Annotated in this window: 35 protein-coding genes; 14 read left to right on the top strand and 21 right to left on the bottom strand. The window is 68.4% G+C overall.

All coding sequences use genetic code 11. The annotated features are described in order from the left end of the window. Positions 1-312 precede the first annotated feature (312 nt). The 5 genes from ACFC1R_RS31675 to ACFC1R_RS31655 all read right to left on the bottom strand — a co-directional run bounded on the left by ACFC1R_RS31675 (position 313) and on the right by ACFC1R_RS31655 (position 6,127). On the bottom strand, positions 313-2,466 hold the full coding sequence (locus tag ACFC1R_RS31675; protein ID WP_375944508.1) for a hypothetical protein: 2,154 nt from the start codon (positions 2,464-2,466) through the stop codon (positions 313-315). 80 nt (positions 2,467-2,546) lie between these two features. Next, positions 2,547-3,302 carry a DUF6928 family protein gene (locus tag ACFC1R_RS31670; RefSeq protein ID WP_375944506.1) on the bottom strand — a complete coding sequence of 252 codons (756 nt, stop codon included), beginning with the start codon at positions 3,300-3,302 and terminating at the stop codon, positions 2,547-2,549. 136 nt (positions 3,303-3,438) lie between these two features. Further along, positions 3,439-4,647, bottom strand: a complete 1,209-nt coding sequence (locus tag ACFC1R_RS31665; protein WP_375944504.1) for a tyrosine-type recombinase/integrase — start codon at positions 4,645-4,647, stop codon at positions 3,439-3,441. Beyond that, entirely contained in the window at positions 4,647-4,835 is a 189-nt protein-coding gene (locus ACFC1R_RS31660) for a helix-turn-helix domain-containing protein (protein WP_030459204.1), read from the bottom strand. Before ACFC1R_RS31660 ends, ACFC1R_RS31665 begins: the two co-directional genes overlap by 1 nt. 659 nt (positions 4,836-5,494) lie before the next feature. Continuing rightward, a complete protein-coding gene (locus ACFC1R_RS31655) occupies positions 5,495-6,127 on the bottom strand; it encodes a helix-turn-helix domain-containing protein (RefSeq protein ID WP_375944502.1) in 633 nt (210 codons plus the stop codon). Between the two features lie 620 nt (positions 6,128-6,747). Here ACFC1R_RS31655 and ACFC1R_RS31650 point away from each other — a divergent pair. The 6 genes from ACFC1R_RS31650 (at position 6,748) to ACFC1R_RS31625 (ending at position 12,964) form a co-directional block, all read left to right on the top strand. Continuing rightward, positions 6,748-7,794, top strand: a complete 1,047-nt coding sequence (locus tag ACFC1R_RS31650; RefSeq protein ID WP_375944500.1) for a hypothetical protein — start codon at positions 6,748-6,750, stop codon at positions 7,792-7,794. 80 nt (positions 7,795-7,874) lie between these two features. Then, on the top strand, positions 7,875-8,504 hold the full coding sequence (locus ACFC1R_RS31645; RefSeq protein ID WP_375944515.1) for an ATP-binding protein: 630 nt from the start codon (positions 7,875-7,877) through the stop codon (positions 8,502-8,504). Between the two features lie 118 nt (positions 8,505-8,622). Then, positions 8,623-9,564 (top strand): DUF2637 domain-containing protein, encoded by a 942-nt coding sequence (locus tag ACFC1R_RS31640; RefSeq protein ID WP_375944498.1) that lies wholly within the window; start codon positions 8,623-8,625, stop codon positions 9,562-9,564. A gap of 448 nt (positions 9,565-10,012) precedes the next feature. After that, positions 10,013-10,588 carry a hypothetical protein gene (locus ACFC1R_RS31635; RefSeq protein ID WP_375944496.1) on the top strand — a complete coding sequence of 192 codons (576 nt, stop codon included), beginning with the start codon at positions 10,013-10,015 and terminating at the stop codon, positions 10,586-10,588. Next, entirely contained in the window at positions 10,585-12,345 is a 1,761-nt protein-coding gene (locus ACFC1R_RS31630) for a relaxase/mobilization nuclease domain-containing protein (protein ID WP_375944494.1), read from the top strand. Before ACFC1R_RS31635 ends, ACFC1R_RS31630 begins: the two co-directional genes overlap by 4 nt. A gap of 286 nt (positions 12,346-12,631) precedes the next feature. Next, entirely contained in the window at positions 12,632-12,964 is a 333-nt protein-coding gene (locus ACFC1R_RS31625) for a hypothetical protein (protein ID WP_375944492.1), read from the top strand. Positions 12,965-13,031: 67 nt separating this feature from the next. On the opposite strand, the gene ACFC1R_RS31620 is transcribed toward ACFC1R_RS31625, so the two are convergent. The 11 genes from ACFC1R_RS31620 to ACFC1R_RS31570 form a co-directional block, all read right to left on the bottom strand. Continuing rightward, positions 13,032-13,442, bottom strand: coding sequence for an NUDIX hydrolase (locus ACFC1R_RS31620; RefSeq protein ID WP_375944490.1), 411 nt, complete (start codon positions 13,440-13,442; stop codon positions 13,032-13,034). A gap of 53 nt (positions 13,443-13,495) precedes the next feature. After that, positions 13,496-14,143: an L-threonylcarbamoyladenylate synthase gene (locus ACFC1R_RS31615; RefSeq protein ID WP_375944513.1), complete on the bottom strand. Its 648-nt coding sequence runs from the start codon at positions 14,141-14,143 to the stop codon at positions 13,496-13,498. 96 nt (positions 14,144-14,239) lie between these two features. Further along, on the bottom strand, positions 14,240-15,820 hold the full coding sequence (locus tag ACFC1R_RS31610) for a creatininase family protein (protein ID WP_375944489.1): 1,581 nt from the start codon (positions 15,818-15,820) through the stop codon (positions 14,240-14,242). Beyond that, entirely contained in the window at positions 15,817-16,608 is a 792-nt protein-coding gene (locus ACFC1R_RS31605) for a class I SAM-dependent methyltransferase (RefSeq protein WP_375944487.1), read from the bottom strand. Before ACFC1R_RS31605 ends, ACFC1R_RS31610 begins: the two co-directional genes overlap by 4 nt. Then, positions 16,605-17,267 (bottom strand): HAD family hydrolase, encoded by a 663-nt coding sequence (locus ACFC1R_RS31600; protein ID WP_375944485.1) that lies wholly within the window; start codon positions 17,265-17,267, stop codon positions 16,605-16,607. Before ACFC1R_RS31600 ends, ACFC1R_RS31605 begins: the two co-directional genes overlap by 4 nt. Continuing rightward, positions 17,267-17,707, bottom strand: coding sequence for a hypothetical protein (locus tag ACFC1R_RS31595; RefSeq protein WP_375944483.1), 441 nt, complete (start codon positions 17,705-17,707; stop codon positions 17,267-17,269). Before ACFC1R_RS31595 ends, ACFC1R_RS31600 begins: the two co-directional genes overlap by 1 nt. Further along, positions 17,704-18,753, bottom strand: coding sequence for an enolase C-terminal domain-like protein (locus ACFC1R_RS31590; RefSeq protein WP_375944481.1), 1,050 nt, complete (start codon positions 18,751-18,753; stop codon positions 17,704-17,706). The genes ACFC1R_RS31595 and ACFC1R_RS31590 overlap by 4 nt, the downstream gene beginning before the upstream one ends. Then, positions 18,753-20,747 (bottom strand): hypothetical protein, encoded by a 1,995-nt coding sequence (locus ACFC1R_RS31585; protein ID WP_375944511.1) that lies wholly within the window; start codon positions 20,745-20,747, stop codon positions 18,753-18,755. Before ACFC1R_RS31585 ends, ACFC1R_RS31590 begins: the two co-directional genes overlap by 1 nt. A 44-nt stretch (positions 20,748-20,791) precedes the next feature. Next, positions 20,792-21,889: a hypothetical protein gene (locus ACFC1R_RS31580; RefSeq protein WP_375944479.1), complete on the bottom strand. Its 1,098-nt coding sequence runs from the start codon at positions 21,887-21,889 to the stop codon at positions 20,792-20,794. Between the two features lie 316 nt (positions 21,890-22,205). Beyond that, positions 22,206-22,433, bottom strand: a complete 228-nt coding sequence (locus ACFC1R_RS31575) for a hypothetical protein (RefSeq protein WP_375944478.1) — start codon at positions 22,431-22,433, stop codon at positions 22,206-22,208. Then, the gene (locus tag ACFC1R_RS31570) at positions 22,430-22,987 is read right to left on the bottom strand and encodes an ATP-binding protein (RefSeq protein WP_375944476.1); all 558 of its coding nucleotides are present in this window, start codon (positions 22,985-22,987) and stop codon (positions 22,430-22,432) included. Before ACFC1R_RS31570 ends, ACFC1R_RS31575 begins: the two co-directional genes overlap by 4 nt. A 135-nt stretch (positions 22,988-23,122) precedes the next feature. Here ACFC1R_RS31570 and ACFC1R_RS31565 point away from each other — a divergent pair, with 135 nt between their 5' ends. The 6 genes from ACFC1R_RS31565 (at position 23,123) to ACFC1R_RS31540 (ending at position 32,180) form a co-directional block, all read left to right on the top strand. Next, positions 23,123-24,349, top strand: coding sequence for a helix-turn-helix domain-containing protein (locus ACFC1R_RS31565; RefSeq protein WP_375944474.1), 1,227 nt, complete (start codon positions 23,123-23,125; stop codon positions 24,347-24,349). 28 nt (positions 24,350-24,377) lie between these two features. Further along, positions 24,378-24,851, top strand: a complete 474-nt coding sequence (locus tag ACFC1R_RS31560; protein WP_375944472.1) for an NUDIX domain-containing protein — start codon at positions 24,378-24,380, stop codon at positions 24,849-24,851. A gap of 122 nt (positions 24,852-24,973) precedes the next feature. Then, on the top strand, positions 24,974-25,897 hold the full coding sequence (locus tag ACFC1R_RS31555; RefSeq protein WP_375944470.1) for a phosphorothioated DNA-binding restriction endonuclease: 924 nt from the start codon (positions 24,974-24,976) through the stop codon (positions 25,895-25,897). A gap of 461 nt (positions 25,898-26,358) precedes the next feature. Further along, positions 26,359-27,933 (top strand): N-6 DNA methylase, encoded by a 1,575-nt coding sequence (locus ACFC1R_RS31550; protein WP_375944468.1) that lies wholly within the window; start codon positions 26,359-26,361, stop codon positions 27,931-27,933. Next, positions 27,926-29,071, top strand: a complete 1,146-nt coding sequence (locus tag ACFC1R_RS31545; RefSeq protein ID WP_375944466.1) for a restriction endonuclease subunit S — start codon at positions 27,926-27,928, stop codon at positions 29,069-29,071. The genes ACFC1R_RS31550 and ACFC1R_RS31545 overlap by 8 nt, the downstream gene beginning before the upstream one ends. A 70-nt stretch (positions 29,072-29,141) precedes the next feature. Beyond that, complete coding sequence (locus tag ACFC1R_RS31540; RefSeq protein WP_375944510.1) at positions 29,142-32,180, top strand: type I restriction endonuclease subunit R; 3,039 nt, start codon at positions 29,142-29,144, stop codon at positions 32,178-32,180. A gap of 68 nt (positions 32,181-32,248) precedes the next feature. Here the strand turns inward: ACFC1R_RS31540 and ACFC1R_RS31535 are convergent, their stop codons facing one another. The 4 genes from ACFC1R_RS31535 to ACFC1R_RS31520 are packed head-to-tail and all read right to left on the bottom strand — an operon-like array spanning position 32,249 to position 41,023. Next, a complete protein-coding gene (locus ACFC1R_RS31535) occupies positions 32,249-35,098 on the bottom strand; it encodes an RNaseH domain-containing protein (protein ID WP_375944464.1) in 2,850 nt (949 codons plus the stop codon). Between the two features lie 52 nt (positions 35,099-35,150). Then, positions 35,151-38,459: a hypothetical protein gene (locus ACFC1R_RS31530; protein ID WP_375944462.1), complete on the bottom strand. Its 3,309-nt coding sequence runs from the start codon at positions 38,457-38,459 to the stop codon at positions 35,151-35,153. Then, on the bottom strand, positions 38,456-39,703 hold the full coding sequence (locus tag ACFC1R_RS31525; protein ID WP_375944460.1) for a hypothetical protein: 1,248 nt from the start codon (positions 39,701-39,703) through the stop codon (positions 38,456-38,458). Before ACFC1R_RS31525 ends, ACFC1R_RS31530 begins: the two co-directional genes overlap by 4 nt. Before the next feature lie 60 nt (positions 39,704-39,763). Beyond that, positions 39,764-41,023, bottom strand: coding sequence for a helix-turn-helix domain-containing protein (locus ACFC1R_RS31520; protein WP_375944458.1), 1,260 nt, complete (start codon positions 41,021-41,023; stop codon positions 39,764-39,766). 142 nt (positions 41,024-41,165) lie between these two features. On the opposite strand from ACFC1R_RS31520, the gene ACFC1R_RS31515 reads away from it, so the two are divergent. Further along, entirely contained in the window at positions 41,166-42,824 is a 1,659-nt protein-coding gene (locus tag ACFC1R_RS31515) for a PE-PGRS family protein (RefSeq protein WP_375944456.1), read from the top strand. On the opposite strand, the gene ACFC1R_RS31510 is transcribed toward ACFC1R_RS31515, so the two are convergent. Next, positions 42,754-43,599, bottom strand: a complete 846-nt coding sequence (locus ACFC1R_RS31510; RefSeq protein ID WP_375944454.1) for a PE-PGRS family protein — start codon at positions 43,597-43,599, stop codon at positions 42,754-42,756. The genes ACFC1R_RS31515 and ACFC1R_RS31510 overlap by 71 nt on opposite strands. A gap of 177 nt (positions 43,600-43,776) precedes the next feature. Between ACFC1R_RS31510 and ACFC1R_RS31505 the strand changes: the two genes are divergently transcribed. After that, the gene (locus ACFC1R_RS31505; protein WP_375944452.1) at positions 43,777-44,544 is read left to right on the top strand and encodes a hypothetical protein; all 768 of its coding nucleotides are present in this window, start codon (positions 43,777-43,779) and stop codon (positions 44,542-44,544) included. The last annotated feature ends 301 nt before the right edge of the window (positions 44,545-44,845 follow it).

The following is a 44,845-nucleotide window of genomic DNA, read 5'->3' as shown; positions in this document are numbered from 1 at the left end:
CAAGGACCGACAACCTTGCGAGTCACACCAGGATCAGGTTCATCACGCGGCCTGAAAAGCGGAAGGTCGCCGGTTCGACCCCGGCCCTGGCCACAACGTTTGACCAGGCACGATGCCCTCGAAGCAGCTCGCTTCGGGGGCATTTTCGTGCCGTTTGACGCCAACGCTGACGCCAACGGCTCCAAATCGCGGCGGATCCGAGCAGCCCAGACGATCTTCAGACCTATGCGCCACACCGAATCCGGCCAGCGTGTGACGCACTCCACAGGCCGCTCACACATCCTGCGCTCGCCCCAGGGCGTTGGACGATCGCTATGAGCCGTCGCGTATCGCTCGGGCCTGCTCGCCGATGCTGTGCGCCTCCTGGACGGAGGCGGCCGCACGCTGTGCCCGGAGGCGGGCATCCTCGGAACCGATCGATGTCGCACCGCCAGCGAGCCCGTCGAGGAAGTCGATCAAGATGTCGACCTGATGGACCGCCGCTCGCGTCAGTAGTGACCGCCGGTCGTCAGCAATCACTTCGTCAACACGGGATCGCACCTTTTGCAGCGACCGAAGCGCGGTCTCGGGGTTGGTGGGGGCCAGTGTGGCGCAGCGCACGTGAAGATCAACAAGCGGCGCAGTGACGAAGGTCGCCTCGTCTCGGGTGCTGAGCGTTCCGGTGCTTTCCATGAGCCATCGCGCCATGACCAATCCGAGTGTCGCTCCGGCGTGTGGGGGATCATTGGCGTCCATCTCCCCGAGCTCTCCGCGTGTAAACGTCACGGGGCGACGGCCAGTCAGGCCCAACGTGACGAGGGTCGGGGCGGGCACGGTGCCGAACGCGGCGGGAACCACGCTAAGCACGCTGGTTTCGAAACGGTCGGCGGTTGCGGTGGGCGCACTCGCTGTAATCGTCACGTGGTCTCCGTCGGCCGCCACGGTGATGTCGCTGAGGCCGGCGAGCCCGGCGACGAGGGCGAGGGACTGATCGCGCTGGCGGGCGGACGGAGTCGCGGCCGCGACCGCGGCGGCCATACAGGCGTCGCTGTGACCCGTCATCCATGGCAGCAACGCAAGCTGCAGGGCCAGGAGCAGTTCGTGCAGGGCGATCAGTTCCTCGGCGAATTCTTCGTCTGTGAGAGAGATCGTCTTCCTTGAGACCACGCGGCCGTCGCGGATCTCCCGCTGGGTCGCCGTGATCCCCGTGTCGGTGACGACCACCGAAGCGTGTGCGCTGGCGTTGCGGTAGAGCATGTCGATGCCGTTGCCGCACGGTGGCCCAAGCCGCACGAACTCGTTCACGACGTCCCCGGCCTTGACCCCCTCGACCACGGTCTCTTCATAGACTCCGTCCGCGCCCCGACGGCTTACCCGTGCAGCAATCAAGAGCACGCCGCCGAGGTCACACAGCGCACCCTCGACGAGCTCCCGGTAGATCTCGGTCAACGTCCTCGCCACGTGGCGACGGGGCAGCCCATGACGCCATTCACGGCTCATTCGCTCGGCTTCGTCCATGATCCGGTCCAGCCCTGACCCCACGCGTTCGACGAGGAGCGCATGATCGGTTATCCATGAAGCAGAAGCGTCAGCCGCATCGAGCACTGACCGCAGCTGTCGAGCCCGTGCCACGAGCAGCTCGTAGTCAACCGCCCGCGCGCTCATAGCCAAGATCGGCAGCAGCCCGACGGCATGCTCGTCGGACGCGTCGCTCACGCCGGGGACGTCAGCAAAGGCACTGCGCACGATATCCGCTGCGTCCGGGATCGAGGTGACGGCGCGGCCCACGCTCGTCCACGCCGCAGCCGCGATATCGATAGATCCGTCGCGCTGGATCGGTCCGTCGGCAGGCGAATTCTTGATGAGGTTGATCTGTGTGGCGATTCTTCCGGCATGCCGAGCCGCCTGGCCGAACCAGTTCTCGCCCCCCGCCATCAGCTGTATCGCATCATCCGAGTCGACTGCCACGATCGTCGCGGCCATGGTCGCCTGACCACGAACCACAGCCATGGCCGCCCGCACCAATTCACGGTGCACTGCCCGCCACTCCGCCGGTGGCATGGTGTCACGCAACGACGCCACCCACGCCAAGCCGGCGTCGATCTCCCTGATCAGCTCGCCGAAAGCGGCGACCGTGCCCGCCTCCTGCGGGTCCCAGACGCAGCTCTCAAGCAGCTGTTTCGCTTTGGGAGCCGGGTCACCCAACCTGTCCAGCGCTGGCCGGATCACCTGGTCCAGATGATCCTGCTCGCTCAAGGGAACGCCGCGCGTGGCGAAGCCGGACAGCTCGCCGGCCAGCTTGGTCACGCGCTGGCTGAGCCGTTGGAGACCGACCTTGAAGGCATCACGACGAGCGCGGACGGCGTCGCGGACCTGCCGGATCTCGTCGGCCGGGAGCGGCTGACTGCATGTGGGGCATCGGCCTGATCCCTTCACCGCGCGAGGCTCACCGCAGACAGCGCAGTTCGCGACCAGAGCGAGCTTCACCCTGTATGTGTCCGGCGTAGTCATGCCACCAGGATCTCAGGCGTGCGACTGCAGTCAGAGCCGCCAATGCCTCATACCGATCACAGGTGGTCGACTTCGATCATGGTGCCGTCAGGGCCGTACGTGAAGAACCGGGGTGACCCCATCCGGCTGAGGACGGCCCGCATCGCGGCCTCCTTCTCCTCCGGAGTCGGCCCGTCCGGATCAGAGAGTCGGAAGCCTTGGAGAGCCACCTCGTAGGGGTCCATGTCCTCCGGCTCCGGCCTACCCTCCAGCACGAAGCCGAAGAAGAACCGCAGTGCCTCCTCTCCCAGGTCGAGGGGATGGAACGGCAGCGGGTAAGGCCCCTTGGCCGGCCAGCCCGGCACCGGCTCCACCGGATGCTCCCCGGCCCAGAAGGGCGCCTCGAACGACAGCGGCTCGCCGATGTTCTCCATCACCCCGCTGTCCGGCGAGACGCTGAGCGAACGGACCAGCTGCCCGTCCTCCCAGACCGCGAAGGCCAGGAAGTCCACCACGCTGTGCATCCAGTGCACGACCAGGCGGCGGCCCGCGCTCGCATCGATCAGGTGCTGCGGCAGCCGCGAGGGGTAGTCGCCCATCCAGTGCTGATCGCAGACGATGTCGACCCCGGGGAAGCTGCCAAGGTACGCGGTCCCCTCCGGCGGGTACGTCGCGTCGCCGAGTTCACACCCGGACGACTCCGTGACCTCCCACCCGGGGTAGAGACGACCGAGCAGCTCCGCCGTCCGCTCCGGATCCGCTTCCGCCGGCAGCCGCAGCGGGCCGGACGAAGCAGCATCCATGTAGATGAGTAGTCCGGTCTTGGCTCCCACGTGTCGGCCTCTCTCCAGAACGATGACCCCCCGGTTCGGGGGCAGGCCGCAAGCTACCAACCGCGTAAGACACCGGTGCCCGGCAAGACCCAGGTCTTGCCGGGCACCGGACGAACTGGTGAGCCAGAGCGCGAGGCTAGGAGAGCGCCTCCCCGAGACGGCTCAGGGCCTTGAGGCGCTCGGCGAGGGAGGCGTGCGCGTAGACCTTCATGGTCACGCCGACGTCGCTGTGGCCGGCGATCTCCCGGACGATGTGCGGGGGAACGCCGAGGTCGAGCAGCAGGGTGATGCAGGTGTGGCGGAGGTCGTGGAAGCGGAGGTCGTCCAGGCCGAGGCGCCCGCGGACCGCGTGCCAGCTGCGGCGCAGGTTGTCCGGCTCGTACGGGGTACCGATCCGGGACGGGAAGACGAGGTCGTTCTCCTGCCAGTCCATGCCGGCGGCGGCGCGCTCGACGGCCTGACGCTCCCGGTGGTCGACCAGGGCGGCGAGGACCGGCGCGGGCAGCGGCAGGGTGCGCTCGGAGGACAACGTCTTGGGCAGGACGAGTCGCAGCTCGCCGTCGACCCGTTGGAGGTTGGTGCTCACCGTGAGGGTGCCGCGCTCCAGGTCGACGGAACTCCAGCGCAGGCCGAGCAGCTCGCCCCGGCGCATGCCGAGCATCAGCGCGAGGACGTACAGGGTGTGCAGGCGGTGGCCGCTCAGCTCCTTGAGCACGAGCTTGGCCTGAGCGGTGGTCAGGCCCTTGCCGATCCGGTAGTCGGGCGCGGGGACCTTCACGAGCTTGGCCACGTTCTTGTGGATCAGCTCCTCCCGGACGGCGTGCTCCAGGGCGTTGCGGAGCACGGCGTGCACGGACTGGATCATCCGCGCGGACAGCAGTCGCTTGCAGCACTCGCCTGCGGCACAGCAGATCGGCTTGGGCCGCTGCGCGTCCCAGCCGCCCTTGCAGCACTGGCACTCGGCGCGCACTCGATTCAGCCAGACGCGGACCTCCTGTGCGCGCAGGTCGCGCAGCCGCTTGGTGCCGAGGCCGGGTATGAGGTGGACGCGGACCACGCTCTCGTAGCCCTGGTAGGTCTTGGGCCGGCGGTTGGGCAGGACCTCCTCGGCGAGCCAGTAGTTGAGGTACTGGCCGACGTTGGAGTCGGTGTCGGGCAGCGGGATGCCGTTGATGGCGTCGGCCTGCAGCTCGACGAGGGCGTTGTGGACCTCGTCCCAGGTCTTGCCGTAGATGGAGACCCGCTTGCGGAGGCCGGAGGTGGTGATCACGTAGGCGCGGCCGTGGTAGCGGCCGTCCTTGCGCAGGGTGATGCTGCCCGCGCCGTTGGGGTTGCGCTTGGCCATCAGGCCGCCACCTCCGCGAGCTCGGCAACGAACGTACGCACGGCGGCGGCCGGGACGCGGCGGGAGCGGCCGATGGTGACCGAGGGCAGACGGCGGGTGCGGATGAGGTCGTAGACGGTGGAGCGGCCGAGCTGGAGCTGGGCCATGACGTCCGGGATGGTCAGCAGGAGCTGCTCGTGCGGAGCCATGGCGTCGGCCGCGCCCGCCGGAGCGGCAACGGGTACCGAGACGAGGACCGGACCGCCGAGCGAGCCGGCGGCTTCGGCGGAGGTGAGCGACGGCGGCGCCGGGACCTTCGGCGAAGCAACGATCGAGAGTGCCATGCTAGGGACAGGACCCTTCAGTTGACGGGCGCGCGAGCACCCAGGTGCGGAGGGATCTGGCCCGGCAGGGGCGAAGGTTTGGCGACTGGACGCCTGTGCCGGGGACAGGAGAGAAGTCCCGACCGGCCCCGGTGCGGGGCGGCGGGTGACTGGGAAGAAGCTGTCGGCCCGAAGGCGGGACCGGGACGTGGTCACCGGCGACAGCGTGGATGGACCGTCAGATCGGTCTGTGGGCCGCGATGGCGGCAAGCATGGCAGGTGCGGCGAGACGGCCGAGGATGAGCTCGGCCTGCGCGGGGCCAGTGGCAGTCTGGCCGACGGCCTGGCGACGCGTGGACAGCACGCGGTTCCTTCCCCGGTGGTTGGTGGGCGGCAACCCGGCACCGTGGTTGATCGTCGTGGATGGGCGTTTCACGCGGTTGGTAGCCGCAGCGGGGTGTGACAGTAGCTCTGGATTCCGGCCGCACCAAATGGCAGTGGCTACGGCCGGGGAGTGCTCGGGCGGTCGGCCCGGAACAGGCTCGTTACTGGGCGCTCTCCGAGGACTCCAGGTAGGCGAATTCATCAGGCAGCGCGGGGGGCACGACCTCCAGTTCGCGCATGCGAGCACGCCAGTTGCGGAGCGACTGGATGTCTCGTGCGTGAATCCTGTCGAGCTCGGCGACCATGTCGAGGAACTTCGCCCGGTGCTCGGGTTCTCTGGCCAGGGCCGCCTCGCGGCGCTTCTCCTCGCCCAGCTCGCGGCTGAGCATCGCGACCGAGACGAGGATGCCGTGCTCGCGGAACATGTTGAGCACGGTCTGCGTGGGCGTCTTCATCGCCTCCTCCCGCGACTCACCAGTCACCCAGGCCACCGCGTCCCACATCGACACTTCCCGCCCCGGCAGCACCTCGATGGTGGGGGCGGTACCGAGAGGGAAGAGCATGGTGATCGGGGGCACGCCGAGGACCTCCGCAAGGACGAGGAGCTCGGCAACATCGACACTCGCCCGCCGGCCGCTCTCGAGGTTGGCGATCACGGTGCGCGGGATCGGGTACCCGAGCGCGGCGCAAGCGTCGGTGACGTCCTGGGCGCTCAGGCCGAGCTCCTTGCGCCGAGCCCGAAGAGCGTCGGCGACGCGGGCTGTCACCTTGGACGGCCAGTCGGTCTGTGTCATGGATGTAAAATTAGCTCCGATTGTGTGTCGCCGCAAGTCCATGGTAGGGATTGGGGCACCGATTTCCCGACCTGCCGGACGAGGTGAGCCCATGACTACACAGGAAGACCGGCTTGCTGTGTTGCAAGCCGAAGCCGAGTTCCCCAGACCTTCGCGCGGTGGCGCCTTCCGTCGCGCCGGCGCGTAGCCGAGCGGGCTCGCGCCCAAGCGCTGCCGGGAGACCGTGTCGAGCAGCCTCGCGACACCGGGCGGACCGCCCTGTCTGCCGTGAGCGGATGGGGCCACTTCGCGTTGGATCTTCGAGGGGGCTCGACATAGTGTCGAGCTCGCGCTGCCAAGCGGACGGTCGCTTCAACATCCTCTGCACGGCTGGCAGTTGACCAGACCTACCGGCTCCATCGAAGGGGCCGCCCACCTACACCGAGGCCCTCGGTGCTACCAACACCGAGGGCCTCCACGGATCCCCTAACCGCCCATCCACGACGATCGACCGCGGTGACCGGATTGCCGTCCGAAATGTCACCGGGGAAGGAATCTCCGTGCCCAAGCGTACGACGCCGCGTGCCGCCAGCGCACGCCTTGTCTCGCACGCCTCCTGCCCGAAGGCGGGGTGGTAGGCCATGGCGCGCATCCGCACCATCAAGCCCGAGTACCCCGTCTCGGAAGACCTCGCCTCGGTCTCCCTGACTGCCGAGCGCACGTTCGTCTGCCTGCTCACCCAGGCCGACGACGAGGGGCGCCAGCGCGACAACGCGGCCGTCCTCAACGGCGCCCTGTGGTCGCTGCGGCCCGAGCACACGGCGCTCGACACCGAGGACGAGCTTCGCCAGCTCGCCGAGACCGGTCTGATCTGCCGGTACACCGGCTGCGACGGCCGCCAGTACCTCCACGTCACCAAGTGGCACGAGCACCAGAAGATCTCCCACCCCACTCCCTCGCGCCTCCCCGCCTGCCCCGTCCACGAGCCCGCCGGCTGGTGCGGCAAGTGCAAGGCCAAGGGCAAGGGCTGCGCGCACCCGGCTCCGGAGAACTTCCGGAGCCGTCCGGAACCGCTCGCGACCCTCGCGGAGACCGTCCCCGCCCAACGGCCCCGCTCGGCCGACGCCGAGTCCGCCCCCGCAGTAGCCCTTCCGGCGCCCGAGGCGGCAGCTCCGAGCGAAAGTGCAGGTCAGACGGCTTCTCCGGAGTCCCTCCGGAGGGCTCCGGAGAACGTCGTGCCTGGACCATGGACCTTGGACCATGGATCTACCCCTAAAGGGGGCAGCGGCGCCGCGCCCACCCCGGCACCCTCGTCGGCAGCACCCGACCGGGACGGCCCGGTCCTGGTCGGCACGCCCGCCGGCAAGCCGTCGGTGAACGCGGGCGCCCTGCTGGCCGAGTACGTCGCCACCTGCCCCAAGCCGGTACCGGCCAACGTGCGTGGACACCTCGGCAAGGTCATCAAGGACCTGCTCGACGGCGGCACAAGCGACGACGACATCCGCGCCGGACTGCAGCTCTACGCGGCAAAGCCGATGAGCCCGAGCGTGCTGCCCAGCATGGTCCACGAGGCGATCAACGCCCAGCCCGCCGGGGCATCCCGCACCGGGCAGAGCGCTGCCCGATCCCCGTACCGCCCCTTCGCCAACCCGGCCGACGCCCGCGACTACTACGAGGGGGACCTGTGACCAGCCTGCCCAACCCCCGCCGCACGGACGAGCGTCGCGACCCGCAGCCGGCCTCCGGCGCCGCCCTGCGCCTGGAACGGATGCTGGCCGCCAAGGGCATCGACCCCGACCGGCCGCTCCCCGACACCGACCAGCCCTCCACGGCACTGGAGCTCGCCGACCGCCGCATCCCGCCGCGCTACCGCCTCGCCGAAGCCGACCACCCGGAGGTCACCACCTGGGTCCAGCAGGTCACCCTGGCCTGCCGACCCGGCCCCGGCGGCACCCTGGGCATCGCCCAGGGCCCCTCGCTCCTGATCGCCGGACCCACCGGCTCGGGCAAGACCCACCAGGCGTACGGGGCGATCCGCAGCCTGCTGAAGGCCGGGGTTCGTCTGCGCTGGACCAAGCTCACCGCCACCGAGCTGTACGCCTCCCAGCGGCCCCGCCAGGGCGCGGACACCGAGCGGGAGATGCGCGACCTGATGACCAGCCCGCTGCTGGTCCTCGACGACCTCGGCGCCGCCAAGGCGTCCGAGTGGACCGAGGAGCTCACTCTGCGGCTGGTCGACCACCGCTACGAGCACCTGCTCCCGACGATCTTCACCACCAACCTGGCGCCCGGCGATATCAAGAACGCCCTCGGCGACCGCACCGCCTCCCGCCTCGCCGAGATGTGCGAACGCGCCATCCTCACCGGCACCGACCGCCGCAGGCGAACCGCCGCCTGACCGGCGCCGGTGCCCGGCACACCCCGGCCGGTGCGCGGACCCCCCGAACTTCACCCCGCCATCTCCTCGCCGCTTCGCCACGCCCGCCTGCGGCGAGGCCACCCCTGGAGCACCACCCTTGACCACCATCGCGATACCCCCTACCCGAACGCCGTCTGCCCAGGCGACCGTCTGGGACCGCCTCGCGGTAGCCCTGCTCGGCGTCCTCGGCTTCGTCCTGTCCTACGACGCGCTGCGGCAGATGGCCGGCGCGACCCACGTGCGCGGACCGCTCACCTACCTCTTCCCGATCATCGTCGACGGCTTCATCGCCTACGGCGTCCGTGCCCTGCTCGTCCTGCGCGAGGCCCGCTGGCCTGCCCGCGCCTACGCGTGGACGCTGTTCGCCGGAGCGACCGCCACCAGCGTCTGGGCCAACGCCCTGCACGCCGTCCGCCTCAACCAACTGCCCACCATCGGCAGCGGGCTGAGGCTCACCGACACCGTCGTCGGTATCCTGTCCACCCTCGCCCCGCTCGCCCTCGGCGGCGCCGTCCACCTCTACATCCTCATCGCCCGCCACGGCCACGACACCGCAACGGCCGAGCAGAACGCCCTTCCGCGCACCGAGACTTCTGCCGACCCGGTGACCGCCGACCCCGAACCGGAGCTCCGGCTGGAACGGGCGGAGGACCTCAGCGACGAGAACGCGCTCCTGACGCTCCTGTCCGCCGCCGGACTTCTGCCCGCCGAGTGGCGCGACGCGCTGCCCGACCCCGAACCGGCAGAAGCCGACGGCCGACCGGCCGATGACCCGGACCCCCAGGCCGAAGCCGCCGGAGGTGCCGCCGGGGCGGAGAACAAGCCGATCGGGCGTCCGCCGGGCGCGCCGATGGAGCGGCTGCTGGAGGTGGGTCGCGCGGCGGTCGCCGCCGAGGGCCGTCTCACCCGCGCGATCGTCGAACAGGCCGTGCGCGACGCCGGCCTTCCGCTCGGCAGTACCCGCCTCACCGAGCTGATGCGAAAGCTCCGCGAGGAGCAAGCCGACGAACAGAACCCTCCGCGCCCCGAGGCCGACTGACCGGCCCCGGTGTCCGGCTGACCGGCCCGGTCGGTCAGCCGGACACCGACTTCTGCCGACCCACAGCCGCACTCGGCAGAAGGCCCCGCCGCCCGGTCACTGCACCCGGCCGGACTCGACTCGCACCGCGGACACCAGTCCCATGTGGCGGTCCGTCCCGGGAAGGCCGCGCCTGACGCATCGCCCATACCTGCGAATTCCGGCATGGCCAAACCGGCAACCACCCGGACACTGCCCACCCACACACCCACCAGCCCGTATCGCCCGCCGCCACCGAGGAACCACACGCGTGAACGCCGTCCGACGAACCCTGCACAGCCTGCTCGGGAAGCCTGTAAGCTCCCAGGACCGCAGCGGAGTTGACCACCTCCCTACCCCTGGCGGAGCAAGCGAGTGCGTACGGGGCCCCTACGGGGCCACGCACGCGGATGCCCCCGCCCAGGAGGGCGTGGACGAGCCGGTGCTGCCGAGGGCGGCAGCACCGGAGCTTCACCGCGAGGGCGCGGCGAAGCAGGAGAAGCCCACCAACACAGCGTCCGAGCCCATCGCCGACGCGTTGCCGCTCACCGTCGTCGTCAGTCCTTCCGCGAGCGCCGCCAGCCGCAAGCAGCGCACCGCGAAGCGTCGCCGCCGCGACCCCGAGAACCCCCTGACGACGGAGGTAGGCTTCCGCTGCACTGAAGAGACGAAGACGCGCATCGAGCAGCTGGCCGCCGCAGCCGAACTGAACGTTGCCGCTTACCTGGAGCGCAAAGCGCTGGCCGAGGACTTCGTCGGCATCACCACCCGTGACGAGCGTCTGGAGCGGGCCATCACGGCACTCGACGCGGCACGCGGCCAGCTGGCGCCGGTCGGCAACAACGCCAACCAGATCGCCTACCGGCTCAACGCCGGCATCGGCGTCGAACCGGGACCTGCGGCAGCCGTCCTCGACAGGGCCCTGGCCCTGGTCGCCGAGGTCCGCATGGCCGTCGCGGAGGTCGACGCGTCGGCCATGCGCCTGGCGAAAGCGAAGCGCCGATGATCAGCAAGCCCCTGCGCGGGTCCAAGACGCTCGGCGCACTCAAGTACCTCTTCGGTCCCGGCAAGGCCAACGAGCACACCGATGCGCACATCGTCGCGTCCTGGGCCGGCTTCGCCCCCGACCCCGGCCGCGACCCGGGCGACCCCGGTGCCATCCTCGTCCAACTTCGCGACGCGCTCGACCTACACGTCGTCCGCTACGGCAGGCCGGTCACCAAGCACGTCTACCACCGCCCGGTGCGCGCCGACCCGACCGACCGCATCCTCAGCGACGAGGAGTGGGGCACCATCGCCCGCCGGATCGTGGCCGCCGCCGGCATCGCACCAGACGGCGACCCGAACGGCTGCCGCTGGATCGCCGTGCGCCACGCCGACGACCACATCCACATCCTCGCCACCACCGTGCGCGCCGACCTCACACAGGCCCGCCTGCGCGGCGACCAGTACCGCGTCGAGGACGAGCTCACCGAGATCGAACGCGAGTACAAGCTCAAGGACCTCTCCGACACCCGCACCCACGAGTACCGGGATGCGATCCCCAAGCGCGCCAAGGGCAAGGAACTGCACAAGGCCCAGCGCCTCGGCCGGGAAGGCACCGACCGCGACCGCCTGCGCACCGCCGTACGCCAGGCCCTGGCCGGGGCCGCGGACGAGGAGGAGTTCACCGCCCGGCTCGCCGCGAAGGGCGTGCTCCTCGCCGTGCGCCGCGCGCCCTCCGGTGACGTGACCGGCTACAAGTTCGCCCTCCCCACCGGCGACGAGAGCGGACCGATCTGGTTCTCCGGCAGCAAGCTCGCCTCCGACCTCACCCAGCCGAAGATCCAGGCACGCTTCGCCCTCGGCGTCGACGAACCCGCCTACCCCACACCCGACCCCCGCACCTGGCCCGCTGACGGCCGCCACCGGGCCAGCAGCACCATCGAGCGCACCTACCCGGCCTTCGAGGAGGTCCAGGACGCCGCCCGCGCAGAGGCGGTGATCCGAGGCGGCCTCGAAGTCCTCGACACGCTCGCCGCCACCAGCCCGACCCTCAGCAGGAAGGAACTCCACCAGGCCGCACGGGCCCTGGAGTACACCCGCATCGCCCACACCCGCGCCGCCGGCGCCGACCTGCGCGCGATGCGCTCCGCCGCCCGCGAACTCCTCCACGCCGGGCCCGCCACCGGCCGGGGCGAGGACGGCACGTCCGCCGCCACGGTCCTGACCAGCCTCGTCCTGCTCACCGTCGTGATCGCCAAGTGGCACGCCGCCCAAGGCCACCGTCACCAGGCCGATGCCGCCCGCATGGCGGCCGACCACCTTCGCGCCGCCTACACCCGGCACGCGGCCAGGCCGATCGCCCACCTCACCCTCGAAGGCCGACTCCTCCCGAAGCCGGACCACGACCGGCAGGCCGATGCCGTCCGCCGCACCCTGCCCGCCGACCAGGTCACCCGGCTCCTCTCCGAGGAGAACTGGGCAGCCCTTGCTGCCACCCTCGCCCAGGCCGAAGCCGCCGGCCACAACCCGACCACCCTGCTCACCAACGCCGCCGGGCGCCGCGAACTGGACACCGCCGACTCACCCGCCGCCGTCCTCACCTGGCGGATCCGCCGCGACGCCAACCTCCCCGCCCCCGCACCGGCCGCCACCCCCGACGAACTGCGCACCAGGGCAGCCCGCGCCCGCACGACCAGCCGCACCATCGGCACACCGGCTGCCCCGGTCATCACACCGCCGGCGCCGGTCGCCCCCGACCAGGTGCGCCGAACGCGCTGACCAACCCAGGCGGGCGGGTGCGGAGCCCCCGCACCCGCCCACCAGCCCCCACCCACCAATCCCGCCCAGCACGGACATCACCCGTCACCCGCCGCCGAAGGCAGGACCCAGCCAACGAACCAGACCGCCGGGACTTCCCGAGGAAACCCCGGCGGCCGGAGCGCCACAACTACCCTGCAGCAAGGCGACGGTGTCGATTCGATGTCCTTCTCTCTGGGAGAGATCCATTCCGGCAGCGCACGTCGTATGGTCCCTTGCTGCCCCGCTGCCGACCCGAAGGGACCGCATGACCGACTACGACCACGACTTCTACAACCCCGCCCCCGAACCCGCGCGTGCCGTCATCCGCGCCGTCCCACACCCCGCCGAGCTTAACCCGCGTGGCATCACCATCACCTGCACCGGCTGCGGCGCCCGCCGCGACTGGCTCCTCCTCGCCGTCCACGACCAGATCTTCGTCCGCTGCCGCTGCACCCACGAATGGCGCGAGCCCGACCTCGCCCGCGCCGACTTCTACGAGCACTACACCGAACCCGAACAACAGTGGGACGACTTCGACACCGCCATGAGAGCCCTCGCCTTCGACGGGATGATGGCCGGAGCGATCTGGAACGAGTAGGCCGAACTGGTGCGGGGGCGCCACCGAACCGGTGGCGCCCCCGCGGCGAGCATGTCCGGCGGCGAGATCAACCGAGGGACGCGCCGTCCAGGTATGCCTGCACGGGCTCGAAGATCCCGTAGGGCACGTACGCGGGGATCTCAGCAGGAGAGACCCAGGCAAGCTCGGCTACTTCGTCGGGAGCCGCTACCTGCGCCTCCCCGGTCTGGGCCGCGCAGGCTACGTAGAACAGCCGCCGCCCGGTCTTCGGGTGGACACGGTCGCCCAGGAGCCTGACGGCTGCCACGTTCAGGCCCGTTTCCTCCCGGGTCTCACGGACGGCGGCCTGCAACGGCGTCTCCCCGGCCTCGATCTTGCCGGCCGGGAACTGCCAGGACAGCTCCCCCTCGCTGACCTGGCGCCGCACCATCAGCACGCGGCCCTTGTGAACCACGATCGCAGCGGCGATGCCGGGCACCCCGTCAGACGTCTGCGTCACGCCTACTCCTTCCGCGAGAGGTGGCGCCGAGATCGGAGCATCGGTGGCTCCGTTCAGGAAAGGATCTCGCGTCCGAGTACCGCTTCGATCGCGTGTTCGTGAACGAGTCCGGCCCGGACGAGGCGTGCGTCAGCCGTTGAGCAGTCGATGATCGTCAGGTGGTTGGCGGCCGGGCATACGCCACCGTCCAGGATCACGGTCGCCTTGACGCCCGTGAGGCTCAGGAAGTCGGCGACCTCCTCGGGCGAGATCGCAGGCCCGCGCGCGTCGATGCCCGCATCCCCGGAGATGTTGACAGTGGTCGCGGCGATGGGCGTGCGGGTCAGCGAGGCCAGCATCCCGAGTGGGCCCGGGGAGTTGGTGACGAGGGCCGGAGTACCGACGGCAGAGTGCCGAGCGCCCTCGTCGGCGTCACGCCACGGCAGGAGGAGGGCCAGATCGCCCGGCCAGAATGCCTCCGCCAGCCTGCGGGCCTCGTCGGAGATCACGAAGCGTTGTTCGCAGTCCGCCAGGGACGGGGTGACGAGGACGAGGGACTTGGCGGTGGGCCGCCGCTTGCCTTCGAAGATGCTCCGGCAGGCGGGCTCGTTGGTGGCGTCGGCACAGATCATGTACCAGCGCGAGGTGGGGACGATGACCAGCGCGCCGGCTTCGAGGGCGCTGGCGGCTCGGTCGAGCTGGTCGGTTGAGATCTGCTGCATGAACACTCCGCTTTCAAGATCGGCGAGTTGGATCAGGTCTGACTCGGCAGTAGTGCTTCCAGCGGCTGTCCGGCGCGGGGGCGCTGCGGGAGGTTCCTACGCGGACGCCTCGGCCTGGTGCAGCCCGGCGAGACCCGGGTAGTCCAGCCATGGGTCCCGCAGTGACTGGAGTCGGTGTTCGGCATGTGTGACGTGCGACACGCGGAAGTACGCCATGATCCGGGGTTCGCGGCTGAGGTTGCGGCCTACGGCGTGCGGCACGAGGTGGTGCATGAGCAGGACGTCTCCGGGTGCCCCGAGGAACGGCGTGCCGGTCCGGGCGTCGACGTCCGGGGGGACCTGGTCGGTGATGCCGAGGGACCACTGGTCGCGGAACCACTCGGACATGGTCAGGTGTCCGCCGGACTGGTAGCGCAGCGCTCCGCCAGTCGGGTCCGTGATGTCGGAGAGCACCACGCCGACGAGGAGCGAGAAGGTCCGCAGTTCGTCGGGATCGAGGTGGGGGCAGGCAACGCCGTCGACGTGCATCGCCTTCTCGGGTTGCGACTCGGGGAGCTGCGACTCGGGGATGCGGACCTGGATCTGCGTGGTTGAGACAGGCTGGAAGTCTCCGAGCAGCGCACCAGCGAGAGCGGCTGCCCCGGAGCTGAAGAAGAGGCCCAGCAGATCGGGGTGACCGCCGAGTTCAGGGGCGAAGGTGCGCCGGGTGTAGGAGTTGATGAGGGCAGGGTCCATCGACTCTCGGAGCCAGTCGTCGACGAGCGCGCGAGCGCGAGCGACGAGATCGGAGTCAACGGCGCCGCGCTTGATGAGCAGGCCGTCACGTATGAAGGCGCTCTTCTCAGCAGGGGTGAGGGCCATGGAACTCCTGACGAAGGCGGGCTGCTGCGGGCGGTGATGGAGAAGCTGGGTGAGGACTCCGGCAGCCAAGTCCAGGGCGCTCTCGATGATCGTGTGGCCGACGTCGGGGGATGCTGCTCGCGGGTCGCCGCCGATCACCCCGCAGGCCGCAATGGCGCTGTCGCCGGAGTTCCACGGCCACGTCGCCCCGCGGTCGAGCACCCGACGGTCGATCTCCCTGCGCCGCTCTCCATCGGCACTGAAGTCCACGGGGAGACGATCGAGACGGACGTCCTCGGGAGCGAGGGCGAGCATGAGCGAGGTCTCGCGCTGGCCGGCGTGGATCTCCGGCAGCTCGCCCTCGTTTCGGAAGGCCGACAGCGAACTCGGGTGGATCACACAGGCGGCGAGCGCGTACCGGTCCTGCAACTCGTAGAGTGCGGCCTCCAGGACGCCACGGTTACCACCGTGGCCGTTGACGATCAGAAGGGTCCGGGCAGCGGTGGATCGGACGTAGCCGCCGACCACCGCATCGAGCAGCGACATGAAGCTCGCCACCTGCAGCGAGACCGTCCCGGGCGACCAGATGTGTTCCAGCGACAGGCCGTACGGGATCGCCGGCAGCACCCACAAGTCGTGATGGTCGCCGTAGCGCTCGACCAGCCGTGTGGTGAACTGCTCCGCAATGACCGTGTCCGTGTTCAACGGCAGGTGGGGGCCGTGCTGTTCGACGGAGCCGATCGGCAGGCACAGCACCGATCCGGCACCGAGCTCGGCAGCGACGTCCGGGGCGGCGAGCCGACCGTACTGCCGAGCCGTTGCTGCGGCTGGCGTCACGTCTTGCTCCGGCGGCCGATCCGGATGAGGAACTCGTTGTCCTCGAGGAACGTGTCGTCGCTGCTGTGCTCGGCAAGGGCGGCCCGGACAGCAGCCTCGAAGTCGGCGAGTCGATCGCCGAAGAGATGAGGTGCGGCGAAGCTGGTCGAGTAGAGGTAGCCGAGGATGCCCTCGGTGGTCCAGGTGCGCTGGACCGGCACCCGGACCTCTTCGACCTGGTTGAACGGGGACTCCTCCATGATTTCGCTGTAGGGCCGGTTGTGGTGCTTGAAGGTGCTGCTGCCGGCCCGGCGCTCCTCTCCGAGGAACTCCTGGACGACCGCGCGCACGGACTGCTTCCAGGGGCTGTCCGCAGCCCAGAAGCTGTTGTCCCCGAAGATCGCGACCGCGCCGTCTGGCGCGACCTGGTCGTCGAGGAGTGCGAGGACGGTGGCCTGGTCGAGCCAGTGGAAGGCCCGGCAGATCGTGACGAGGTCGGCGAGCCAGCCCGCCGGAGGCGTGAAGTCCTCGGCCGTGGACTCGACGAGTGCCAGGGCAGTCCCGTCCGGCAGAGCGGGGCGGAGAGCCGACTCCGCCGCCGCGAGCATCTCGCTGTCGTTGTCGATCGCGATGATGTCGTCGAACCGGTCCAGCAGGGCCTCGGCGACCAGGCCGGTACCGGTGCCTACGTCCAGGAGCCGGCGAGGGCTGCTCTTCGGTGCGGCCTGGTCGAGGACGGTGGCGACCTCCTCCGGGATACCCGGGCGGTACTGGCGGTAGTAGCCGACGGTGCCGGTGAACAAGCTCATGGAAGCCTCCGTGCGAGTAGATGACGTACGTGCTGCACAGCATCAGCGAGATCGTTGGCCACCAGCACGCCATGTCCAACGAGTGACGTTTCGTCAGGAACCGTACGCCCGTGGGACACCCACACGGAGCGCAGTCCTGCGTCCGTGGCTCCTCGGATGTCGCACTCCCAGTCGTCGCCGACGTGGATGATCTGCGAGGGCGACACCTGGTGCGAGTCGGCGACCGCCCAGAAGGCCCGGCGGTCCGGCTTGGCGTAGCCGGTACGGCACGAGGGGAAGTGGCCGCTGACCCAAGGGGACAGGAGCTTGAGGAGTCGCTCGGGGTCGGCCTCCGTGCATGTGACGTTCGACAGGGTCACGACGGTCGCCTCCCGGCTGAGTTCCTGCAGCGCATCGACCGTCCCCGGGAACAGCACGAGCGGGGCCACCGGAAGGTCTCGGGGGAAGGCCGACGGCTCGATGCTCAGGGCACGGCACACCCGGTCGACCACCGCATCGGTGATCTCGGGCGCGGTGTGCAGGACGTCGCGCACGATGCGTCGTGCTTGCTTCGGGCCGAGCGGCGAGGCGGCGGCCAGGTGGGCGGCGAGACCCGGTCCCTGCGCATTCCCCAGCGTGCCGCCGATGTCGAGGCTGATCAGCGATCGGACGGGCTCCATCAGGCGGTCTCCATTCCGGTGACGGGCAAGGCGGACACGATCGCCTCGATGCGCGCCGTACGGATCGACTCCGTCGTGGCCTCTCCGAGGAAGGTGAGCGCATACCGCGTCTCCGCCTGGTCGAGCGCGTCCAGGTCGCGTCCGTGCCTCTGGGCCGCCTCCGCGAGGTCCGTCGGGATGGTGCGCGGACGCAGTCCGTGCGGCAGGTGAAGCGTGCCCGACCAGACAGGCGCTGGCACCGCCACCCGATGCATCGGCCGCAGGACGGTGACGTCGTCGAGGCTGATGATGCGCACTGGCGCACGCCCATCGCCGAGGTCGAGTTCGCCGGACAGGAAGGTGTCGTGGCCGTCGAGGCGGTGGTCGAGCACGAGGAGGGGGCCCTGTTCGTCGTGCCTGGTCGTGCCGCGGACGGGAAGGCTCTCGCTGCTCCGGGTCATTGGGGTCTCCGTGGTTGGGTGCCGAGGCCGGGGGTTCGGGGCGAGGGGAGATGGCCGTGCTCGGGTGTCCAGGGTTCGGCGTAGAGGGTCTGGCGGCGGGGCTCCCACTGACGGCGGTACTCGACGGCAGGGACGGCGTCGGGGAAGGCCGCCGCCAGGTGGATCCCCGGCACCATCGAACGGCCGTGGGGGTAGACGGGGACGCCGACCTTGCGAGCCGCTGCGGTGATCTCGACGGCTCGGGTGAGCCCACCGCAGCCGACGACGTCGATGGTGAGCACCTTCGGCCTCGCCTGGTCGAACAGCATGGGAAGGTCTTCGTCCGGCCGCAGCCGCTCCCCTATCGCTACGGGCAGGCCGGCGTTGGCAAGGCGGTGGTAGATCCGCAGGTAGTGCTCCGGCAAGGGGTCTTCCAGCCAGGTGAGTGCCGGGTTGTCGAATCGCTTTGCGAATGCAGTGGCGAGCTCGGGGCTCCACGTTCCGACCGCGTCGACGGCGAAGCCCTTGTCGAGGATCTCGGCTGCCCGGTCCACGGACTGGAGAAGGTGACTCGCTTCGGTGGCGGTGGTGGAATCCGGTCGGCGCCGGAGACCCCACTTGGTGAAGGCCCAGCCTTCGTCGGCGACTTGGGTCAGGGCACCCGGCGCGGGAGGGCCGCTGAGATCAAGGCGGAGCCACGAGGCGTACGCCGGTACGGACGAGCGGCTCGCTGCCGGGGCCAACAGGTCGGCTACTGGCTGATCGGCCAGACGTCCGTGGAGATCCCACAGAGCACAGTCCACTGCTCCGACGGCCCACTCGGCCACGCTGCCGACCAGTCCGCCGGCCGCGACCTGCAGTCGTGCTCGGTGGCCGTCGTGGTCGGTCACGAGCTGGCCGATCGTAGCGTGGGACAGCACGTCGACAGCGCGGCCGACGGGCTCGCTGACCGGGCCGTACCAGCCTGTCCGGCCACCACCGTGCACGGTGACGAAGACGGTGTCGTCCCCGGCAGCGGCGCCTGCTCCGACCAGCATCGTCTCGACCTTGTCGATGGTGACGTCCATCAGCACGCCACCTTCCGCGAGGCGGTCAGCTTGCGGGCGGCCTGGAGCAGACCAGCCGGGTCGAGGCCGAGTTCACCAGCGAGTGCTGCCTGGGGCATCGGCCCGGGGGGCTCGCGCCAGCCGATGACTTCGACGGGACGGCCGAGCCGTCCGGCGAGCAGTCCCCAGACGGCAGCCGGGTGGCCCAGCGTGGCCACGAGGATCGCACCGTTCTCGCCGAGGTACGTCGCTGTCTCGGCCGCCGACAGGCCCCTTGGCCAGATCTGCGGATCTCCGAGGACCGTCAGGTCCAGCACGCCTACGACGCGAATCCGGCAGCCCAACTGGGCTCGGATCACCGGAACCGCCGCTGTGGTGACCTCGGCAGGAAGATCGCCTGCAACCAGGATGGTGAGCTCGGGCTCGCCCTCATCGCTCAGGTGGGGCCAGACCGCCAAGCCCCGTGCCAGTTCCTGCTCGATGGTCTCGTCCGGCTGCCGTGCCGTCGCATGCTTGCCGGCGACCACCACGTTGACGCGGCAGGTCGACCCCAGCGCCTCGTCCAGGACGAGGGCCGCCCGCGCAGGGTCCGCCGGGGTCAGCACCCGCACGGCCGGATCGCATGTGGCCAGCAGGGCAGTCGCCAGGGAAGGATCGCCGTGCGTGTAGACGTTGTGCCACCCGTACGAGGTCAGCAGCAGGTTGAGACTCGGTGCGGGGGCTCCGGCGGTGAGCCGGCGGTGCTTGAGGTGGCCGACGACTCCGGAGGTCAGGAGCGGCGCGAAAGCCTCGTAGGACACCAGGACACCGCGGCGGCCACCGGCGAGCCAGCCGCACAGCCATCCCAGCAGGACCTCCTCCGCCAGGACCTCGGACACCCACGGCTCGTCCTGAAGCGCACCGAGGCGGTTCGACGCGAGCTCGTCAGGGCTGAAGAGGCGGAAATCCCCTGCGACGGCGTGGTTCCGAAGAACTTGGCCCACGGCGTGCCCGAAGTCGCCGCCGCCCCGGGTCCGATGGGATACGGGCTGGATCGCGGTCGGCTGAGAGAGCGGGGCTGCCGGGTGCCGCCCTGCCGTTTCGAGCGCGCTGGCCAGCTCTCCGGTCGGGCGCCCGTCGGTGTCGAACAACTCCGCCGGCCGGTACGAGGCGAGCCACTGCCCCAGGAGCTCTCGCTGGCCGCCGTCTTCGCGTGCCAGACCGAGCGGTGTCTTGTGGGTGCCAGGTGTGCCGAGTAAGGGCCGTTCACCGATCCGCTCCGGCCCGCTCCAGCCTTTCACGCACCGCAGGAAGACGGCGGTCCGCACACCCTCCGCGACCTGCCCCACGGACTGCAGGAGAGCCTGCCGGAAGGACTCGTGCTCCTCGCGGGAGGCAACGGACACGTGCACCACGCGGCTCTGCCAGCCCAGCCCGGCCGCGTATCCGGCGAGTTCCCCGTCCGTCATCGCTCCCAGCAGGGACCGGTCGCCCATGCGGAAGCCGTTGACGTGGACGATCGGGACCACCGCACTCGCGGGCAACGCCCGTGCCGCGAACCAGGAGGCCGCCGTGGTGGGCGTTTCGCACTCGCCGTCTCCGACGATCGGGAGAACGACGCGGTCAGGCGCGTCCAGTGCGAGCCCGTGGCCGAACGCCAAGGCGCCACCGAGACAGCCCCCAGGAGCCGTCCCCGCTGCGAGCAGGGGGTGAACCTCTGCCCCGAGGCCGTCCACCTCTGGAAAGTCGTGGGCCAGACGCGCCAGGCCCACGGCATCCCGGGAGTACTGCGGACGTACAGAGGCGAGCTCTCCCGACAACCACGAGAAGGCCAGCTGCACCACACCCGCATGGCCAGCACCAAGCACGGGGACGAGCGTCCGGTCAGGAGCCGCATCCCCTGCTGCGAGCGCCGTGTGGGCAAGGGCCCACGCGGTTCCCGGCACCGTTCCCCAGTGGCCCGTCGGTCGGCGCTTGATGTGGCGGGCTCGCAAGGGCTCTGCCAGAAGCACGTTCTCGTCGAGGTGCAGGAGCACCACCGACACGTAGACGGCGGCCCTCCAGAGCGCATCGGCCCGGCTCAGCACGGGGGCACCAGGCTCTCGCCGTCGAAGGTGAAGTACCACAGCGGCCGGTAGCACTCCCAGGCTGCCGGACGGAGCCCAGTCGGGCTCACGATCCGCTCGATCTCGCGGCGCGCTCGGAGGTAGAACTCCAGTGAGTCCGACCCGCCAGCCCTCAGGCCAGCCATGATCGAGTTGTGCGCCTGATAGACCTGGAAGTTCGGGAACTCGGTGACGAACGGCATCAACTTGGACACCCCGTCGCTGAGTTCCGCGAGGCTGTCCAGACCGACTATGTAGGTGAACGACGTGGCATGACCGGCCGCCATCGCCCGCCGGAGGACCTCGGGCATCTCCTCGGCCGTCAGCACCGCTTTGCTGGCCTTGAGCAGCAGGTCTCGCCGGCTGAAGCACTCGGCGGTCAGCCGGAGCACGAACGGCGTCACGCGCTGGGCCAGTTCCTCGAAAGCGCCGGCGCTCCGGATCACCGAGGTGAGGAAGCCGATCCGGGCGCCGATTCCGTGGGCGCTGAGCACCTGGCGCAGTCCGATCAGGTGGTCAACGGCAGCCCGCTCGCGCTCGAAACAGCCGGTCGACACGGTGACCTCGCGCAGCTCGGTCAGGTCCCGGTGGGGGTGCTGTTCGACCATGGCGGCGAGCAACTCGGTCAGCTCCCGTTCCTCGGCGAGCCGGGGGTCTGCTGCCGCCTCCAGCGTGTTCGGGCAGAACGCGCACCCCACGCAGCGGCTGCGGGCGTTGGGGTTGAGCGTGGCGGCGCGACCGTCATCCCGGAAGTACCCGCCGACCGCCTCGTCGGCGGCGACCCGCTCGACGGTGGCGATCGGGCTGCCGGCCAGCATGAGGTCGTCGCCCTCCAGCCTGAACGGCGATGCCTCGGCGTTGAGCGGGACGATCACCATCCACGAGACCTCGGGCCGGGTGACCATGCGCACTGCGACTCGGGCCCGGTGGCGGGCGTGGACGGAGGAAATGCCCAACAGGTTGATCGCCATGAGTAGTGCGTCCTCGACCGGCACGCCGAAGCGGTCCGCCAGGCGTTCGACGTGCGGGAGGGTGAGCGCTGCTGTTGATGAGTCTCCAAGGACTGCCGTCATGATCCGTTCTCCGTCGGTGTCTGGACCCGGCCTGCGATGAGTCGTCCGCCTGTGCGCCGTGCTGGACATGCCGTCCTCCCCACCGCTGTCTGGGAGGACGAGCCCGTGCGGGCCTGCCGGGTTCCGTCCGGCAGGCCCGCACGGTCTCTCTTCCGCCTACCGCCCCGGGTAGGGCGGCTGCGGGGTCGGCGGTGCCGGCGGCGGCGGGGGAGGTGGCGGCGGAGGCTGCGGCGCCTCCAGGCGAACGCTGGTGAACGTCATGGCTGTGCTCCCTTCTGATCAGCGGTGCGCGATGGTGCCGGGCCTGGCATCGTTGTCAGGCCCCGGTTTCGACCGCGGGCTCACGCAGTGGCTCGCTGTCGGGCTCGTGGTCGGCCGCCAGGGCGGGGCCGGAGTGATCAGCGCTGAGCTGGTGGTGTGCCGTGACTCCGAGGAGCGTCAGAACGATCAGGTGGCCGAGTGCCCACAGCCAGGTGAGCACGGCACCCAACGGGTCGTGGTGCGCGCCCCGGTGTTGGGTCGGCGGCGCGTGGTAGGCGTTCACGCCGCATCAGCTCCGACTTCGGCCCAGACGACCTTGCCGCCGCCGCCCTCCTCGACGCCCCAGCGCAGGCACACCGCCTCGACCAGGAAGAGCCCACGGCCGTGCTCCGAGGTCGACTTGGAGTGTTCGACGCTGGGCAACTGCGGGCTTCCGTCCGAGACCTCGATCCTCAGCCCGCAGGGGCAAGGAACGAGGCGGACATCGAAGCAAGTGCAGCCCGCCGCGTCACCGTGCAACACGACGTTGGCCGAGAGTTCGGAAGCAATCAGCTCGGCATCGTCGATCAGCAAGGCGTCGAATCCCCAGGCGTCCGCGATCCGCCTCACAGACGTCCGGATCAAGGGCACGGAACGGGCGGACAGGACGAACCTCATCTGCACCGAGACGCACCGGACTTCTTCGATCCGTGTGCTCCGCGTGGGCACGCTGCTGTCGCCCAGGACAAGGCTGCCCAGTGCCCGACGGGTGTGAGGACGCTCAGAGTCCGGGTGGAGTGTGACCGCCTCCTCCGTGGCGGGTGCAGTGGCCTGTCGGCCGCGACGTTCCATCGCCATGTGCCCCTCCTCGTCTCGTAACAGGCGGCTCATCAGCACTGCTTGATGGCACCTCAGAACGCTAGGAGGATGGATGCAGCGGAACCCGGAAAATTCTTCCGGGGTAAGGAAACCAAGCAGCGCCAGGCTGGGGGCATGCGAGGAATGACCGAGACGCTGAGCATCGGGGAGCGCGTCGCCTGGTACCGCCGCCGACGAGGCATACCGCAGGAGGTACTGGCCGGCCTCGTCGGGCGGACCGCCGACTGGCTGAGCAAGGTCGAGAACGGCCGCATCGAACTCGACCGGCTCTCGGTGATCAAGGCGCTGGCCGCTGCGCTCGACGTACAACTGGGCGACCTGCTGGTCGAACCGTCCCTCATCGACTGGAGTACCGACGGCCGGGGTGGCGCGGTACCGAAACTGCGCGAAGCACTCACGGACTACAAGCACATGTCGCCGTTACTGGCGTCCGAGTCCACGGATCCGCCACCCGACTTGGAGATCCTGCGAGCGGAGGTCGGATCCGCATGGTCGGCCTACCAGGACGCCCGGTACGCCAGAGCCACTCGTCTCATCCCGGAGATCCTCGCCGACGCCCAGCGTGCTGTCCGTGCCTACGACGGCGAGGAGCAGCTGAAGGCCAAGGCCCTGCTCGCGATGGCCTACCAGGGCGCGGCCATGGTGCTGACGAAGATAGGGGAAGCCGATCTCGCCTGGATGGCCGCCGACCGCGGTCTTGCTGCCGCGCAGGAGTCGGGCGACCTCGTCGTCACCGGTTCCCTGTTCCGATCGGTCTCCCACTGCCTCCTTTCCAGCGGCCGCCTCACCGCAGCGCGGGACTTGGTGGCGGACTCAGCGGGCTATCTGGAGAGCGGCCTCGCCGACGCCTCGCCGACCTACCTGTCGATCTACGGGACGCTCTTCCTCGTCGGCGCGGTGACCGCCGCCCGGCTCGACGACCGGGCCACGGTGAGCGCGTTCCTCGCCGAGGCGGACCAGGCCGCACAGCGCCTCGGCCACGACGCCAACCACATGTGGACGGCCTTCGGGCCGACCAACGTCGCCATCCACCGCATCTCGACGGCCATGGAACTGGGCGATGTCCAGGTCGCCGCGGACCAGGGGCCGCGCGTAGACTCCTCCACCCTGCCGCTCGAGCGGCGTGTCCGGCACACCCTCGAAGTGGCCCGCGCCTACAGCGCGCAGAACCGGATGGACGAGGCACTCGCCCTGGTACTGGACGCCGAGGAACTGGCCCCAGAACAAGTCCGCTACCACTTCATCCCACGGCACTTGGTGACCACCTGGGTCCGGCAGCAGCGCGGCAAGCCGAGCCACCAGCTTGCGGGCGTGGCCCAGCGGCTGCGCATCGTGGGGTAGTCCGGCGGGGACGGCTACAGTCATGGTCATGAGCGACTCCGACGCACCCGAGGCCGTTGCCCAGCCGCGCACCGCCGCCGGCGTGCTGTTCTTCGACGAAGCTGACCGCGTGCTCCTGGTGAAGCCCACGTACAAGCCGGGCTGGGAGATCCCGGGCGGCTACCTCCACCCCGGCGAGACCCCGAGCGAGGGCGCGGCCCGAGAGGTCAAGGAGGAGCTCGGCATCACCCCGCCCATCGGTCGCCTCCTCGTCGCGGACTGGGCACCCCACCCGACCGAGGGCGACAAGCTGCTCTTCGTCTTCGACGGGGGCATCCTCCCCGTAGAAGAGCGAGCTCAGATCAACCTGGACGGGGTGGAGATCGGCGAGTACGCCTTCCACACCGCCGACCAGATCGACGAGCTCCTCATCCCTCGTCTGGCCCGGCGGGTCCACGCCGCGATTGACGCACGATCCCCGTCGGCAACCTCCTACTTGGAGAACGGGGTGCCTCGCTGCTGATCTGGGTGCCCGGGCGTTTCGAACCTGGACGGTTCGACTCGGCTACCGATCACCCTTGTTGAGTGCAGATGCTAGACACCAGGGCATAGTTGGCGTCGGTGCCACGAACTACGCTGACGGTCATGGACTGGCTCGATCGGGTGGCGAAGCTGCGACAGTGGACAAACAACGAGGTTCGCGCTCCGCACAAGCCGCTGTTGCTGCTGTACGCCCTCGGCAGCTTCCAGCAGGACACCCACAGCGAACTGCGCTACAGCGTGGTCGAGGAGGAGCTGAAGCGGCTGTTGGTCGAATACGGGCCGCCGAATCCCACGACGCCCGCATACCCCTTCCACTACCTGGTCAATGACGGAGTGTGGGAGGTCCGGACCGACCACGGGCCGGGAAGCCCGGGAACCGGCATCCGGCTTCTCCGGTCCAGTGGCGCCACCGGCAGACTCGTTCCGGAGTTGCGCACAGCGCTCACCAGGGAACCTTCGCTGCTGGGGCGGCTCGCCAGAGTACTGCTGGACATCAACTTCCCGCCGTCACTGCACACCGATCTGTGCGAGGCCGTCGGCCTCGACCTGGAACTGGCCGAGACCGCGCCCGTGGCCGGCCTGCTGGGTGAAGCCGAGACTGCTGCACGTCGGCAGCGGGACCGCCGGATGCGCGAGATGGTCCTGACGGCGTACGAGTTCCAGTGCGCCTTCTGCGGCTACGACGGGATGCTCGGCGCCAGCAGCGTCGGGCTGGAGGCCGCGCACGTGCGGTGGTGGTCGTACGACGGCCCGGACGAGGTCGACAACGGCCTGTGCCTCTGCTCGCTGCACCACAAGCTCTTCGACAAGGGCATCCTGGGCCTAGGCGAGGGGCACCGCATTCTCGTCTCGCAGCGCTTCGTCGGCCGCAGCGAGGCGAGCCGGCAGCACGTGCTCGCGCTGGCCGGGCAGCCGGTGATAGGTCCACAGTCGGGCGTTCCATCCGTCGCGGAGCGGCACCGAGAGTGGCACGCCCGACAGGTCTTCCATGGTGCGCCCCGTACGCCGGCAGAAACGCTGTGCTGACTGGGGACACGTGGCCGACGTCGGCTCATCGCCGTCCACCAGGCTCTGGGGTCGACTCCTCGCCTACGAGACCGCTGCTTGTGCCAGCCTCGGTGCCCGCGATGGGGGCACCCATATTCTCGTCGCGGCTCGTCGACGCGGCTGAGCTCTCGGACGGGACAGCCACCACGGCGCGCCTGGCCGAGAAGTCCGACGGCGCGGCTCAGGCAGGCAGTGTCCTGGACCGGAAGAAGATCAACAAGCGGGGGAACCTGGCCGCTGCTCGCTTGCACCGTTTCTTGTCCCAGGGGACGGATATCGTTGGTGAGTCGTTCCGCACAGGGGATACGACGCCCCGCGCAGGTTCACCCGGCAGGACACGCCCGGCGAGTACATGTCGAGCGCGCCCGAATCGAGTGACCAGCAGGAACACCACGGCCTTCGGGTCGCCGCCCATTGACGAGCAAGGACACCCCCGACTAATGGCAGTGACCCAGCAGGAGATCGAGAACCGGCTATGGGACGCCGCCGACGAGCTGCGCGTGGCGATGCCCGAATCGCAGTACTCCTCGGTCGTCTTCCCGCTGATGTTCTGGAAGTACCTGTCGGACACCTGGGAGCACCGCCACCAGGAGTTCCAGGCCGAGAACCAGGGCCTGGACTACTCCGCCGAGGAAGCCCGCGAGATCGAGTACCGCGACTACCAGGACTTCGAGATCCCGTTCATCCACCCCGAGACTGTCCAGGAACGTCGCGCCTCTTGGACGTCCATCCTCGCCACCGTCACCCGGCCCGGCCTCGGCCAGCGGGTCCGTGCCTCCCTGCAGGCCATCGAAACGGCCAACCCTGACAAGTTCTCCCGCATCTTCGGGGCCATGACCTGGACGGCCGAAGAGGTGCTGTCGGGAGAGGTCCTGGCAGCGGTCATGCAGGCGATGGACCGAGTCCCGAAGATGCACGAGGGCAACATGTCCTACGACGTGCTCGGCGGGGCGTACGAGTACCTGCTGAAGCGCTTCTCCGACGGCTCCGGTACCCGCGCCGGCCAGTTCTTCACCCCGCGCGAGGTCGTCGAGCTGCTCGTCGAGGTCCTGGACCCCCAAAACCGCGAATCGGTCTACGACCCGACGTGTGGGTCGGGCGGCATGCTCATCGCCTCCGCGAACCTCCTGAAGGCCCACAACAAGCGTGGCTACACGCTCAAGCTGCACGGGCAGGAGGCCGTAGCGGACACCGCGGGTGTGGCACGCATGAACCTCTTCATGCACAACCTCACCGACTTCAAGGTCGAGGTTGGAGACACCCTGAAGGACCCGCGCTTCAGGAAGAAGTCGGACGGATCCATCGCGCAGTTCGACGTGGTCATCGCCAACCCGCCCTACAGCATGAAGTGGAAGCCCTGGACCAAGGACCCGCGTGCCATCGGCGGGGTCGCGCCCCTGTCGTCGGCGGACTGGGCGTTCGTGCAGCACATGATCGCTAGCATGGACCCAATGGCGGGCCGAGCCGGCATCGTGCTGCCTCACGGCGTACTCTTCCGCGGCGGCCAGGAAGCAGCTATCCGCCAGCGAGTCCTGGACGACGACCTCCTGGAAGCCGTGATCGGGCTGCCAGCGAATCTCTTCTACTCGACGGCCATCCCCACGGCGATCCTGGTGTTTCGAGCCTCCGGCACCAAGCCCCTGGAGCGCAAGGATGGGGCGCTGTTCATCGATGCCTCCAAGCGGTTCGCCAAGGCCAAGAATCGCAATGTCCTCACCACGGTCGACATTGCCGACATGGTGCGCGCCTACCAGGCGGACTTCGACGCGGACGGCAACCCGATGGACCTCAACCTAGAAGCTGCCCTGCCGGCACGGTTCGTACCCATCACAGAGATCGTGGCGAACGACTACGACCTCAATATCGGTCGCTACATCAAGCAGTCCGCCGCCGAGCAGGAAGACCTCGGCACTCTCGTCGATGCCTACAACATCGCCCGAGCCGAACGACAGAAGACCGAGGCCCGCATGCTCGCGGTTCTCGCCGCCGCCGGGATCGAGGGCTTCGATGAGTGAAGACTATTCGCTTCGTTCGCTCGGAGAGGTGATGCGCCTCGATATCCAGCGCACACCGATGAAGCCCGCAACAACCTATCGCTTGGCCGGGGTCCGGAACACAGGACAAGGACTTGTCGCTAAAGGCGAATTCGACGGCGCTGACACCGAGTACACGGCGATGAACGTGCTGCGCGTCGACCAGGTCGTGATGCGCAAATTGACCGCGTGGGAAGGCCCGATCACCGTAGTACCTGCCGAGTTCGACGGATTCGTCGTCAGCAACGAGTTCCCGACATTCACGCTTGGCCCAGAAGTGATGCCCGACTGGATGCGGCACGTCTGCCGTTCACCGCGACTGTGGGCAGAAATGAAGAACCGAGTGAGCGGGACGGTTCAACGGCGCAAGCGTCTTAACCCAGAGCAACTCTTGCAGATCCAATTCCCGATCCCGCCCCGCGAGGTACAAGAGCGAGTCGTCGAGATACTCGACGCAGTTGATGACCAGATCGCCGCACTCGACACCGAGGCGGACGCACTAGAGAAGACTCTCGACGGTTGGATTTCGACCGAGTTCTCAACTGCCGATCGCAACGCGCCCTTGGGAGATATTGCTGAAGTTCAGCTAGGCAAGATGCTCTCAAAGGAACGGGCTGCAGGACCGGAGCAAGCCCCGTATGTCCGGAATGCCGACGTGCAGTGGCAGGGTCTGAACCTCACCGATCTGAAGACGATGACGTTCACTGAGAAGGACCGTGGGCGGTTTGCGCTGCGCGCCGGCGACATCCTGTCGTGCGAGGGCGGCGATCCAGGCCGAAGCGTCATCCTGTCCGAGGACCTTGACGGGATCTACTATCAGAAGGCCGTGCACCGTGTACGTGCCACTGGGGTGGACCCTCGCTTCCTGTACGTCGCCATCAAGCATTCCTACGCAAGCGGCGCGATTGCAGACCTGTGCACCGTTACGACCATTAAGCATCTGACCGCCGAGAAGTATCGAACTCTTCGCGTTCCATTGCTCGATGAGGAACAACAGGTGCGAGCAGTCGAGGTGCATGATGCGCTCTTCGCTCAGGTCGCCGCGATCCGGGCCGAGGCCAACCGCTTGAGCGGAGCACGCGCTGGCCTGCTGGCGGGGCTGCTGAACCGCACCATTTAGATTGAGTCTGCCGAACTGGGGGGTCTGAACTGTGGCGAAGGGCATTCGGGAGCGCGAGTTCCAGAACTTGATGATCCGGTGGTCCCTCCCTATGGACTGGGGCTTCACCGCGGGGCGAGCGTTGCCGCGTGAGACGACGCAGACAGTGATTGCCTCCCAGCTGCGAGATTCCATCGTCAGGTTGAACCCTGGGGTGATCGGGGGGTTCGACGTGGACGGCGTGGTCGAAGAGATCGTCGCGACGGTCAATGCCGTCGAGGGCGGGCTGGTTCGGGCTAACGAGCAGGTACTGCGTCTGCTGCGCGGGCACAAGGAGTTCCGGGACGTCGATGGCGTGTGGCACGCCCTGAAGGTCATCGACTTCGAGCACCCGACCGCCAACACGCTGGTCGTGTCCGACGAGGTGACCATAACCGTCCCCGGCAAGACCTCCCGTCGCTTCGACCTCGTGTACTGGGTCAACGGCCTGCCCCTCGTTGTGGTTGAGGTGAAGTCACCGACCGCAAAGTCCGGGTGGGTCGATGCCGCCAACGAGATCAACAACGTGTACACCACCGAGTACCCCTGGTTCTTCACGCCCAACGTGTTCGCGGTCGCCTCCGACGGACTGAAGCTGCGATTCGGTGCCGCCGGCGCGCCCACGAACCTGTGGCAGCCGTTCCGGTCCACCGCCGACGACGAGAACCTGTCCGGGCAGGCCGACGTGAAGCGCTCCGTCGAGCTGCTGATGAACCCGGCCACGATCCTGGACATGCTCGCCAACTTCGTCCTCTTCGACACGGCCGGGGGCGGGGCCGACATCAAGTACCTGCCCCGCTATCCGCAGATGGAGGCCGCCCACCTGATCCACGAGCGGGTCCTGGAGGGCGGGTCGAAAGGTCTGGTCTGGCACCACCAAGGGTCGGGGAAGACGCTGCTTATGGTCTTCGCCGCCTCGCTGCTGCTGGCCGACACCCGCACCGATTCACCCACGATCATCCTGCTCTCGGACCGGACCCACCTCGTCCGACACACCGCCGGGGTGTTCACCTCCGCCATGGGGGACGCCTACTTCCACCAGCCCAAGACCAGCCAGAAGCTGCGTTCCCTGCTGGCCGACGACGTGCGCGGTGTCATCTCCACGACCGTCCACAAGTTCGCCGACGCCGGCGAGAACCTGTCGACCAGGGCCAACATCATCGTGCTGGTCGACGAAGCACACCGCACCCAGTCCGACAAGCAGAAGTCCCTGGCCGGGCAGATGCGCGCAGCGCTGCCGAACGCGAAGTTCTTCGGCATGACCGGCACCCCCGTACGGAACCTCGCCACTGACACCTTCGCCCTCTTCGGCGAGGAGGCTGACCCGGGCAGGGTGCTGCACCGCTACTCGGTGTCCCGGTCTCTGCTGGACGAGGCGACCGTGCCGGTCGTGCTGGACCCGCGCCCGGTCGTCTTCGAGATGAACGACCAGGAGTTGCAGGCCGAGTTCGACCAGTTCGCCGACGACTTCGATCTCGATGACCCCGACCGTGAAACGCTGTCCCGCAAGTTCGGCCGTCTCACCTCGGTCTTCGCCAACCCCGACCGCATCCACGCGGTCTGTCAGGACATCGTGGACCACTACCTGGCCGGCGCCTACCGCAACGGCCTCAAGGCCCAGGTCGTCGCCTTCAACCGTGAGCTGGCCGTGGCATACATGGAGAAGATCAACGAGCTGCTGGCCGGCTTCGAGGCGTCACAGGTGCTCGCCAAAGTCGGGAAGCACGCCCGGATCACCGCCGAGGTGAACATCTCCGTCTCGGATGCCAAGGACGAAGTCGCCGCCATGAAGCCGTTCAAGCTTTCGGAGGCCGAGGAGGAGGAGCAGAAGCGGCGGTTCCTCTCCCCGGACGACCCGCTGTGCTTCCTGGTGGTGACCGCAAAGCTGATGACGGGGTTCGACGCCCCGAACGAGGGCGTCCTCTACCTGGACAAGCCCTTGAAGGCCCACAGCCTGTTCCAGACCATCACTCGCCCGAACCGCACCTGGGTGTCCCCGACGGGGTTCGTGAAGACCCGCGGCGTGGTCGTGGACTACATCGGCCTGGCCGAAGAGGTCCAGCGGGCCGTCGTCGACCCCACCTCGAAGGGAGTCGGCAAGGGCGGCGGGTTCGTCACTGACTTGTCCGCGCTGGTCGCCGAGTTCCGCACGACCTTCGCCCGCGTCGAAGACCTCCTCGCGGACGTGGACGGCCTCGACCTCACAGTCCACGGTTACGAGTCCGTACGGGCCATCAACATCTTCCTGGACGCCGACCCTGACGCGGCCGAGGTGTTCACAAAGGACTACCGGCTCCTGGCCCGCCTGTACCCGCTCATCAACACCGACAAGCGGGTCGCCAAGTACCAGGACGGCTTCGGGCTGTTCGGATCCGTGTACACGACTCTGTTCAAGAAGTCCTCCGATGAGGAGAGGAAGGAACGGCTGGGCGAGCTGGGGCCGATGGTCCTGGAGATCATCAACGCCCATGTCCACTCCTTCTCCGTGGCCGCCTCCCAGGAGGAACCCCTCGTCCTGGACGCCCAGGGCATTGTCATCCTGAAGGAGCTGTTGGCCCTCGTCCGCCTCAAGCCCGACAAGGGTGACGGTGAGGTAAGGACGCCGCCGTCCGCGGCGGAGATCCTGGACCACATCAAGGCCGCCCTCGACAAGGGCGTCGAACCGGGGTCCGCGAAGTACACCGCCCTCGCGGAGCGGATAAGGCTGCTGCGCGACCGGATCATCCAGAATGCCCAGGACGCCCTGGACTTCCTGTCCGAAGCACTCCGGATCGCTCGCGCCGTCGTGGACGCCGAGAAGCACCCCAACACGGCTGTCGTCGTGCTGGACGACGACCACGTGGGTGTCCTGTCGCGGATCATCCACGACCACGCACCGTCCGGCCTCACAGTCACCGAGAGGAATCTGGCCGAGGAGATCGACCAGGTGGTTACTCGCACCCTCGCCCGGTCGTGGGACAACGCCGACGCTCGTAACCGGGGCGCCCGCCGCGCCACCGCCGCAGTCTTCCGCCGGTACATGCTGAAGCCAGTGGGGGAACCGTACGACTCCACCGTGGCCTACATCGAAGCCCACTACCTCGTCGACTGACGAGCGGGCGGAGGCCCGGCAAGCTGTGACGGCTGCCGGGCCTCGTCGCTGCGCGGCCCAGACCTACGCTAATCCTCGGCTCCATCAACCGGTGCTTCCTCAGCACCTGGTTCCGCAAGCGGCTTCTCCTCCGGTGCGGCGGTGCGCCGGTACTGCGGATGGTCGAGGTCCATCTGCTTCGCGGCGTGCAGGGGAAGGGGGAAGCGGGAGCGTCCGTCCCAGAACTGGGCCTGGTGGGAGAGCTTCGCCGTGGTGATGGCGAGAGCCTCCTCGGAGACGCCCTCGGCGCACGCGAGCGGGTAGATCTCGTTGGCCGTCATGGAGTACCAGTTCTGAGGCATCTCACCTTTGCGCCGCTCCTCCTTCTTGTCGGAGAAGACGGAGGTCTTCGCATCCCATCGGGTGTACTTGGATCCCAGCCGGCCTGCGCCGTCCCCGTCGAAGGCACGTGGCACGTTGCAGAAGATCCACACCGGGGTGCCGAAGTCCGTGGTGACCTGGTAGAGCGTGGTCGCGGTGTCCTGTTCCACGGGGTCGCTGCCTTTGGCCTTGGCGATCCGGGTCGTGCTGACCGGTTGTGGTACCTCCTCGTCGCTGACGTTGATACGGATGACGGCCTGAGGCCGCTCGTCACGGCTCAGGGTGCTGCCGGGAAGCCAGTAGCGGCTGTTGCGTTTCTCGGGAGAGCTGCCGAGACGCATGTTCTGCAGCCCGTCCCACATCCGTCGTGAGGCAAGCTCGTCCACGGTGACGACGTACGGGGTGCCGTCCAGTTCCTCGGACAGGTCGGCGAGGGCGCGCTCGACGGTCTCGGCCGCGTCGTCCCAGCGCTGCCGGTAGGTCTTCTTGTCACCGGTGCCCTCGGGATAGGCGCTGGCGTGGAAGGCCGGCTGTGCCAGGCGGTAGGGCTGCCATACAGGCCGGGTGGAGCTCCAGCCGAGCATCGTCCAGGTGCCACCGGCGACCTCCGGGGGCACGAGGGCCGAGGCGGTGATGACCACCTTGGGTTGGCCGAATTCTCCCTTGCGCCTGTTCTGCTGCCTTACGTGGATGCCGACGTGGGCGATGCGGTCGACCGGATAACCCGCCTTCTCGGGTTGCAGGGCGTTGGCGATGCGGTCGTCGATGACGCCGAGTGAGCGGTAGAGGTCGAGGAGGGCCATCTCGGCGGGGTGGTCCTTCGCCTTGGGCTTGATAACGCCCTTCTCGTCCTTACCCCGGAGGTACTGGGTCGGGACTCCGAGGTCAGCGAGGATCTTCCTGGTCTGGGGCTTGGCGTCGAGGTCGTCGGGGCTCGTCTCACCACCGCCGTCGGCGTCGGCGGCTGTCGGGATCTCCGTCTCACACCAGGCACCGACAAGCACCCCGTCGTGGGACCGAAGCGCGGCTCCGGTGGCCGCCAGCGCCTCCTTGCGGCCGCCGGAGGGCCCAGGCTCGAGAAAGTCGCCAGCCTGATGGAACACGGCGGTGATCTGATCTCCGTACAGGCTGAGCTCGTCGCCGCCGTGCGGGTCGAGGCCCTCTGCCGCGAGGCCGAAGGTCTTGCAGAAGGTGTCGAGCATCCGCAGTCGGGTTTCGTCCCGGTACCACAGGCAGACGATGCGCAGCTTCTTGAAGCCGGCAGCTTCGACGGAGGCGAAGATGGACTCCGGGGTGGGGAAGAGGCTGCCGCGTTGGCGGATCGGGCCGAGCGCCTTCGGATCCGGATGCTGCTCGCGCTCCGCCTTGCGGCGCAAGTACTCCTGCTTGGAGATGTTCTCCGGGTCGGTGGGGCGGTGCGGGAGGCTCATCCGCGCCTCGAGCGTCTCCAGAGGCTCGGCGCGGTCGGCGAAGACGTTGGTGAAGTGCTGGTGCAGGAGCCGAAGGTGGTGCATGCCGGTGCCGGTGCCGATGGGGAAGGAGAAGTTCTTCGGCAGGATGGGCCAGACCTGTCCGGGGTGCTCGCGCGGGAAGCGGGTTGCTTCCTTCTTTTCCTTCGCGTCGGCGAGGAGCTTCTGCTCCCGCTTCGAACGTTCGTCGATGGTGCGCAGGATCGAGTAGTCCATCTCCAGCCGGCCGAGGGCCTGGAGAGCGAGGCGGTTGATGGTGCGGGCGCCACCGCGGCCGTTGAGCTTGACCTCGAGCAGCGGGTTGTCCGGGCCGGGCTGCTCCGCGAGGGCGGTGGTGGAGAAGACGAGGGACGAGGAGATGCGGGTCACCCGGGAATTCAGCAGCAGCACGGGGTTGGCGACGTTGGGCAGGGTCTTCAGCTTCAGTGCGGTCCGGGAGAGGGCGAAGCGGCCTCCCTGTTCGTTCTGCCAGGGGTCGTCGAAGGCGACCAGGCCGCCCGTCGTGTCCGCCCGTAGTTGGATGGACTTGCTGTCGGAGATCGCCCAGGGCTCAGCGGCGAAGCGTCGGGACAGCTCCCAGGCGACTGTGCTGAAGAGCCAGTTGGGGGCACTGGGTTGGGTGTTGCTGGTGGGCTGGAGGTACTCGGCCAGCAGGTGCGTGCGCTCTGGGGTGTCGGCGATCCGCTTGGCCAGTTCGGGCGCTGTGGTGATGTCGATCGTGCTGACGTCCTGACCGAGGGCCAGGTAGTGGGTGAGGGTGAAGACGCGGCGGAGCAGTTTGCTGTCGACTGGGCGGAGCGAGGCGAGGAACGGGGCGCGGCGGTCCGGGTCGAAGTAGACGTAGCCGCCGCTCATCATGCTCAGGACGGTGGTGGCGATGGAGTAGGGGGCCTGGGCCGAGTCGTTGTTGAACTTCTTCTTGCACAGGTGGTCGAAGTCGTCCCAGAGCTTCCAGGTCGCTTCGTCGAAGTGCCGCACGTGGACAACGGCATCGCCGACCAGTTCGGGGGTGCAGCGGAAGGCGAGGGTGTTGAGGTACTTGCCGGGTGCGCGGTCCTGGTCGCCCGGTGCGGGGTCCTGCTCGGTCACGTGGTCTCTTCTTCTCTCTTGTGAGTCTCGTCGGTTGCCCGGGTGCCCAGGGTCAGTGGGGGTCGATGCCGGCGTAGGAGAGGAAAGCGTTGAGCGCCTCTCCGTACAGGTCGTTCATGCGTCGTCGCACGTCGGGCGGCCACTGGGAGTGGATGCGCCGAAGGACGGTCTCCAGGTCGGCGCTCCAGGTGTCCTCGTGGAAGGCGTAGTCGACCATGTGCAGCACGGCTTCGGTGCCGCCGCGACGGGCGCGACCGGCGAGCTGGATGAGGTCGACGATCATGCCCGCGACGACCTCCTCTTGGAGGGACTTGTGCATCGCCGTGAACTGTGGGGCTGTGCGCAGGAGGAGCACCAGGCGGTCCCATGCCGCTGCGCGGGCACCGGCCAGGGCCTGCGACGGGTCGGAGATACCGCCGGCCGACAGGGCACGCAGCCCGGCGGCGTTGATGCTGCCGTACATCTCGGCGGGTTCGTTGAGCAGCGCGAGGGGGCGCACGCACAGGTAGACGGATCGGACCGCTGAGCGGGTGCCCTTGACGATGTTGAGCCCGCGGGCGATGAGCGACAGCGGAACGACGAGGATTTTGCCGTGATTGGGGAAGTCCTCGAACTCCTCGGCGGTCAGGCGTACGGCCACGGTCTCCCTGGGCAGTTCGGGGTCGGCACCGTGCCGGTTCTCCGCGCGGACGGCCAGGCACAGTCCGCCGTCGTACTGCCCGGCCTGAGCGATTCCGCGGGCGAGCCACGCGCACTGTTGGTAGGAGTTGGCGACGACCAGGACGTGTGCCCGATCGGGGTCCATGGCGGCGGTCCGTTCGAGTTCGCGGTGGATGTACTGGTCGTACAGGTTGCCGCCGAGCTCGATGAGCGCGTCCTTCTTACGGCTGGGGTGGGTGCCGGAGACCTTGATCGGTTCTCCGAACAAGGGGTGGCCTTCGCCGTAGTCGATGCGGTGTTTCCTGGCCCGGATGGAGTTGGCCTGGGCGTCGGTCATCCACCAGCGCACGGGGGCGTGGAGGTGCTCTCGGACTGCCTGGGGGAAGTAGGCGGTGGCCGACAGCCCCATTACCGGCCGTTCGACGCCTGCCAGGATGAGGGACACGATCCCACCCAGCTCGGCGGTGAAGGTGTGCGGGTCACCGGCGATGGTCTGGGCGACCAGGGCCGCGTTCTTCTCCTTGTCGTCGAGTCCGGTGACTCGGTAGCCGGTGATGGCTTGCCCCAGCATGCCGAGCGGCAGAACGGCGGAGATGGCAGTCGCCTGCAGGTTTTCCACGATCTTCTGGGCCGAACGCAGACCGGAGGAGCGGTAGTCGTGGGCCTTCTCCTGGAGGGCGGATAACGCCTCGTCCAACTCGATCATCGCGGTCCGGGTGACCAGCAGGTTGACCGCCTGCGCACGCCTGTGCGGGTCCTTGACGCTGGGCTCGAGCAGACCGTGAAGTTCGATCTTGACGGCGTCCAGCAGGTGCTCGCCGCGAGGCGCCACCAGCGCGCTGAGCGCCTCCCTGACGTCATGCCAGTCGGGGTCGAGCAGGCTCGCCTGTCGGCTGAGCGGATCGCGGCGCTGATAGCGGGTAGGCATGAGGGCGTTGAGCTGCTGGAAGAGCTCAGCCGGGATGTCTGCACCGTCGCCCGTCTCTGTCGGCGACCACAACAGCCGGAGGAGGGTACGGTCACGCCCACGTGCCAGGTGCCAGCGGGTACTGGTCTGGTCGGGGATGCGCTCCTGGGCCCGGTCGTCCTCCGTGGCGTGCAGGCTGAGCGCGTTCTTGCAGATGCTGAGCAGGAGGAACTCGGCCATGAGACGGACGTGGCTGACAGCGGGCAACAGGTTGTGCTCGTCGTCGATGCGTAGCCGCTTGGCGTCGGTGTCCATCTCCTGCGGTGCGGCCGACCAGTGCCGGCGGGAGTGCAGGATGATCTCGCTCGCGCACTTGTCGACGGCCCGGGACTGGAACTGGTCGACCTCGTCGATGAGAACAGCGTGGCAGGTCCGCAGCGCGAACTCGGCTGCGGTCATGCTGCGTACGGGCCGACCGTCGAGGTTGACGCCGATCCGCAGGTTGCCCTGCATGAACACGTAGTGGTTCATGATGACGACATTGGCGTCGGCCGCCTCGTACACGGGAGCGTACCTGCCGCAGGTCGGGATCCAGGGGCAGGCCGCAGCCCCGACACCCTGCTGGTGCAACGACAGGCACGGCTCGCGCCCCGGCGGATAGTCCCCGGTGGCTTCCAGGAACGTCTTCAGGGCGCATCCGTACGCCAGGGGATCGACGTCGCGTTCGGCACGTTCGCCCCACTCGCCGGGCGCGTCTGGGTCCTCGTTGATCAGAGAGGCGAGTTTGAGGGCGCGGTCGTGCATGCCGGACGACGACATCAAGTGTGCGCACGTGGCCTCGTGTTCGATGACCTTGGACCGGTGGAGGTGGGCCAGGTCCTCGCGCACGTTCCAGGTCATGGCAAGGCACGCCTTGATGTCCGGCAGGACGATCGTGACGCGCAGGTTGCGGGTGGCGAACCAGGCGGCCATGACGCGGACCATCACGCTCTTGCCGGTGCCGGTCGGCGCGTTGAAGATCTCCATGCCGCCGGCGGTCAGCGCGAGGGCCTCGGTGGGGGACATGCTGTCCGTGGTCTTCAGCGCGTCGAAGAGCTGCCCGATGGTGTGGCGCAGGTAGCGCTTGTTCTCGGGGTAGCGCTGGTCGATCTGCTCGGCGAGGTCGAGCAGATCGGGCGTGGGGATACGGAGGTCGGCCATGTACAGGACGGTCGAGAGGTGGGGGAGGCTGTCGTGGCTGAGCGCCTCGGCGAATTGGGGGTAGGTGGGGATCGTCAGGCGCCCGTGGATCTGGCCCACGTCCTTGACGAAGATCTCCCCGGTGAACCACGTGCCGGGGCCGGCGAACTCCGGAGGTCTCGGCCGGGCGCTCGGGCGCCGGAAACGGGCAGTCAGACGGTCGACGTAGCCGAGCGGATCGCCTCCGAGTCGTGGGAACGCGGCATCGGCCGTGAAGGGGTTGTCGCCCACGGTCTCGAAGGGGGCCATGACCGATGCGTCCCCTGGAGCTTCCCCGTTCAGCCCGGCCAGCAGGGAACGCGCTGCCACCGAGAACTTCCGAACGTCGGCGAGTTCACCCGGCGCGATGGAGCAGACCGCGGCGATCCGCCGTTTCTCCTCATGAGGCAGCATCTTCCAGCGGTCCCATGCCTGGTACGTCCCCGAGAGCAGGAACGCTGCCTCGGCGAAGGGAGCGGCGGTGCGGGATTCGCCGTCGACCACTAACGGGAAGTAGTGGCCAGCGAGGGCCAGTGCGGCGCATACCGCGGTTTCCTCGATGGGCAGGTCACTCATGTCCAGTTCACCCCGGCCTTCTCGCAGACCAACTCGCCGAACTCGGAGGCGGTCGCGACCTGCATGTCCCCGTACTTCGCGCACACCCCCGACAGCAGGGGGACCTGGCGGGCCCGGTAGTCCGGCACCACCAGCCAGTCGGCGCCGCCCCGGTCGCCCTCCTGGGCATGGACGAGGCTCCCCAGGACTGTGGCCGAGGTGTAGTCCTTGACGTCGACCTTGAACGTCGTCTTCTTGCCCCGTTTCGGGCCGACCTCGATCAGCAGGTCGTAGGCGTCCAGGCCCGGCCACAGCGAGACCTTCAGCCCGCGCTCCGTCAGCCGGTCGTACAAGGCTAGCTCGGGCAGACCGGGAACAGTCGTGTAGCGCCAGATGCCTCGGGTGACGGCCTTGTGGCCCTCTGCGGGCAGAGCCTGCGGGACTTCTCCGAGATCCGGATAGAGGACCGCCTCACGACCTTCCGGACGAGGCGGTGCGGGCTCCGGCAGTAACTCTGGTGCACTGCCGTCTGCCGGCAGCCGGAAGAGGTAGGAGGCCCCCGTGTCCGCGTGGGGCGTGTGCCAGCAGCGCGCGGCTCCTACGGAGGTTCCCGCGTTCCTCCGGACGACGACCCGCATCGGCCATCTGCAGACGGGGCACGGGAACCACCAACCCCGATAGACGGAGTCGAAGGGAATCTCCCGATAGAAATCTGCGACCAGCGGTGGCAGCCGCAGCTCGCACAGTTGGTCGACGGGCCCTGCAGGGCAACGGATCAGATCCTTGCGGCCGGCCTCGTACACGGCTTGCTCACCTTGCTTGCGCAGCAGTGTGAAGGCCGTCTCCTGGTCGATCTCCGACTGGAGATCCCGGTCGCTGACGACACCGGCGAACGTGTCGAGCTTGCGCAGCGTGTGCAGCAGCATCTGCTGCTCAAGATCGAGGTCGAAGGCGTCCTCGGTGACCTGCCCGTCCTGGTCGACGACCAGCATCCCGTCCAGATCCAGTGGCCTGACGCCCTCGGGCAGCAGGACCGCCAAGTCCCCCCTGAGTGCCCGTCTGAACTCTCCGAAGGCAAGGGGGCTACCCGGGCCGCGTGCCGCATGCAGCATGCCGTGACACTCCATCAAGGTTGTCAGGCGTTGCTGAGGTTCCAGGCCCGGCGCGGTCATCGCTTTCGCAGCGCGCAGCGCAGCTCGGGTCACCAGGTAGCGGACCCGGTCGTCATCGAGCGCCTGCGCGCCATCGTCCAAAGGACTCGTCACGATCCGGAGCGTACGGGGCACCTACGACAAACACGCCACCAGAGAAGAAAAGAGGCGCACTTACGGCATCTTGTTCGCAAGCAGGTCGAGTCTTGTGGTATCGATGCGCGGATAGAGCTCTCGGTAGACATCTAGATACTCCACCACGTGACGCCGACCGAGCTGGGTCAGCCGCCAGCGGTACTCAGCGACATGCGTTCCCCCGGGGGCCATGACGGGCACTGAGTCCACCAGGCCGCGGCTCGGCTGTCCTCCGGCCCTGCCTCGATAGCCCACACCGATGAAGAACAGTGAGCGGCCGGCCAACTGGTCGTCCTCCAACCCGGCTGGCTCTGCGGCTGCGACACGCGCCAGAACTCCCCAGAGCCACTCCGACAGCAGATGGGCCGCAGGGTCCGGCTCCCGTGGTTCGCCAAGCCCCGCTCGTGCAGCCGCACGGCCTCTTCGAGTGATCTCGACCAGTACCCGGCCGACCTCTCCGGTAGCAGGGTGCTCAACCGAATCCTCAGTGACCACCAGCAAACCTCGCCGCTCCAGCGCGTGCACCGTCTGTCCGGCCCCCGGGTCGTGCACACCATGCTGGCGTAGCCTTTCCTGCAACCGGGTGTACCCGACAAGAGAAGGCGCGGCCTTTAGCGTCAGCGGCAACTTGCGCCACTCGGCGGCCTTCGGCACAGGCAGCCGCTGGACCCGGCGCATCCACATCTCGGTCTCCGTCATGCGGTCGTCCCGCATGATCTCGCCCAAGTAGACCTGCTGGCGTTCATTCAGCGACTCCCACGTCGCCAACGCCGCCCGTGAAGGCTCCTGCTTCCGCTTGGTGACCAAGGTCGGAGCCTGCTCGTCCGGCCTCGTGCGCATCCACGCGTCCAGGACCATCCGTACTGGGACTCCGTACGCCTTCGCAAGGGGGGCAAGAAGCCGCCCCGTCGTCTCGGGGTCCTGCCAGTGCCGCCCTTGGACCTGCAGCCCCTTCTCCAGTGCAGAGATCTTGGGTGCCGAGACAGACAACTGACGGCCTGACACCGACGCCCGCAGAAGCTCGGCGACCCGTTCCAGCGTCAGTCCAGCGGCATACCTCAGGTCGACCAGGGTCTCCTGTCCCTGCGGAGCCCCGGTGAGCGCATCCACCTCGCAGCCGAGAGCGGATGCCAACTGCTCCAGTCGAGGCGGAGTGGGCGTGTGCCGGCCCTCCTCATAGAAGAAGATCATCCGAGACGAGACCCCAGCCCTCGCAGCCAGCGCTTCGCGTGTCAACCCCAGCTCGACACGTCTGGACACCAATCGCGCCGGGTCGATTGTGCGCAAGGGAAGAGGCATACAGCCATGGAAGTCCAATGAAGACTTCATTGCAATAGAGCCACGCCTCGAAAGCCGCAGTGCGGATGCCGAGCGGTCCTCTTCTCGGCAGATTTGATCAATCGGCTTGTGCCGGACGGAAGTGAGGCGGTACCACGGCGGTATGCACCGCTGGACTCCTCTCAACGAGCGTCAGCTCGCTCTCCTGACTCGTATCAGTGCGGGTGTCGAACCCGTCACCTCGGACGAACCCGCGCTCGCCGTTACGGCACGGGCACTCAAGGGCCGCGGGCTCATCCTCATGCCGAAGGCTGCTGACACGAAGTGGCGGGCAGAGATCACCGACGTTGGACGGTTCTATCTGGACCGTGGCCATCACCCGGACCAGCCAGCCAAGAAGGTCGGTCGGTCTGCTGAGCGAGGCCAGGTTCAGGAACCGGCTACGAAGGTCGTCCGGCAGGACGCTCAGCCGAGCGAAGGGGCCATGAGCCCGAAGTCGGCGGCGCCTACCCGCCCCGCCCGCCCGCTGCCACCTCGTCGCTCGGTGACTGGGTCGGCGTTGATCGAGCAGGTTCAGCAGGCCGGGCGCTTCCTGCGTATCTCGGATCCGCCCCCCGAGGAACGTGCGCGGCTACGGCGGGCCTTTGACGCCGCTCGCGAGTACGCGCCCGACGGCTACCAGCTGAAGTACAGCGGACGGGAGAAGGGCGACTTCTTCCTCGGCCTGCTGCGGACGAACGGGCTCGACGAGACCGAGTGGAACCGAATCCGCCTCCAGCGAAGCAGGGTCATCACGGACGTCGACGACGTCATCGCGGCGATCAAGGCCGACCACAGCGCCTTCGAGATCTCCGAAGACGTGCTCCCACGAGTCCTGTCGATCGTCCGTCTGATCGCAGAGGAAGCCCTGTCCAGGCACGGGGACGTGACGATCCTGAAGAAGCGGCGCCAGATCAGGCCGATGCTCAACGCCCACGGCAAGACCTGGGAGATCGAATTCAAGGAGCGGCAGAGGCACGTCAAGTACGTTCCCGCCCCCAAGGGGCGACGCAAGACCTACGACTGGCAACGGGTCACGCCCGCCCACCGATCCGAACCGTCCGGCGAGCTCGACCTCTACCTGGTCGAACCTCACCACAGCTACAACCGCGCCCACGCCTGGACGAAGGAGTGCGGAGACACACCCAGCCGGCAGCTGGAGGAACAGATCGGGGCTGCCTTCCGCGCCCTGAGAGCACGCGCCGAGGAGCAGGAAACGCACCGCCTGGCGTACGAGGCCGAGCAACGACGGCTCAAGGAGGAGCGGGAACGGGCGGAGACCGAGCGGCGACGACTGGAGGCCGAGGAGAAGGAGCGCAAGCAGCGCAAGTGGGAGAAAGCCATCGCCGCCGCCAAGGTCCACGCCGCCGAGACTGCGCGGGCGGAGACCTTCGGGGCGGCCCTGGACCGGTGGCGTGCTGCGGCTGAGATCCGCCGATTCTGCGCGGAGCTAGAGGAATCCGTGTCCCGCGCCACGTCCGTCGCGGAGGCCGAGCGCCTGCGTCAGTGGGCCAAGTGGGGCGAGGAAGAAGCCGACAGGATCGACCCGACGTCGCCCGGCCGCGGGCTCGGCGTCGAGGACTTCGAGACCGAACCCACTGACGAGGCCCTGCGCCCCTTCCTCAAGGGCTGGAGCCCGCACCGGACCGTCAAGGAAACACCGCCGGCCGAGCCTGCCCAGCCACCCCGCCAGCCAGACCCCTGGCGCGACCTCAGCGCCTCACCTCGGGACCAAGGCTGGAAATACGGACCCCAAGGTCGCGCTCAATGGTGGAGGCGATGACGCCGTGCCCGCGCTCGCGCAACGCCTTCACCGCCCGCTCGATCAGGGTGTTCAGCCGCTCCACCTCTTCGCGAAGCGCGAGCAGCTCGTCATAACGGTCCACCCGCTCCTGGCCACACCACTCGCGGATGGTGCGGAGGGCGTCGTCCTCGGCCTTCAGCTTCCCGTCGTCCCGGCGGCGCTCCCAGGAGTGCCATGACGGAACGGCCCGCTCGCGGTCCACGGACTCCTGCCGGCGGTCGACCTCCGGCAGGATCTCCTCGGCCAGCATTTCCGCAACGCGCCGGGCGATCCGCTCGACGACCGGCCAGCCCGCCAGGCACAGCCCGGAGCGGTTCTCGTAGACCATCGGATCGGCGCGCAGCTCGGCCGGGTCGAGGCCCAGACGCTGTGCTGTGGCATCCAGGTCTGCCAGCTCCAACACGCCGGCGTCAGCCACGCCTTTGCGCAGCCGGACCTGGCTCTTCGGGCGGACGAACCCCAGGATCGTCCGGGCCGCCTCGAACTCGGGGCTCTTGCGCACCTGCCGGGACGCCTCGGTCAGCCTCAGCTCCGCAGCATCGTCAGCACGGAAGACCTCAACGTCGGCCCACCGGGCGACCAGTGATGCCTGCGCCACCCACTCCTGCAGTCCGGCCTCCTCACCTTCAAGGAACCGGACGTGCACCTGGGCCGACCGACGCGGGTCTCCCACTCGGACGATCTCCACACGGCGGACAGCGCCACCGAGCAGCTTGGGCTGGGCACGATAGGCCCAGTTCTCGTTGATCTCCACGCACCAATTGAGCCAAAGCGGTGCCCTGCTGCGCTACCGCTTCCCAGCACCGTTACCGGCCGGAAATGGAACGGGACCGCTGTGAGGTGGCGCAGTAGACCAGCAAGGTCCGCGGCTGGTAATAGGGTTGCCAGTCCAGGAAGTTGAGACAGATCCTCACGGGACAAGGGGCACAGTGTGAGTGAGATCGCCAAAGCGGTAGCCGCGCTTGAGGAACAGGCCGCCGAGGCTCGCGAACTTCGACAGACCATTGAACGCATCGAGGCCGAGGTTGGTGCACATCTGGACGAACTCAGCGGCATCGGCAGCGCGATCCTCCACCTCCACTTCGACCTTGACAATCAGATCGCCGAGCACGACTACTCGGCTGTCGAGCAGGCAGTCGGAACCCTTGAGGGTCTCGTGGACGTCGCTGAGGTCCTTCCCAAGATCGACGCGGTCTTGCTGCTGACCGCGCTCTTGGAGGGCACACCCACCCCCGACCTCACGGTGCCGCTCGGGCTGTTCAAGGCTGGGGAAACACCTGCCTTCGAGCACCCGCAGCTGACCCAGGAGGACCTCGACCGCCAGTTCCAGACCGAGATGGCCGACTGGTCGGAGCCGGACGAGCAGGACGACCGATGGGCTGAGGACCACGAGATTGCCGAGCAGGAAGCCATTCGTAACCGTGCCCACAGGGCCGGCCTGCACCTGATGGAGCTCTTCGACCACATCGGAGACAACCTCTGGCCCGAACTCATCGAGTCAGTCGAGACCGGCCACCGCGACAACGCGGTCCGCGCGCTGGCAGCCGCCGCTGCAGCAGCACGCGACGCACGGCCCGCATACAAGCTGTACGAGGTCAACCTGTCGGCTCAGTACACGGCAGACCCGTCTTCGCTGGGAGCGATGGGCGAATTCCTGTCCGGCTTCGAGACCTGGCTGACGTCCCAGAGGCACTCGTAGAGGCACCTCACCAGTCGCACGGCCGGACGACGGGTGAAGAGCCCGTAATGGCACCCGAGCCACCGCCCCACCGGGCACCAGTGCCTCGAGCTGGCCCCCGGTTGACGCCAACGCTGACGCCAACCGGCCCGGATGGCGACGTCCGATGGCAGCCTTCCACGGACGTCAGAATCACCCAAACTGGGGCATCTCGCCGCCCCGGCTTAGCCTGAAAAGCGGAAGGTCGCCGGTTCGACCCCGGCCCTGGCCACCAGTGCTGATCAGCACAAAGCCCCCGAGCGCAAAGCGCTACGGGGGCTTT

This window comes from Kitasatospora sp. NPDC056138 (genome assembly GCF_042264695.1).
In the GTDB taxonomy this organism is placed as follows: Bacteria; Actinomycetota; Actinomycetes; order Streptomycetales; family Streptomycetaceae; genus Kitasatospora.
Note: the sequence above shows the minus strand (reverse complement) of the source record. Positions and strands in the feature narration are given on the sequence as shown.

What these genes read in the sequence shown, in the direction of transcription:
- ACFC1R_RS31530 (WP_375944462.1), bottom strand. Translation starts at nt 38,459, where the DNA reads ATGAGTGACCTGCCCATCGAGGAAACCGCGGTATGCGCCGCACTGGCC.
- ACFC1R_RS31540 (WP_375944510.1), top strand. Translation starts at nt 29,142, where the DNA reads ATGATCCGGTGGTCCCTCCCTATGGACTGGGGCTTCACCGCGGGGCGA.
- ACFC1R_RS31560 (WP_375944472.1), top strand. Translation starts at nt 24,378, where the DNA reads ATGAGCGACTCCGACGCACCCGAGGCCGTTGCCCAGCCGCGCACCGCC.
- ACFC1R_RS31520 (WP_375944458.1), bottom strand. Translation starts at nt 41,023, where the DNA reads ATGCCTCTTCCCTTGCGCACAATCGACCCGGCGCGATTGGTGTCCAGA.
- ACFC1R_RS31650 (WP_375944500.1), top strand. Translation starts at nt 6,748, where the DNA reads ATGGCGCGCATCCGCACCATCAAGCCCGAGTACCCCGTCTCGGAAGAC.
- ACFC1R_RS31555 (WP_375944470.1), top strand. Translation starts at nt 24,974, where the DNA reads ATGGACTGGCTCGATCGGGTGGCGAAGCTGCGACAGTGGACAAACAAC.
- ACFC1R_RS31615 (WP_375944513.1), bottom strand. Translation starts at nt 14,143, where the DNA reads ATGCAGCAGATCTCAACCGACCAGCTCGACCGAGCCGCCAGCGCCCTC.
- ACFC1R_RS31665 (WP_375944504.1), bottom strand. Translation starts at nt 4,647, where the DNA reads ATGGCCAAGCGCAACCCCAACGGCGCGGGCAGCATCACCCTGCGCAAG.
- ACFC1R_RS31600 (WP_375944485.1), bottom strand. Translation starts at nt 17,267, where the DNA reads ATGGAGCCCGTCCGATCGCTGATCAGCCTCGACATCGGCGGCACGCTG.
- ACFC1R_RS31590 (WP_375944481.1), bottom strand. Translation starts at nt 18,753, where the DNA reads ATGGACGTCACCATCGACAAGGTCGAGACGATGCTGGTCGGAGCAGGC.
- ACFC1R_RS31655 (WP_375944502.1), bottom strand. Translation starts at nt 6,127, where the DNA reads ATGACACAGACCGACTGGCCGTCCAAGGTGACAGCCCGCGTCGCCGAC.
- ACFC1R_RS31580 (WP_375944479.1), bottom strand. Translation starts at nt 21,889, where the DNA reads ATGACGGCAGTCCTTGGAGACTCATCAACAGCAGCGCTCACCCTCCCG.
- ACFC1R_RS31570 (WP_375944476.1), bottom strand. Translation starts at nt 22,987, where the DNA reads ATGGCGATGGAACGTCGCGGCCGACAGGCCACTGCACCCGCCACGGAG.
- ACFC1R_RS31645 (WP_375944515.1), top strand. Translation starts at nt 7,875, where the DNA reads ATGCTGGCCGCCAAGGGCATCGACCCCGACCGGCCGCTCCCCGACACC.
- ACFC1R_RS31545 (WP_375944466.1), top strand. Translation starts at nt 27,926, where the DNA reads ATGAGTGAAGACTATTCGCTTCGTTCGCTCGGAGAGGTGATGCGCCTC.
- ACFC1R_RS31550 (WP_375944468.1), top strand. Translation starts at nt 26,359, where the DNA reads ATGGCAGTGACCCAGCAGGAGATCGAGAACCGGCTATGGGACGCCGCC.
- ACFC1R_RS31605 (WP_375944487.1), bottom strand. Translation starts at nt 16,608, where the DNA reads ATGAGCTTGTTCACCGGCACCGTCGGCTACTACCGCCAGTACCGCCCG.
- ACFC1R_RS31630 (WP_375944494.1), top strand. Translation starts at nt 10,585, where the DNA reads ATGATCAGCAAGCCCCTGCGCGGGTCCAAGACGCTCGGCGCACTCAAG.
- ACFC1R_RS31660 (WP_030459204.1), bottom strand. Translation starts at nt 4,835, where the DNA reads ATGGCTCCGCACGAGCAGCTCCTGCTGACCATCCCGGACGTCATGGCC.
- ACFC1R_RS31515 (WP_375944456.1), top strand. Translation starts at nt 41,166, where the DNA reads ATGCACCGCTGGACTCCTCTCAACGAGCGTCAGCTCGCTCTCCTGACT.
- ACFC1R_RS31625 (WP_375944492.1), top strand. Translation starts at nt 12,632, where the DNA reads ATGACCGACTACGACCACGACTTCTACAACCCCGCCCCCGAACCCGCG.
- ACFC1R_RS31595 (WP_375944483.1), bottom strand. Translation starts at nt 17,707, where the DNA reads ATGACCCGGAGCAGCGAGAGCCTTCCCGTCCGCGGCACGACCAGGCAC.
- ACFC1R_RS31565 (WP_375944474.1), top strand. Translation starts at nt 23,123, where the DNA reads ATGCGAGGAATGACCGAGACGCTGAGCATCGGGGAGCGCGTCGCCTGG.